Raw genomic sequence first — 57,671 nt, forward strand, 5'->3', positions numbered from 1 at the left:
CTTTTTTGCTGATTCGGGTGGTTCCAGGTGATCCAGTGATGTTACTGCTGGGAGAGCGAGGTTCATCTCCTCAAGTCTATGAAGAGATGCGTAAGAGCATGGGGCTTGATCGGTCGTTTCTGCAGCAATACTTGCAATTTTTTTCAAATGCGATTTGCGGAGATCTGGGTGTTTCAATTTCCTCACATCAGCCTGTTTTGGAGGAGTTTTTTGACCGATTTCCGGCAACCGTTGAACTGGGCTTAATTGGGATTTTTTGGTCGGTTTTATTGGGGATTCCATTGGGGTTGGTGGCAGCTCTTAAACGTAATTCTCCGACGGATTATCTCTTAATGGGATCAGCTTTGATTGGGTATTCAATGCCGATTTTTTGGTGGGGACTGATTTTGATTTTGGTTTTCTCTGTGACATTGGGGTGGACGCCTGTTTCCGGGAGAATAAGTCCCTCCTTTGACCTAGATCCCGTTACTGGTTTTATGCTCATTGATACCTGGCTTAAAGGCGGAGGGGGTGGGGCTGCATTCAGAGATGCGGTGGCCCATCTTGTTCTTCCAGGATTGGCTTTGGGAACAATTCCTCTCGCCGCCGTAGCGCGAATGACGCGATCAAGTTTACTGGAGGTTTTGCGTGAGGATTATATTCGGACAGCCAAAGCGAAGGGACTTAGTCTTTTCCGAATTGTCGTTGTTCATGCCCTTCGCAACGCCCTCATTCCTATTATCACGATCGTGGGTTTGATGGTGGGCTCCGTGCTGACTGGGGCAATTTTAACAGAGACAATTTTTTCGTGGCCTGGAATTGGCGGCTGGCTTGTTACAAGCGTCAATGCCCGCGATTATCCTGTTATTCAGGGAGGAGTTTTGCTGATCGCCGTAGTTATTATTGTGGTTAATATGGTTGCCGATATTCTTTGTCAAATAGCGAATCCTCTCACCAGGGGCAAAGGCTAATGGAATGGAAACATCTCTGGTATTCATTTAAGAAAAACAAAGGAGCGCTTGTTAGCTTGTTGCTTCTTGTGTTCTTGATCTTCATTGCCGTATTTGCTCCGTTCGTCGCTCCGCACAGTCCGAATCGGGTTTTTGATGGAGCTTTTATGAATCCTCCTTTTTGGATGCCGGGAGGAAGTCATCAGTTTTATTTGGGAACAGACGATATCGGACGAGATGTTTTGAGCCGTCTTATTTTCGGAGCTCGAGTTTCTCTTGGCATTGGTCTGATGGTTGTCGTGGTCACTTTGTCCATTGGGAGTTTGTTGGGCTTGGTAGCTGGGTATTGCGGAGGCTGGATAGATAGTCTTATTTTAAGGGGAGTTGACATTTTAATGTCACTCCCATCGATTCTGTTGGCTATAGTCGTCGTGGCTGTGCTCGGATCTAATCTTACCAACGCAGTGATTGCGGTGAGTCTTGTTGCCTTGCCAAATTTTATTCGTATTGTGCGTGCAAGTGTTTTGTCTGAAAAGGCTAAGCCATACGTGGATGCGACTATTAGTTTTGGAGCGGGTCACGGCCGGATCGCTCTTCGAAATATTTTTCCCAATTGCTTGGCTCCAGTAATTGTTCAGGCGACTCTTGGATTTAGTGATGGAATTCTCAATGTTGCCGCTCTTGGCTTTTTGGGGCTAGGGGCTCAGCCGCCGACTCCAGAATGGGGGGTGATGCTTGCTGACTCTCGTTCCTTTATCGAAAGCTCCTGGTGGTTGGTAACGGCCCCAGGTCTCTGTATTCTTGTCGTTGTTTTGTGTTTTAATATTTTAGGAGATGGTCTGCGAGACGCCCTGGATCCAAAGCTCAGGTGAACTAGCGACGAGTGAGGTTTTATTGCAGCGCCAACTCGCAGACTCTCAGTGAATTTGTTGCGTCCAAGAGCGCCTGGCTGAACCAAATCTCAGGGGTTCAGGATCGAGTTCGGCTTGGTGCAGTGCTCACAACGTGAGCGCTGCTGCCGGACGCATGTTTGAAGATCCTGGACTCCTGAGATTTGGTTCAGCCAGGCACTCCTTGGAGTTTGGAACAACAATCAAGTGGGCCAGTTTATACTTACTTGACCTTTGTACCTATCGGACGTTTGTACAGGAGGGAAAAATGCCTGAAATTGCAAAGAGTCTATCCACTTCAAGAGGAATTCTCTTAAATTTTGGAATATAATAATTCAGTTTGGAGAAACCTTGATACTTGCCGATAAATTGAGAAGCAAGATATCTGATCGAATATTTTTTAGTAGTGACGAGCGAGGAATATTGGTGATCAAGCCCGACTCCGAAATCCTGAAAATCCTATCACAAGCTCGCGTATGGTGGGAGCGTTTGAGTCTTCCTATCGTATTGGTTGATTTTTCTAGTCTGAAGATTATTTATGCTAATCCACGAAGTGAAGAGCTCATCGGAAAGCCAATGGAAGCTCTTGTGGGACTGAGTTGGGCTTCAGCATTTGATACCGAAGCTGCAGCGACACTCAAGTCAGTGGGAGACCTATATCAGATCGATTTTGATGCATTTATGCCTACCGAATACAATCTGCGTGTTCTTCGGAGAAGTGGACGTGCTGTTCCAGTGATCTGTTCGTTTTCAGGATTGATTATGGAGGGGCGGAAACATCTATTATTGTCTCTTTTTGACTTGTCAAAAGACGAGGCCGAAAAGAAGAGATTGGCTGAAGACTTAAAATCCATCTACCAAATGTCTAAACTTGCGGACCTGGGAAGAATTGCATCCTCTGTCGCACACGAGATGAATAATCCGTTGATGGTGATACAAGGACAGGCAGAGATTCTTGAGCTTAAAGTTGCGAAGGGATCTTTGTCTAGCAAGGAGGTAAAAGGCATTCTCCATCCCATCTATCGCTCTATTGAGCGAATGACGCAAATTATTAGTCAGATGAGATCGGCGGCACTTCCGGCGGGAACTGACTTGAAACAAGTTGATTTGACACAAATCATTCGCGACAGCCTTGTTTTGCTTGAGCCGCGAGCAAGATTTTTGGGTGTTGAAATTGATTCAAAATTGCCTTCTTCCATTCTGATTGAGGCCAATCAAAATCAGATGGAGCAGGTGATTCTAAATATCGTGAACAATGCCTTTGATTCGATGGAAGATGAAAAATTTCAAATCAAATCGGGATTAAAGCTTCAAATTGAGGAAAAAGTGGAGGAGGGTTTCGCTGTAGTTTCAATTTATAACAATGGCCCAGCAATTCCAATTGAGTTTCAGCAAAATGTGATGAGTCCGTTTTTTTCAACGAAGAGTGTCGGGAAAGGGCCTGGATTGGGCCTTTCTGTTTCTATGGGAATCCTGAGAGCCCATCATGGCGGGTTGAAGCTGAAATACTCAACTGAAGAGGGCACATGTTTTGAATTTAAAATTCCGATTTGCGCTCGGGTTGATGAGAAGATGAAAGTGAAGGTTCTTGTTGTAGATGATGAAGTTTTCGTTCGTGATGTGCTCAATCAAAGGCTCCAAGCTGAAGGTTTTGAGGTTATTCTAGCTAGAAATGGAAGTGAGGCCCTGGAGGAAATCATAAGTCATCCAGATATTGCGGTTCTATTTACTGATTTGCGAATGCCAATGATGAATGGATTGGAATTGATTCGTCATATCCGAAGTATTATGAATGAGGTTCTCGTCGTTGTTATTTCGGGATTTTTAGATTCGCTCAATGAAGCAGAAGGTCAGGATCTTGCATTGATTGACGAAACTCTCGAAAAACCATTTACTGGTGCGGAATTTCGTCGTGTGTTGGACTTTGTTCATCAAAAAATCGACCAAAAAAGAAAATTATCAGTGGCTTAGCAAAGCAAAATTTTGTAAAGAAATTTATTCTACGATCCCTGTGTAAAGGTAGCTAGCGCCTCCAAGTAAGCCCTGGCAATCAATTTTTGAAAAAGCTCTACTCTCTTTCATGAGTTGCAAGAAATTTTCATTACTAGGAAAATGGTTTGATGAATGATTTAGGTATTCATAAGCCTGGCGTTTTTTTGTGACCAACCCACCAATGAACGGAACAGCGAATTGAAAGTAGATACGGATGATCAATCCAACTATGGGTGTTTGATTGTTTCCGGTTTCAAGGATCATGACTCGTCCACCAGAGCGAGTCACCCGGGCCATTTCTCTCAGGGCTTTTATCGGATCTTGAACATTGCGAATGCCAAACGCGATGCTTGTTATGTCAAAAAAATCATCTTGATAACCCAAGGCCATGACATCGCCTTCTGAGAATTCAATATCGACATTAAGGTTCCTCACTTTTTCTGAAGCGCGATCCAACATTTTTACGCAAAAATCGGTTCCAATGACAACTCCTTGCGGTCCCACAACTTCCTTAAAGGCAATTGCCAAGTCGCCTGTTCCCGTTGCACAGTCAAGAATATGATCTCCAATTTTTGCTTCGCTCCGACGGACCAGAGCCCTTCTCCATTTTCGAGCCACGCCGAATGTCATCAAATCATTGGCTCGATCATAGCCCTCAGAAATGGAGCTAAAAAGGCTCTTGATAAAATCTGGATTGGGACCTTCGGGATTTACTGCCATACTTAGACCGACTTCGCTAGACGCCGACCAAGCGCGGAAAGAAGTCTCTCAAGTTGATCCATCAATTGATCAATTTGGGAGAAATCAATTGCTTGAAAACCATCGGACAGCGCTTCCTCGGGTGCATAATGTGTTTCGATGAGAAGGCCATCCGCCCCGGCGGCAGCGGCAGCGAGAGACATGGGAATCACCAAGCGAGAATCTCCTGTGGCGTGAGATGGATCAGCAATCACCGGGAACGAAGTGTACTGCTTAACGTAGGCTATGGCATTGAGATCAAAGGTATTGCGGGTGCTCGTTTCAAAAGTGCGGATTCCTCTCTCGCACAGGATGACTTGATCATTGCCTCCCTTGATAATATAGTCAGCGGCCAACAGCCATTCCTTGATTAAGGCAGCAAATCCTCGTTTTAAGAGAATAGGCTTCCGAATCTGGCCAAGTTCCTTTAGAAGTGAATAATTATGCATATTGCGCGATCCCACTTGAAACACGTCAACCAAATCCATCATATCGTTGATTTCACGTGGGTCGGTAACTTCAGAAAAAAAAGCTAAGCCAGTTATTTTTTTTACTTCTTGAACAATAGAAAAAGCATCTTTTCCCATACCTTGAAAAGTTTTGGGACTGCTGCGGAGCTTGAACATTCCCCCTCTTAATGCGATAGCACCTGATTTTTTGACCTGGCTGGCAATTTTTAGGAACTGTTCCCTGGATTCGATTGAACAGGGGCCGGAAATAACTACAAATGGGTTGTGGCCACCTATCAAATGGGGCCCCAGCTTGACGGGCAAAGTCTTGTCATTCATTCTCACCTCTATTTGCCGATCCAACCCCCTGCGGAGAGGAGCTATTTCTAGAAGGATATTCGCTCTTTTCGGCTCCAGTAACATACAGGAAACAGATCGGCATCACCAGTCTTTTTAAAGATTGAGTTAAACGGTGGGAAGGGCATATGTCAAAGACAACAGCACACAGAGGCTTGGGACTGGATGAGAGTCAGGACCCTGATTTATTTGGATTAGGTACTTCTCAATCAGGAATTCTTTGCCCCTGGTTTGATAGTAAAATCATTGTTGGTTGTGATCTGCAAAGCCGAGAGGAGAGGCCAGAAGATGGCTCGTGGTGTTTCTATGCGCCCGACTTCTTTTTGGAGGGGGCTCGGCCCTGGTGGAATTTTAAATCGGTTCGGGTCTTGGAGCGGGTTCAGCTGAAAAGACCGGAGGGGACAGGCTGTGCATTTGATAAAGCTTGGAAACTATCTAGTAAAACAGGATTTATGTCCATTTTTGAAGAACTGAAGGCCGCCCTCAAAAAGGGAGACCTGCAAAAAGCAGTTCCTGTTGTCACGGCTTATCAGGAGGGAGTGATAACGAAGGACAAGTTGATCCATGTCCTATGGGAAATCGTCTCTCTCCGAGGTTCCCGGGGGGAGCTTTTTCCCTACGGATTCTGGCTTGAAGAAGAGGGTATGCTCGGAGCTACCCCCGAGTTGCTGGTGAGTCAGCGAAATGGAAAGATTTCCAGTATGGCCTTAGCAGGGACGAGGGGCTTTGGATTTACAAAGGGAGACTTGTTGCTGGACTCAAAGGAGAGGTTTGAGCATCAGGTGGTGGTGGACGCATTGGTTGCCTCCCTCGAGGATTTTGGAATTTTGGAATTGAGCGAGACCTACGAGTGGGATTTGGGAAATCTCACGCATTTACGAACAGATTTGGAGTTGGCCGTTGGTCAAAATCACGCATTTCAGTGTATTGAACTTGTCGATCGTATTCATCCAACACCGGCCTTGGGTGCATGGCCGAAGGCTAAGGGCCTTGAATGGTTGAGAAAAAATCGGCCACAGGAGGCCCGGCGATTCGGAGCTCCTTTTGGAGTCCGCTCTCCAGAGGGAGATTTTTTCTTTGTAGTAGCCATTCGGAATATTCAGTGGCATGACGGGAGAACCTGGCTGGCTACGGGTTGTGGGGTAACGATTGAGAGTCAGGCCGAGAGAGAGTGGGCTGAACTTGCTCTGAAGCGAAATTTTGTTTTGGAAAACCTTGGTCTATGAATCAAATTTGTCGTGCCAAAAAATTGATCGCGTTGCTTGCAGAACAAGGGGTTGAGGATTTTGTTTTGTGCGCCGGGGCTCGAAATGCTTCGCTTGTCGAGGTTTTGTCTCAGGCTCGTGGGATCAATGTGCTTCCGTTTTTTGACGAGAGGTCAGCAGCCTTTTTTGCAATTGGCCGAATTCAAGCGACTCAACGTCCCGTTGCGGTCATTACGACGTCGGGTACGGCTGCAGCTGAATTGTTGCCGGCGACCATAGAAGCTTGGTATGCTGGGCTACCTCTTGTTCTCGTGACAGCAGACCGCCCGCAATCATATCGAGGCAGTGGTGCTCCTCAGGCCATCGAACAGGTTGGTATCTTTTCCCACTTTGTGAGGCAATCTTGGGATCTTGGTGATCAGGAATATTGGGAGGGACGAATCGACCTTTCCCAACCCAGTCACATCAATGTGTGCTTTGAGGAGCCCTTTTTGGACGCTGAGGTGACCGAGTGGCATCCGAGTCTTGCCCGTTCAGTTGGAACTCCAGCTTGGCATGGTGAAGCGCTCAAAGGTCGTTCAAAGACTGATGGCTCAGTTTTGGAGGTAAAAGGCATCGATGATTTTTTTGAAAAGGCATCAAGACCATTGGTGCTGGTGAGTCGGCTATCTTCCCTTTGTCGACCTATGGTTGAGTGCGCGCTGAAAGAGTGGGGTTGGCCCATTTATGCCGAGGCCACATCGGGTCTGCGAGAATCCTCAGTTCTAAAAGATCTTCGAATTGAATCAGGAGAGGGGATTTTTGAGAGTTCCAGATTTTTAGAGACCTTTGATGGCGTGATTCGTATTGGTGGGGTTCCAACGACACGATTGTGGCGCGATTTAGAAAGCAAATTGAGCGATTGGCCCGTGTTAAATTTTTCTTCAGGGGGGCATTCTGGACTGAGTCGGGTGAAAAATCAGGCGATGCCCTTGGATTCTGTTTCTTTGCGTCGAGCGCCAAAAAGCACCGAATGCTTTCGGGATTTTTTTATTTACGATCGGCAGCGTGGTGAGCGACTCAAAAATTTGCTGTCGCTCAGTTTGAGTTCAGAACCTGGCATATTCTCAGAATTGTCTAAGATGATTCCTTCTAGCAGTCTGGTGTTCTTGGGAAACAGTCTTCCCATTCGCGAATGGGATTTGACAGCGAATTTTGAATATCGTGGGTTAGAGGTGTTGTCTAATCGAGGAGCCAATGGGATAGACGGCTTGTTCTCGACCTTTTTAGGCGCTAGCAAAGAAGGGAGAGAAAATTGGGCAATTGTCGGCGATTTATCTGCTCTCTACGATCTGAATGCCCCGTGGGCCCTTTCGGTGTCGAAAGGGGAAATTTGGAGGTTTATCGTTATAAACAATTTTGGTGGAAAGATATTCCATCGAATGTTTGGAAATCCGTTGTTTCAAAATCGTCACGATTTAAGCTTTGAGGGCTTTGCTGAACTTTGGAATATCGATTATTGCCGATGGCACAGAGTGCCTGAAGTCTTGCCGGAGCTTTCTTCTGTGTCTGTGATTGAGATACGTCCAGATCAGCGGGCGACAGATTGCTTTTGGAAGGACTATCTTGCGTTGAAAGAGGTGTCGGTGTGTTTTTAGTTACACTACACGGTTTTTGGGGAAACGGCAGTGATCTGGCTCCCATTTCGGAGGCTCTTCGCCAGGCAAACCTAGTTGATCGCTCGTGGGCTCCCGATTTATTTGTACCAGGTCCTCTGAGCCCTGACTTTGGTTTTTCTGATTGGACGGAATCCTTTGCCAATGAGCTGCGCAGGAGAGCAGCTGGATCTAAAGTTATGGCCATCGGATATTCAATGGGTGGACGTTTGCTGTTGCATGTTTTGAAGTCACATCCCGAATTGTTTCGAGGCGCTGTGATCGTTTCCTCACAGCCACAACTTCAAACGGTTGAGGAAGTGAGAGAGCGAAAACTATGGGAATTGAATTGGGATCTCGCTTTTCAGGACAGACCTTGGAATGAATTGTGGAGGGATTGGAATCACATGGAAGTATTGAAGTCCATCGCTCTGAGACCACCGCCAATGGAGTTTTCTCACTCGCGCGAATATCTTGCAAAGGCTCTCAAGGAATGGTCGCCTTCTCGGCATTTGATATCTGTTCAAGACTTTCGTCAGAGTGAAGTTCCCCTTTTGTGGGTGGCTGGAGAGAAGGATCGAAAATATGCCCAGATGTACTCGGAATTCTGTCAGATGGGGATTCAGGGGCAGTTTGAGTTTGTTTCAGACGCCGGACATCGCGTTCATTTGGATCAGCCAGATTTGTTCACTCAGGTTGTCAGTCGCTTCGTTCGCGGGTAAACTTGAATCTGATCAAAAGGGGGGGGAGTGCGATGGCTTCAAAATATGTGGAATTGAAAACGACCGACAATACGACTATTTATGTCCGTAAAGAGGCCGTGGTGGTTCTTGAAGAATCTCCTCCAAGTAGTCGAGTCGAAGGTCATGTGAAGGTTTTTGTGGCAGGTTTCAAGTTTGCTGTAAAGGGAACATTGAACGACGTTTTGCCACTGCTCGACTAAGATGGAACCGGTTGTTGATTCTTGCATAAGCTAACTGATCAAGTTACTGGAATGCTGCAGGCGAAAACGGTGGCTCGATCGGATCTTTTGTAATATAGCCATCTTTGATACGAATAAAAATTTGGTGGAGAATTGATTATGACTCAAGAATCTTGGACAAGTATCAAGGATTACCAAGATATATTGTTAGAGGCAACGGAAGATGGAATTGCGAAAATCACTATCAATCGACCTGAAGTGCGCAATGCATTCCGTCCTGAGACGGTGTCTGAACTCAGAGACGCGTTTGAATTGGTAAGGGAGGATTCACGTATTGGAGTTGTGATTCTTACTGGTCAGGGGAAAGAGGCTTTTTGCTCTGGAGGCGATCAGAAAGTTCGTGGGCACGCGGGATATGTGGGAGATGACGGAATTCCAAGATTGAATGTTCTGGATTTGCAAAAGCAGATTCGGTCAATCCCTAAGCCTGTGATTGCTATGGTAGCCGGGTTTGCAATTGGCGGTGGACACGTTCTTCATATTGTTTGCGATTTGACGATTGCTGCTGAAAATGCTGTCTTTGGGCAAACAGGTCCGAAAGTGGGGTCTTTTGACGGAGGATTGGGGAGTTCCTATTTGGCGAGAATTGTCGGTCAGAAAAAGGCTCGGGAGATTTGGTTTCTGTGCCGCCGTTATGACGCCAAAGAAGCCTTGGCTATGGGGTTGGTAAATACGGTTGTGCCCGTTGACCAACTGGAGTCAGAGGCGCTTAAGTGGTCGAGGGAGATTTTGCAGCACTCGCCATTAGCTCTTCGTTGTTTGAAATCATCTCTCAATGCGGATTGTGATGGGCAGATGGGTCTGATGGATTTGGCAGGAAATGCGACCCTCCTTTACTATATGAGCGAAGAGGCCAAAGAAGGAAGAAATGCATTCGTAGAGAAGAGGAAACCTGATTTTAAGCGGTTCCCTCGCTTGCCATAAGACCATCAATGGAAAAGATGAGATTGAATTTTTGGCTGATGGCCTTACGACCAAAGACATTGGGAGCAGCCGTGGTTCCAGTTGTTGTAGGCACCTTATTGGCATTTCGATTTGGCCACCAAGTCCGTTGGTGGTTAAGTGCTTGGGCTTTACTTTCAACTTTGTTTATTCAAATTGGAACGAATCTTTTTAACGATGTTATTGATTTCAGAAAAGGTGCGGATACAAATCAGAGGCTCGGTCCCCAGCGCGTGACTCAGTCAGGGGCGATTGCCCCTGCATGGGTATTTGGAGCAGGAGTTTTTTCTTTCTTGTTAGCGATAGCCTGCGGAATGCCCTTGGTTTTTCAAGGGGGGCCCGTGGTCATCGGGATAGGAATATTGTCTCTATTTTTTGGCTATGCTTACACTGGTGGCCCATATCCCCTCGCTTACAAGGGGCTGGGAGATATCTTTGTTGTCTTGTTTTTTGGTCTTGTCGCTGTGGGAGGAGTTTATTTTATCCACACCGGAGAATGGAATTTGAAAGCGGTCGTTGCAGGGCTGCAGGTCGGTTTTTTGGCAACTGTGATGATCGCAATTAATAATTTTCGCGATATAGCTCAGGACAAGGCCGCTCATAAACGTACCCTTGCCGTGAGGTGGGGGCCCCGTTTTGCGCGCCTGGAGATACGGTTTCTTTACATTATGAGTTTTTCGCTCTCCGTTTACTGGCTCATTTCGGGGTGCTGGGGGGCGGCTCTTTTACCTTTGATGTTGTGGCCGGGGGCGAGGGGCGTGATCAAACAAATATCTGTACATGATCCGGGTCCTGTTTATAATAAGTTGTTGGCTCGGGCTGGTTTGATCCACCTGCTTTTTGGCTTGCAATTAAGTTTGGGGTTTTTGATTTCATGAGAATTTGGTTTAGTCCTTATCAGCTTCAACCATTAAATGCCCTCAATGCTCTCGATACGGGACAGAGTCGAGAGGGGGTTCTTCTAAAAATAGAATTAAATGAGCTAGGAGTTGGCTACGCAGATTGTCATTCCTGGATGACTTTTGGAGACGCCAATTGGAGAGATCAAATCAAGAGTTTGCAGGAAGATCGTCCTCTGCCTTTGATTTCGCGATCATTGGAGCTGGCTCAGTGGGACGCCTCATTTCGTCATCGGGGAGAGAGTCTTTTTCCCTCGGCGCCTTTGCTGAAGAGTCATTACACGCTTGCTGATTATTCCCAATTTTCTTTGCCTCTCCTTGAGCAAATTGTCGAACAAGATTTTAATATTTTGAAGCTGAAATTGGGCAGTGATTTGCAGAGAGACTTTGGTTTTTTAAGGCGATTGCTCCCCATCATCCCAGAGGGGCTGCGAATACGTTTGGATTTTAATTCGACGATGACGCCAGATGTTTTGGGTCCTTGGTTGGGCAGTTTAGGGCATGAGTTTCTGGGGCGCCTCGATTTTATTGAGGATCCCTTTGAATATGATGCCGAGACTTGGTTGGCTTTTAAGGAGAAATGGCAAGTCCGGTTGGCGATCGATCAATCGCTTTCGAGTCAAAGTGACTTGAGAGGTGCCGATGTTTTGGTTGTGAAACCCGGGCGCACTTCAGGGGAGGTGATCGATCATTGTGTTGAGAAGTGGGGAGATAAACGGTGGGTATTCACTCATGCAATGGACCACCCAGTTGGCAGAATGATGGCCCTTGCATTTGCAATGAATTTTTATTTGGTTAATCCTGAGAAGGAGGATGTGGGCGGGTTTGAAAGCTCACCGATTTATGAGTCCTCATCATTTGATGAACAGATTTTTCAGCAAGGGGCCTTGCAATTGGGAACTGAGGGAAAGGGAGTGGGCTTTGACGCTCAATTAGAGGAGCTGGAGTGGAACCCCCTGCATATTTAGGCTCCTTGGAACCTTCAAGTCCGATCTCCTGGGACAAAACAGAACCCCCTGTTCTTTTTTTAAATCCGCGTATTTCTCCCGAAATGCGACTGCGATTCATGGATAAATTCGCCGAATTCTGTTTGGTCAATGACTTAGTTGGAATCGCATCCTCCGGCACCACTTCAGTAGGTGGCGAAGCAAAAATTGCGGTGTTATCAAAGCAAGGCTTTCTAGATTCAGCGGCTTCTGTGAATAGGCATTTGGAATCTGATCACAGGGATACATGGTTGCATATATTGCCTGACTTTCACGTGGGAGGATTGGCCATTTGGGCGAGAGCTTCAGTCTCGGGGGCAAGGGTATTCAAACCCTCAAATTGGAAGTGGGATGTGAGGTCTTTGAAGGATTTGATTGAAGGGTCAAGAGCTAGTCTAATTTCACTCGTCCCCACTCAAGTTTATGACCTGATTCAAAGTCAAATAAAGTCCCCACCTCATTTGAGAGCGGCGATAGTTGGTGGAGGAAGTCTCCACGGTTCTGTCTATTTTGAAGCGCGAAATCTGGGTTGGCCAATTTTACCTAGCTATGGACTCACAGAATGTTCCTCGCAAGTGGCAACAGCCAGTTTGGCATCCTTGGATAACTCGGTATTTCCTGAGGACCTTTTCATGTTGCCTCACGTAGAGGCGCGAGTGGATTGTGAGGGACTGTTGGCACTTCGATCGCGTTCACTTCTCGAAGGGTACTTTCAAACAGATGTTCGGGGAGAAAGATGGAAGTGGATTGATTCAAAAATTGATGGTTGGTTTACAACCGAGGACAGGGTCAAAATCGGACATGGAACTTTGCGATTTCTTGGCCGGCGTGATGATTTGGTCAAAATTTTGGGAGAATTGGTCAGTCTGAATGTTTTGGAGGCACGACTGCTCTCCCTCGTTCAAGGTTTGCATTTGAGCCAAGAGGTGGTTCTCATTGCATTGCCACAGCCTCGCTCAGGCTTTGAAATTGTACTCGTTTTTTTAGAATCTGATTACACGGCCGCTCAAGTGGAGCAATTGGTGGAAGACTTCAATAAGGACTTATTGCCCATCCAACAGGTGAAAAGAACCCATGGAGTTGCCAAGATGCCCCGTTCTGAACTTGGAAAAATTTTGAAGCCTCAATTAGACTTGAGTGTTTCTAACTAGATAAGTAACGACGTAGCCGATCTTCATATGAACTTGGGATATTTGTTTTTTTCCCGGACATGCGGTTGATGAAAACATGGACGTTGCGAACCTTGGTGCAAGTCGCTCCCTCACTGTTCACGAGCCAGATCTCAAATCCAAGACTTGAAGTTCCGAGCTTGTTGAGCTGAAGGATCGCTTTGAACTTATCTCCTGCTCGAATAGGAATGAGATATTCTGCTTCGGAGTGACGAACGGGCACGGACAAGTCACGATTGTTAAACCACTCATCCCAAGGGATGCCGATATGTTGGATAAATTCTTCGATGGTTTGGTGACAAATAAAAAAAACCTGTCCATAAAACATGATACCCGCTGGGTCGCACTGATCAAAGGAGCAGCTGAGCTGCCGAGAAAATTTCATAGCTTACTCTTGTCTTCCCTGTGAGCGAAGGCAAGAAAATAATCAATTTTCGATCTTGAATTGGTGATCTATGAGCTTCAACTTTAGCCTGTGCTTCTTGAGTCGAGAAGACATTTTTTCAAGAGCCGCTCTTGCTCTTCCAGGTTGGTCTCCAAAAGAGATGTTTCGGTGGCATGATACGAAGAGAGTGATAGTTCAACATCTGCTTTCAAAGATAGGCAGGAGGTCAGATCTCTCGAAGGCTCGTTTTTGGGGAGGTTTCTCTTGACAGCCAGAGTCATTCTGCTAGAGAACGGAGCCTAGCCTTTCGCTTATGAGGTCCAAATGAGAGAGGTCAAGATATACAGCGAGAGCGATTTCCCCACATACTTACCAAAACTGAGCGCTCTTTATGACGATCTCTTTTCTTCGGGAAAGGGTTTTCGGTCAAAGTTGATCACACTTGTTTCGGTGCCCATAAAATTAGACAAGCCATCAATCTCTCTTTTGGCTCAGACGATTGAATTTGTGCACAACGCTTCTTTGCTTCATGACGATCTCATTGATCGATCCCCTTTGAGAAGAAATAAAACTGCAGCTTGGCTGAAGTACACACCTGAATACGCCGTATTGGCGGGTGATTACCTTTTGGCCCGTGTGATGGTGAATCTTTCTCGGTACGGAAATCTACGCCTTATTCAGTATACGGCAGAGATTATTGGAAATTTGTTGGAGGGAGAGTGGATTCAGGATTCATTGGTTCATGACTGGAATGTTCATATTGGTCAACTTGATCAGGTTCATAGCTTAAAAACTGCGTCTCTGTTTAAGTGGTGCATTCGTGCCCCGTTTATTGCCAAGGAGAATTATGACAGCCAGCTCCATGAGTTGCTAGAGAAAATCGGCGAGTTATTGGGACTTCTTTTTCAAAGAAGTGACGATTTGTTGGATTTTAACATTAGAAATTTTGAAAAGAAGGAAGTGCTCGGAGATTTGAAATCTGGGTACCTTAATTCATTTGGCGCCTACTTGACCCATGATCTCTCAACAAAACAGCGTGAAGAGTTCAAAAAATCTTCCTGTTTGCAGGAAGTAATTTGCACAATAGGTGCTGAAGAATATCAGCGAAAAATTGACAGTTTTGATAGAATGAATAGTCAAGTGATCGACTTGTATCTTCACCATCTTGAGAATCTTCGTGATCTTTTGGATGAAGAGAATCATGGTCTTCTGGATAATCTCGCTAAATTACCGCAACCTCTCTATTGGAGAAAAGTTTGAAGGCGCCGATTCAAAGCCGCCTCCTGACGATACCTCGGGCGGATCCGCGTTTTATGCCTCATTTGCTGGGCTCATTTTCAAATGAGGAAAGAGCCTTGCCTGTGGATGTTTTATTTCATGATACAAACGAAGAGAGAATTACTTTTCGAATTGTGCAAATTAATGAAATCGATTGTCCCGGTAAAGTCATGACTCTCTTGACTGGAGTCAGGCCCATATTGTTGCTTCTAACCATGGGGCCGGCGGCAACTTCGATTTTTTATGCAATGACTTTTGGGTGGGAAATAGAAATAGGCATTGCTGCATGTACTTTGATGGCCATCTTTTTTTTACATGGGGCGGCCTTCTTGATGAACGACTATTGTGATCATCTTTCGGGGATGGACAGACTTTCATATCTAGGAGGGAGTCGCATTGTTCAGCGTGGTTGGGCTACCGCTGAACAGGTCAAAAATTGGTCCTGGATGTGTTGGTTGTCGGGCTTGATGTTTGGCCTGCCCTCCCTTTGGCTTCGTCCTTGGCCTATGATGTTGTTTATTGGAGGAACAGCGGCTCTGATTGTCGTTGGTTTTTCTTATTTGCGTCGAAGTGAGAGGTATTTGGGCTTGGATAATTTAATGGTCTTCTTTGGGATGGGCCCACTTCTAACGGCGGGAACATCATTCGCGGTGACTGGAAGAATTGGATCCGAGGTTTTGATTTTTGGCGCAATTTTTGGGTTGGGCGCCTCGCTTTGTATTCAGCTTCGCAATTTCGAGACGATGCTGGCAGATTCGCAAATGAGGACAAGAACTTTGATGAGTCGTCTTGGTCTGGAAAAATCAAAGCTTTTTGTCATGGTTCAGCTTTTTTTCATTTTGTGCCTAATGAGTCTGTTTGTCTACGTGGAGACAGTTTTTGCTATTTATTGGTTGGTCATGACGCCTGTTTTTGGTGTAGCCGTTCATTTGGGATTACGTATTTGGTCGGTGGGATCTCCTTTGTCTTCCCAGTTGAGAGGTCTTTGGAGGCAGGGTCTCGTTTTGCACCTCTGCCTCTTGGCCGCGAGTAATTTGCTTTTTTATTTTCTCTATCTGAGTCGAACTTAGCGCGATGGAATGTGGAATTCTTTTAAATGCAGGTATTGATATTGGGCCTCGCGAAGAACTCAGTATTTTTATCGACAAGCTTCAAATGCCAGTTGCTGAGAAAATTGAAGACTATCCGCTTTGTTTGCTGTGGACTGGAGAGGGATGGGGGCTTGTTTCCCGAGAGTTTTCCAAAATGAATCCCTTGGTGATAAATTTTTCGGGAAGAGATTGGCAGCGACGACTCAAAGAAACAGGAAAATCGGGGGACATACTTTCAAAGGCGCTTAAAAAGATAGCAGGTAATCTTGCAATTGATTCGACGGCAGGGCTGGGGAGAGATACTCTTCATCTTTTGGCGCTTGGTTTTCATGTTGTTGCAATTGAGCGCCACCCCTTGTTGGTCGAGCTTCTTAAAATTGCTCACAGGCGAGCGATGGCCCAGGAGGATTTTCGAAGCCTTTTTTCTCGTCTTCATATAATTTCGGGAGACGCTACCGAATACTTGGACGGACGCTTCGGGAAGTCAAAAAAGCCTGATCTTGTCTTCATGGACCCCATGTTTATACGTGAAGGCAAGTCTGCTTTGAGTGGAAAAGAGATGCAGATAGTTCAGGTTCTTATGAATCCAACCCCGCAGGAGGACGTGAAACTTTTGGTTGCCGCCCTGCGAGCCACGGGAGACCGAGTGATTGTGAAACGGCCAGTGCTTGCCCCCCCTTTGATGGCCGGTCCGAGGCATAGCCAGAAGGGAAAAAGTGTTCGGTACGACATTTATTTTCCCGGGGATAAATCTTAATTCGACTGCATGAATCAGTGAAGATAGAGGCTTGCAAGGTTGATCTTTGAGGAGGGATTGACGAGATTTTGAAGTTCTAGAAAAGCGATCTGCAATTCCGGTGAGGCCTGGCTTCGTTCAATGAATGAGAAATATCGTCTTAAGTCGGCCAGAGCCTCGTGGTTAAGCCTCATTTTTCTATACAAGAGAGCGCGTCGGGAAAGAATGGACAGATTGTTGGGTTCGATTTCCAAAAACACACTATAAACGAACAATAACTTTTCCTGGTAGAAGCCCGTCTCAAAAAGCTGCATGAGAAGATTGAGGTATTGGATAGCAACTTGGCGGCCCGGTAAAATTTCGAGGGAATCAACCTCAACACTTTTTTTGCCGCCGCAATGCTGATTCACAAGATGGGCTAGTTTTATTTCTGGGACGAGCCTTCCATGGTCGGTCAGATCCACGTAGCAATTTTGACCCGCCTTGACCCATTTTAGCAAATGGGAGAAGGCCGAGTTCACGATATAGATTGGCAAATCTAGTTGAGTTGCCAAGTGATTGTAAACAACAGCCAGGACTATGGGATGTCCCATCTTTTGTGTCAGAACAGGGAGGAGAACGAGATCTTGAAACATGAGGGGGCAGACTGCGTCAGCCAAGGATCGATTTCGAAAGCCGCGGCGATTAAAGAAATAGTCATTTAAGAGATGAAATCTGCTTTCCGCACCTAAGTCCGTGCTCAATGCTGACAACTCATAAATCATAAAATTCAAAGCTCGGTTGAGACCCTCTGGGCTTCCTTGTGGATCAAGAATGGCGCTGATCCCAATAAGAATTGAAGCCAAAGAAGCGGGTTCTTGGGGACTTAAGCTCTGAAGGTCGAGAGAAAGCTTGGTCCAGGTGATGTGCTGATGACGATGCATAAGTAATCGTTATCGGAGGCAAGTAAAACTTTCAAGAACATTAGTGGGGGCTGCGCGGAAATGCGTTTCGATGGGTCTTTTTGGTTAGGTGAAATATTCTTTGTGAAGTGACAGTCTTTTATATTTTAAGATCCTCACTTAGTTGACATCCTTTGTCGAGGATTTGAGAATCAAGAAATGGCCAAAAAAAGTCCCGAAAAGAAACTGCAAGAACGAATTGCCCAGCTCGAGCAAGAAATTCTCTCGCGTGAAGAGGATCTCTCTCAGTTTCGTTCTGAATTGGTGACTGCCAATCGTCGTTTGGAAAGTCTGATTGGGCAGATAAAGGGAGAGTTGGCGACAGTTGAATCTCTGCAGAGGATATTGGTAAAGACCGAGTTTCCAAATATCACCGGCCTGGAGTTTAGTACGAAGTTTGTACCTAGCCTAGTTTCAGGAGGCGATTACTTTGATATTTTTGAACATGATGACCCCATGCATTTTGGGGTCGTGGCCGCCAGCTCTTCTGGCTACGCGACTTCAGCTTTGTTTTTATCGGTTCTTTTAAAGATCTCAGGTCGTATGGAGGCCCGCCGCGGTTCGGCACCTCATGAAATTGTGAATGCCATCGCCGGGGAGCTCATTTCTGGCTTGGGTCCCCAGGATACAATTGATATCTTTTACGGTCTTGTCGATCGCCGCAGTTTTGATCTTCATTATTGTCGTTTGGGCAATGTATTGGCCGTCGTCCAGGAATTTGCAACAGGAGAGCTCACGTCTCTGCCTTTATCGGGGCCGGCCATTGAGCGAAATTTTTTGCCCATGGCCGAAAGCCACAAGCTGGCACTTAGTCCTGGAGACCGTTTGGCTGTGTGTACCCGCGGAGTGTTAGAAGCCGCAAATAGTGCGGGTGAATCATTTGGGGTTGAAAGAGTTTTAAAATCTATCATCGCAGGACCAAAACGGGGCGTACATGAAATTAGAAATCGAATTTTGTATGAGGTCCAGAAGTACTCTGGATTGAATGAGCCTCGGAGAGATCAGACGATTGTTGTGGCTGAAGTCAAAGAGCGAGTCATTAAATTAGCTCGACCCTGATGAGTTCAAGCATACGACGCGGGTCATCGCATCATTCTTTCACTAGAGAAAGATTTCGACTAGCCCTTGAGGCTGTAGCTCTTTAAATGTTAATGGTGATTCGCTAAACTAGGCTCTGTGGTCTGATTTTTTGGTTGGCCGAGGTTATTTACACCAGTGAGCGAAAGGGTATGAGCTATGTCGGATGGAACTTATGAAGGTGCTGTTGATCGTGGTCTCGAAGGAGTTGTGGCATGTACGACGGCGGTCTCATCCATAGTTGATGTGACTCTGTGCTTTCGTGGGTATTCAATTGAGGATCTCGCCGAAAATTCAAATTTTGAAGAAGTGTCATACCTACTGTGGAATGGTCGATTGCCTGATGCGAGAGAATTGGAGACCTTTTCAAGAGAAATAAATCAGCGGATGAAACTTGAGGCTGATTTGGTTAAACAGCTTCAGGCCTTGCCAACGAAGGGTGTTCATCCTATGGCCTGGCTGAGGACGGCTACATCTATGTTGGCACTTTGGGACAATGAAGCTCAAAGTGAATCTGATGAGGCCAGAAAACGCGTCGGAATGAAACTTTTGGCCCGAATGGGAACTCTTGTTGCTCTTTTTGAGCGAACACGTCAGGGCAAAGGTTATGTGGAGCCCCGTGCAGGAAAAAGTATCGCATGGAACTTCTTGTACATGATGACAGGAGAGGAACCTGATTCCGACTTCGTGAAGGTGTTAGATGTTTGTTTGATTCTTCACGCAGACCACGAACTCAATTGTTCAGCATTTTCTGCTCGAGTGACGTCTTCCTCATTGAGTGATATTTATTCAGCTATCACGTCAGCAATTGGAACTCTCAAAGGCCCCCTTCACGGAGGAGCCAATGAACAAGTCATGAAAATGCTTATTGAGATTGGCACTCTCGATAAAGCAAGAACTTGGGTCAAAGAGGCCTTGTCTCAAAAGAAGAAGGTGATGGGATTTGGACACCGAGTGTATAAAAATGGCGACCCAAGAGCAAAGATTCTGAGCCAAATGAGTCGAACACTGACTCTAAAAACTGGTCAACCTCATCTCTATGAAATGTCCAAGTTGATTCATGAAACAGTAGAAGGTGACAAGGGTTTGCTGCCAAATGTGGATTTTTATTCCGCGACAGTTTACTACAGCATGGGGATACCGATTGATCTTTACACTCCTATTTTTGCCGTTTCGAGGGTGAGTGGTTGGATGGCTCATATTTACGAACAGTACGCCAACAATCGTATTTATCGTCCGCGCGGGCAGTGGACGGGCAAAACAGGATTGTATTGGGCCCCTCTCAGCAAACGATAATCATTTGGCCGGGTTTTAAACGATCTTTTTTGCTGACAAATTTTTCTCAAGTTGAAATGTCTTAGCAGGACTTTACAAATCCAATTTAAAATCCAATTCATACATAATTGGGTCTCTATGTCTCGGAGTGAACCGGCCATGGTTCATAAGTGGGAAACAATGTTGCAACATTGGAAGCACTCCCCTCGCTCTTATTGAGATCTGGACCAGCACTTCGAAAATCGAGCATTTCGATGTAAACAAAACGGCTTTTCGTTGAGAGATCCCCTAAGTTCCAGCCAATAACAATCCGAAGAGATGGTGAGATTGGGTAATAGCAAGGGGCTTGAGTGCAAAAAATTTTACTTCATTGCAGTTCTATCTCTGAGGCCGAAACGCTGCGTGCGGCTTTAGAAACAAGACTTCCCTACCCTGTGCATTTATCTTTTGATGAGAAAACGGCTCTTTCCATTGTGCAGAACAGGGCCATTCATCTCCTGGCCTACGAGACAAATGAGTTCAGCGAAAAGGATCTCGACTTCACGATGAGCCTCAAACGAGCGGGATTCAATGCTCCGACTTTGGTTCTTTCTGAAAAGGTGGGTCCTGATAAATTGATCGACACCGGCGATCAAAAACTATTTTTCCTGGGTAAACCCTTCGATGAGAAGGCTTTTGTCGGTGTTGCCAAAAAATTGATGGTATCGCGAACCTTGGTCCAGCAGAAACACAAACGATTTCCTACCTTGCAATCCGCAGTGCTTGAGACTTTTATGTCTGGGGAAATGCTTCCTTCGCAGATTTGTAACCTGAGCGCCGGGGGCGCTTATTGTGAATTTCTCGGAAAAATCGGAGTTTCAGTTGGAGATCTGGTGAAGTTAAAAATTCGCCTGCAAGAGGTCAACCGTGATTATGTGATGAACGCAAAAGTTGTTTGGTTAACTCGAAATGGCTCATCGATAGGTGGAATTGGTGTCGGCGTAAAGTTCATAAAATACGATGACATCTACCGGCAATTGATGGAAAAAGTCTGATTTATTTTTCCTGGGCATAAAACCCAGAGATGGAAGCATAATCTGAAATCTACAATTTTAGCAGAAATCAGCTCCTCGATACTTTGTCTCACATTTAGTCATCCGGATAGGGCCAATGCCTTTGGAGTTCAGCAAGCAGAGGAGCTATTAGGAATCCTTGATCACTACTCAGCTCAGTTTAGTGGTGTTCTCTTCCAATCTGGGAATAAAAAATTCTTTTGCGCTGGCGGTAACCTACGTTTCTATGCGGCCCAGAAAAAAAAGAGCGAGGGGATTTTAGCAAATCGGCGCATTCGAAGTGCATTGAAGACATTTTCTGAGCTCGCTCAACCAAAAGTGGCACTTGTTAGTGGAGACTGCTTCGGCGGAGGCTTAGAGTTATTGAGTTCTTTTGATCATGTCATTTCATCACCACAGGCCTATTTCGGATTTTGGCAGAGGCGCATAGGTCTTAGCTTTGGTTGGGGAGGAGGGACTCGCTGGAGTGAAAAGAACAATCGCGGAAATATTTTAAAGCTAGCTTTAGAGGCGAGATCTATTTGTAGTGAAGAGGCGAAAAATCTAGGACTTATACACCAAATTGTTCTTGATGAGAGACTTTATGAGGAAGGAAAAAAATGGCTCAACTCAGCAATGCAGTGGCCTGAAGAATCCTTGCTCGGCCTGAGGCAGTGGACCCCTTCAAGAGAAACAAAGATATTTGAAAATCTTTGGAATAGCTCCAGCCATAAGGTTGCCCTACAGCGGTATCGATAATCATTTAGAGACAATCGATGTATTCTTGAATTGAAAATCTTCCTTCAATGGTACGCTTTATTTTATAAAGTGAAAAAATCGGAGTGTTTTCGTCAAATTCGATTATGGATTTAAGAATTTTAAAGTACCTCGGAAAATCAGTTTTTTTGGATTTACTTGCCGTCAGAATCTCATGAGTGTGGATAGTGAGGCTTGCCCATACCGTCGCAAAGATGCTCTTAAGATAGATTTGATCTGAAGCTATCTGAGCTTGGTGGGAGCTTGGATGTTCAAATAAAATTTTCCTCATTGATTCAGCTTTTACAATTGCTTGGGGGTATAGGTCTAATATCAGTGTCGTCACAGAGTTTTGAGAATCTGTGTGTTCGTGTTGGTGGTGACCTGCCTGACCCGCATCAACATGGGCATGGGCATGGGATTCCCCATTCTCGTCTCTCGCTGTAGATTTAACATTCTTACTCCTGTCCAATTCGCTTTTCAGTTTATCCAGGACAGTTTCCCAACGCTGGCTGAGATATTTCGGCAGATGTTCTCGACTTTTTAACCAGGCATCTTTGGGAGAAAGTGCAGCTGGCTCTTGAGTCAAATGTCCTCGGCAGGTGTGAGGTTGTGACTGAGGATGATCATGTTTGTGAAGCTTGTTGTGGCCATGATGGTCATGATTGTGGGCACTGGCGCTCCAGGAAATCAGAAAGTAAGCCAGGAGAGGGCAGAGGGGCTTTGCAAAAAAAATAGCGGAAAGACGCCTCGTTTGCGGGCAGAAAATCATAAATAAGCCTTCCATAGATCTTCGCATCGTAGCTTTGGCTTCAAAAATGGAATCCATGAATAGACCGTTTTCTTTTGAGCCCAGGGGGCGTAAGTCAAAAGCTGATGATTAGCGAGTTTCAGTTCGGTGAGTTTGTCAGCGAGAGGAGAATGTTCCTGGAGAATAGAACCAAGCTTGTCCAGATGGCGAAATATCCTCATTAGGGATTCCATGGCTTCGTATTTATACTGAGAAAGAAAAAGAGGCTTTTTTGTCACGGAGGCAACTCTTAAAAAATCGGAATATTCGTAGATAAATTTGACCAATCTTCCTCCACGAGTTCGCAAGCTGGACATTTCCATAATTTGTCCAAGCCAGTTCTTTTCTATGTCCGGTTCCTGTTGGTCCATTTGCCACTTGATCATTTGATACATAAATCCAACTAATGTTTGCTCTATAATCAGAGTGTGCAGATATCTCTGAGCAGGCGGAACTGAGTGGTCAAAAATTGTTTCAACGTCAGTCAGCAAGCTTTGGATCAGAATCTTTCTATTCTCTCTTTCCAGGAGTCCCTCTCCTGTCTCAGCATGGCTGGAGCCAATCGAATACTCGTTGGCGAGTCCCTCGATGATTTGATTTTTTGAGACTCTTGAACCAGATGAAATAGAAAATTGGGCCGAAGAGGGGGTGTCGCCTCGGGGAGGAGAAGATTCTTGACTGATCATTCCTCGATGCAAGAGCCCTTCTTGGACGGCAATGATCCATAGCATTTGATGATTTAATGCCGGATCTATGCCGTCCTCACTTCTCAAAAAGGTGGAATACCCTCTTTGCCTTGCTCTCAGAAAGAGCAGCCTCTTTTTTCTCAGACCAAGATAAACTCGACGATCAAGAGACGAAATCTTTTGTAGACGGTGATTTAGGATTCTCTTTCTTTTTAGCAGGCTTTGATTTTCGGGCTGTTCGGTGAGTTGAGAATCGATTTCAGAGATTTCTTTTGCGAGAGGTTCTGCTTTGCTTTTAAGATATTCCAACCAAAGCCGACGTTTGCTTTTTCCAATAAAACCCCACCAGCGATTGGAACCCTCGGCATCCAGTATCTTGATTCCCGCCTCGTCCAATTCAAAAGGGCCAAATTCAAAGGAGACTCTTTTCTGGGCTCTTTTTACGGCTTGGGAAGCAAACCAATATCTCCAAGAGGTTTGGGCTGAGCCTGTCCCCAAACGGTTTGACCAGGAAGGGATTCTATAGGCCACCTGCAAATGTCGGGTCCAGAAAAGTATAACAGCGTCAATTGCCGTGCAGACAACATGGACGCCGGCACCCCCAATGAGTTTGGATGCCACTGTTTCTGCAACTTCGCTTGCGACTTTCACAAGGAGAGCTACCGTTCCAAATTGAGCTCCAATTTCTGCTGTTGATTCAGCAACTTGTCCGAGACTGCGACCCAAAGGAATAGCAATTTTTGTCTGAAAAAAACCTCTGGCAACAACGTCTTCGGCCTCCCGAAGGAGCTCTTCTTCGCTGGTAAATTCGCATTGCACGCAATCGCGAGCGAGTTCAGTCTGATAAATGCGAACCCATGCACGCACGAGTTGCCAGAAATGAGAATTGAGATGAATTCGCTCATTTCCAAGCATCAAGAAGGCCTCAGATTTGTTTTTGTCATGGTTCTCATCCATGATTTTAGGGCTTAAACTTGCGCTGAGCTGGTAGAGTTCAACAATGGCCTGGATATTAAACGTATCTGAAGGCTCGTGCTCCTCGTGAGCCAGCGACATTTGAAATGACAGAAGACAAAGAAATAAAGAAGAGATCAGAATTCTAGGGCCCAGACCCATGATGTGTGGATTTGCGTTCACTTCTTTATAACTTTCCCTTGTATCTTGAAGCTTCTTAAAAAATGAAGAACTCACTTACCGTCATTTCGTGAGCTAGGGCAAGAGGTTTGATAAGAGGATCATAAAAGGATCTAAAATCAGGCAAAATTTGGCTCAAATTTGCAATAGATTTAGTTCCCATTCATTGCCTATTCAGTTCGTGTGCAGGTGGTTTTCATTGAGGGCCAATGTTTGCCTGCCCGTGTTTTAGCGTGTTAGGGCTTGAGCATGTGCAAAAAAATGAATGAACTCACATCCGAAAAAGATCATGGTAAAAAGGATAAATTTAAAGAATGGAGAGGGTTGAAAGTGAAATTTAGACACACGATTCCTCTTTTATTACTTCTCATAAATTGCGCTCCTCAGTCGAGAAATGAAAAGGGCGTTCCGATGACGGGAGCTGAGCGTTTGGAGAGACTCGCCGTTGCTGATCAACAGGATTTAGCACCAAATGAACTCTTCAGGGCTATTTACCGAGGCGATTTGGAGCAGGTCAAAGCGATTGTCAATCAGTCTCCTCGGCTCTTGGTAGTGCCTAACAACAGGGGTGCTAACTTTCCTCTCGGAGTGGCGCTTCAGTTGAGGGAGTCAGCAATTGCATATTTTTTGGCTGAGAACATTCCATTGGGGGAAATCAAGTCCGTGAACGATCGCCAGGAGGGATATGTTTTTACGGCAGCGGCCAATGGCTATTCCGAAGTAATTCAGAAGATCGCTCAACGGTACTATGAAAGTTTGGGCCGTTTTTCCGACTATGAATTTTCAGACATAGATATGATCAACCAAGATGGTCAAAGAGCTCTCCACGTAGCCACTGATCGGCGTGTGATAGAGGCTCTTGAAAATGAATATTACCGTGGAGTGATGGAGGTTCCATTTTTTCAATTTACGCAACTTGAAGACAATGAGCACCGGAGTTTTCTTCATACGGCCACGCGAGATGGCCGCGTGGATGTTGTGCTCTGGGCAGCGGAGAGATTTTGCAATTCTTCTGGAACAGGTGAGTCGGAGTCATCTTTGGGAGAAATAATTTCCTATTTCGGCTCCAGAGCCTGGCGAGGAATCCAAACCTACGTAGGGGGCTTTGGAGTGGGCTTAGATCAAGTGTTTAATCGACGAGACGGCGAGGGGCAATCCGCACTTCACTACGCTGCCAAAAGGAAGGACTTGGAAATTTTGAGGGCTATCGGAAGTTGTGAATGGATCGATTACGATCTGGAGGACGAGCAAGGGAATATTGCTTTACAGACTCTTCTCTTGTCGATGGATTCTATGAAAAGTCAATTATCCGAAAATGACAAACAACTTCTCGTATTTTTCTTACAGAGAAAAACTCGTATGCGTCAATGGCTCGTGACCTCCTCTGACTACGTGAACCATCAGAACAGAGAGGGACGTTCTTCGCTCCACATGGCGGCCCTTATGCTAGATCCATGGTCTTATGAGAAATTGAGCGAATCTGGGGATGTTTATCTCCAAGACTTGACGAAGCAAAGGCCGATAGATCTTTTTAATCGGAGAAAATCATCCAAGTAGGTAAGTCCATCATGCAAGTTTATTCGGCCTTCGTATTGAGAATCTTTCTTTCCCTTTTTCTGGGGACCTTCCTTTACTCCTGCGAACGCCAGAAAGAGAAGGAGAAACTTCCTATTGAGCCTTATCGAGTCGTCGATTTAGGTCAAGTCAAAGCATCGAGTGTGAATTTGATGGGAACTGGAAAAATCCAATTTTTGAATTCGCTCTCTGGGCTTAACTCATCCGAGCACTATGTCTTGTCCTTTCGGCTTTTAGAGGAGAATTCAGAGTTGCAGCTGGTTTCTCACACAACAGATATCAAGAGCGGAGATGGAGTCGAGTTGAGGATTTTTAAGAATAAGAATAGTTTGGAGATTGGGGTGTCCACACCAGGCTTCTTGGAAAGATCCTTGGGCTTTATCGAAATTGGTAGCGGGAAAGAGAGAAATAAGAGTTCAGTTGAACTGGAAAATTCAGGGGTCATTCACTTGCGCCTGGAAATTCACAACGGGGTCTCCGGCAGAGTTGAGTTCTATGTTTGGCTTGATTGGGTCACGCAGGATGGATATTTTTGGAGCCACTTACCGGTGGTCAAAGCAAAGAATGCAGTCTTGACGAGTGTTGATCTGGATCTTCCTTTCTTTTCGCATGGGCGGGGGCCCTTATGGGGGCTGAAATTCCATCAGGTTGAAATCCTTACGGCTCGGAGAGAGGCTCCCTATGTGGATTAGATTCTTGGTGGTATTTGTCGGACTATGCCTTTGGGATTCAGTTGGAGTTTCAGCTGGAGAGTCAGATGGAGATGATACTTCTTCCAGCGCACTGAGACTCGAGGAGCTCTTGCGCGAAAGTACAAAGGGCTCGGACACAAGACGACGAGGGAAAGACAAAGTCTCGCTTCGTTCTCACTTGGAAATGAGAAATACCGAAAGCCGTCTTTTGCGTCCGGAGCCCTCTCGAGAGACAAAGCTTGATAATTTATCCCTGGCCTTGGAGGGCAGTTCGAGCTCTGCAATCAGTTATTTTATGGAGGCTTCGCTTGAACACGCCGGAGGAGAATCACGTTTCTTGTTGGGGCAAGTTTTTATTGAGCTTTTTCAAGAGGAAGGAAGCTTGAAGGGAAGAGTGGGCCAACTCCTGATGCCAGTGGGCTGGTTGAATGAAAGGCAGGACCTATTTTTTTCTAAGCCCAGCTACTATAGGCATCTCTATCCTGGATCAAAGCCACTCGATTTGGGAGTCAATCTTGAGTGGAAGCCTTTCAGTGAATTGTATCCTTATTTGGCCGCGGGCTGCTACAGTGGACAGGCGGCAGGCCTTGGTGATGAGTGGGAAATTGAGGCGAAGCGGCGTCCCTGTGAAATTTCGATCCGTGAGCGGTCATATGGAGTAGAGTTATTTTTGACTCACTTTAGTCATGATTTGGCTCTTCATGATGCTCTCGAAGCAGATGGCTTTGGTTTTGAAATTCAGAGTCCTGAATACCTTCAGTCCTACAAATTAAGATTGGGTCTTCTGAGTGAAGCGTGGAGAATGACTCAAAGGCAGGATCGGGGTCCAGAAAACGAAATCAATGCATGGATGGTTTTTCCCTATTTGAAGCTTGATAAGGTGAAAATTGGATATCGGTGGGTGCGAACCGATCAAGAAGTGAGCATTTCAAACGACCATCGACTTCGCTCGACGAGAAACGAGAGACTGGTGCAAGTGGAGGCCACTTTTACAAAATCGCTCAAGCTGATTTATGAATCGGAGCAAGCGTTTTCCTCAATTCCAGAAGCAGACAGGTGGGCACTGCGCTTGCTTTTTGATTTGGCCTGGCCTTCGCAATCCGGATCTTGAATCGGGTCTAAGCCATTTCTACCATTTCATGCAGAGCCTTTCGAATTCCAGTGTAGACCTCGAAGGGAGTGGCATCGCACATATAGGCCGGTGTTGTGATAATTTTTGATTCGCGATCGCTCACGTAGTCGGTTGCCGCACATTTGACATGGCAGGCGCCTGTTTTAGTGACTTCAAGAGAGGCCTCAGAATCCTGTCCGAGAGTCAGGTTAATTCCAAATTGTCCTAAGACCCTTGCAATAAGAGCTGGAGCAATACAAATAGCACAAATCGGTTTTGCCTGAGAGTAGAATTCTTCAACCACTCTTTTGGCATCGGGAAGGACCTCACATTTGGCTCCATCTTTGCCCCAAGTGCAGAGGCTGCGGGCGACTCCATAGCCTCCGGGAAAAACCACTCCATCATAATCATCTGTCTTCAAGTGAACGAGGTCTTTGATTTGTCCGCGAGCAATGCGGGCCGCTTCAACGAGGACATTGCGGGTCTCATTTGAGATGGCCCCATTCAGGTGATTGGTGACACTGATCTCGACATCAGGGGCGAAGATATCAAATTTTACCTTGAGTTCACTCAGGGTGAGCAGTGTGCTCACGGCCTCAGTGATTTCAGCTCCATCTTTTGATCCACAGCCAGCCAGTATCACAGCAATTTTTTTCACGAGTAATCACTCCAGTAAAGGGTTCTGATTCTGGACATAATCTGATCTAAATTGGGAGGAGGGGCAAGCCTTCTTTAAACTGGCCCACTTGATTGTTGTTCCAAACTCCAAGGGTACCTGGCCGAACCAAATCTCAGGGGTTCAGGATCGAGTTCGGCTTGGTGCAGTGCTCACAAAGGGAGCGCTGCTGCCGGACGCATGTTTGAAGATCCTGGACTCCTGAGATTTGGTTCGGCCAGGTACCCTTGGAGTTTGGAACAACAATCAAGTGGGCCAGTTCAAGGAGTCTTCGGTCCCGCCAGAAAATCTTTCAGCACTTGGCACTGGGAGACAAAATAGTCCCGGGAGGCTGTGTCCACCAATTGCTTGACACAAAGTAAAATCAAGTGCGCTGGGTAAGGGGTATCAGAAGAATAGATGTAGCGGTATTGGGTTGTCCTCCAGTCGTTTGGCGCAGGCCACTCAACAAAGTCAAATGAAACCTCAGTCACCTTGAGTTGGCAGGGATTCAGATTGCGACACTGGGAATCTGCCGCCACTGCCGATGGCACAGGGCGAATATCGGAAACAATCTTGAGATTGTGAAAAGTGACGGGAGGTGCTTTGTCAGCATTTGAAGTTTCAAGAGACAACAGTCGATGAAAATGAGGGGCGGGAGAGATTCCTGCAGAAGGCATTTCGGGGAGCTGAATTTTTGCGATTCGCCATTCGATCTCTTTGCGCAAGGTGCTCGTTTGATCTCCATCGTAGGTCAATGAAATTTCATCGAGTCGGTACAAGATGAAATGTTCACTTTCTTCGCGGGCTTTGACTTCGGTGAGGATATCTTTGAGCTTAACCACGTCGTTGGTTTCTACCCTTTGATTGATTTCATAAAGGGCTTGATCTCCGACCCTAGTCTCTAATGGAAAGCGTCCTTCCATGGCATTTGTTAAGGCTTTATTCACCTGTTCGACACTTGCGACGGGTCCGAGTTCGGCCTTTTTTGCTTCAGGGTCTTTCGTGCAGGAGGTCAGCCAGAGGATGAGGCCTATCATTATGAGTGCCGAAATCATCTGAATCATGGCATAGCCGCGAAAACTTTTTGTGGTTGCTTCATGAAAAATCACACAGAGTCCCATCCCCAAATCCAAAACGGAAGAGGCAATACTTCTTCGATCATTTCGGCTGTGGCTTTGTCAAACCCCTCAAGTTCTGAGGCCTTGAGGGGGCCAAACAGAAGTTTGATAATGTCTTGTTCGCTTTCAGTCCTAAAAAGTTTATTGGGTGTGCCGAGGTAGTAGGCTCCATCTTTGAAATCAAAGATCCAATCGTCATGACCGAGCTGACGGGCATAGCGGCGCAATTTGAAACTCATATTTTTAGCATTGAGAATTCGGAACATTCCGAGAAATCCCCGATTGCAGAGGGCCCCATATGCTTGCAGTTGTCGACAGAGATTCTCAGCCGTTTGAGAACATATGAGAGTGATGCTTGAGGATTTTACTTTTCGTATGTGAGCCAATAGGGGAAGAAGGCTTGAGACGCCCCCACCCCACTCGTGAATATATCCGACGAGGTCCGCGCCTTTGCCCTCAACGGCATAGGCCTTTAAGGTGTTGTTCTCATCCCATGCAGTGTAGAGGTGGGTGTTGGGGATGTTCAGATAGCGACGGAAGTCATCGGCGACTCGAATGGCTCCCAGGCTGTGCTGAGCATACAATCTGAGAAGAGCCTCAGGTGCGACTCGAAGAGTGTCCATGAATCGCAAATTGTTTTGCGGTGGTTCAAAGTTCTTTTCAATGATGAGGGCAAGTTCCGTCCCTCCGAGTTCAAAACCGAGCTTTCGGTAAAGGTCGTAGAGATTTGTCCATAGGACGGCAAAGTCGCAACCGTTTTGACGGGCGGTTTCGGCGCACTCATTGATCACTTGTTTGCTTAATCCCTGGTTTCGAAATTCGGGATCTGTGACGACACTTCCAATGGCTCCGACTTTAAATAGGCCAGCGACAGTTTTCGTGATGCTGTATTGGACAACAGCATGAGCTGCAATTTTTCCCTCTGCTTTGATAATTCGAATGTTGTTCATGTTCTCTGAATTCAGGGCAGTTGGATATTCTTGACTGATAGACCATGTGGCTTTGGGTCGAAGATTGTTGTTAAGGAAGTCAAGAATTTCATTGAACTCTGCTGGCTGTGGGGGCCGTGGTCCTTCCATGCTTCTATCCTCCCATTCCATTGTAGCTGGGACCCGTTGGCGACGTGTATAAATCAATTGAAATCCGGACTTGGGGAGAGAGGCGAGCCTTGACTTCGGACGAGGCGGCAATTAACCCATGTCAATTGGAGACAAGAAAATGAAGAAGAAACTCAATTTGAAAGGAAGTGTCAGGACAGGAGCAAGACTTGAGTCTCAAGAGAAAAGGCGTCTGCGCTTGAACGACATCATCCAGTTGTTTATTCGATATTATCCTGATGCCCATTGTGCTCTCGATCATGAGAATCCAGAACAACTGCTCATTGCAACCATTCTCAGTGCCCAATGTACGGATGAACGAGTCAATCAGGTGACAAAAAAGCTGTTTGTTAAATATCCTTTTCCTCAGGATTTTGCTCTTGCGGAACTGACTGAGCTTGAGAAAGATATTCGACCCACGGGTTTTTTTCGAAATAAGGCCCGAAACATTCAGAAGTGCTGTCAGCTTTTGATTCAGGATTTTGGAGGGAAGGCTCCTCCGGACATGGAGAAATTGGTCAGACTGCCAGGAGTTGGAAGAAAAACGGCGAATGTTGTTCTGGGCAACGCGTTTGGAATTTCTTCAGGAATTGTGGTTGATACCCATGTGACTCGCCTAGCAAATCGATTGGGATTGGTCGCTGCTCAGCAGGCAGAGAAAATTGAACGGGAACTGATGAGTCTTGTTCCTCAGGAATACTGGATTTTGCTGCCTCATTGGTTGATTTGGCATGGGCGGAGGGTTTGTCGAGCTCGAAAACCGAATTGTGAAAAATGTTTCCTGTTTGAACTTTGCCCGCGTCGGTTATGAAGGCGCAATTGACACGTCTCACTTCGATGGGGGAAGATGGCCGCTATGATAGTTTCATTTTTTGAGAGCATGAAGTACGTGGGGCATATGCTGCCCGTGGCTTTTTTAAGAGTCTATACGGGTTATTATTTTTTTAATCGAGCCATGGAGCATTTTGATGGGGATTTTCTCGTACAGCCCATACTCAGTCGGTCCATTGATGAATGGTTGCCAGTGAGTCAGGCGCCTGAGTGGTATAAGGATGTTTTGGAATCAATTGTCGTGCCCAATTGGAAAATTTTTGCTTATTTAGTGACCTACTGTGAATTTGCAATAGGGATTTGTTTTATTATTGGTTTTTTTGTCAGGCCTACGGCTCTTCTTGGAATTTTTCTCACGGCCAATCTGTTTTATCAGACAGGTCCTTTTGTCGGCGATCTGCACCGTCTTTTTTTGGCGATATTCATGATGATGTGGTGGGTGGGTGCGGGGCGCTGTATGGGAATGGATTATTTTTTCTACAAGCGTCAGCGCGGTATTTGGTGGTAAGTCTATGAACTTTGCCGAGGTCTTGTTTCAATGAAACGAATATCATCTTTTGTTATTGCTGTAAGTATCGTGGTTCTTGGATTGGGCCTGTTGGGTTGGGTGCTCTATGGCATCGCCCGTCGATCCGAGGATCCGGTGGCCTATCGCACTGTCGTGAGGGTGATGACGTATTCTTCCTTTTTTGTGCCCACCGGGCCAGGGCCTCTCTTGAAGGCTGAGTACGAAAAAAGATTCGGTTCGGATGTTGAGTTCGTGGATGGGGGCGATTCGGCCCTGATGGTAGAACGATTAAAATCAGTATCCGAGAAGCAAATAGATTTGGTATTGGGAATAAGCCTTCTTCATCACGAAAAAGCACAACGAGAACTCAATTGGCAGAATTGGGCTTATCCAGAGAAAGTCTCTATGGTTCCAGAGTTGAATTTTTTTGGCAAAGTGGCGTCGCTCAATCAATATAAATTGGTTCCATACAATTGGGCTCCAATGACCTTTGTTTATCGCGAGGGCGAGGTCAATCCTCCGAGATCCTGGGAGGATCTGGCGCGTCCCGAATTCAAGCGATCAATTTCAGCGCAAGACCCTCGCTTCAGCACTCCAGGCAACTATTTATCGTTCTGGGCTTGGGACAAGGAGACGGGGCAATTTTCAAACTCGCGCATAGATTGGCTCAAGAACGCCTTGCTTCCGCTGAGTCCGAGTTGGAGTGTTTCCTACGGTCTCTTTCGAAGTAAAAACGCGAAGCTGACTTTTACTTATGCGACCTCGCCTTTTTATCATCGTTTGGTAGAAAAGGACGAGAGCTATAAAGCCGCTGTCTTCAATGAACCCCACCCCTTTGAAGTGGAGTTGGCGGGAATTCCCGTTCACTGTGTGACCTGCTGGGAAGCAAAGCGATTTATTCAATTCCTACTTGAGCCCGCATCGCAGCGAATATTGATGGAAAAGAACTTTATGTTGCCGGTTGTGACGGGAGTGAAAGAATCCAGCGTATTTGCTGAGATGGCAGAGTACCCACTGATTTCGTGGGACTCCTATGACGGTTACGATAAGAGCGAGACCAATTGGGCAAAAAAGTTCGTGGACACTTTAAAAACGAGGGTCAAGAAATGAGGACCTGGAGTGAACGCTAGGTTCTCAGGGATTTGTGGCTTCCGGTCTCTTTTGCGCGTGGCACTGGGTCTTTTTCTCGTTTTTCCAGTTCTTGTCATCATTGGCTTTGCAAAATCTTGGAATTGGCCCGATCACGCCGAATTGCTTGAGTCTCTTTCCTTTACGATGATTCAGGCATTTCTCAGTTCTTTGTTTGCAATGATCTTGGGATCGGTCGGGGCATTGGGGCTTATCTCCTTCTCAAAGGGGAAGTTGCGATCTGTCTCAGAAGTCTTCGCTCTCCTTCCCAGCCTTCTTCCTCCTCTGTTTGTGATTTTGCCATTCTTGAATATCGCTTCATTTTTCACTTTGAGCCATTTGGGCTGTGGGGAATTGTGAGCGTCAATGTTTTGATGAATCTCGGCCTTACTTCTGTTGTCTTAGCTCGAGTGATTGAATCGAAGCTAGGTCCCATGATCGAGTTGAGTTGGATTGAGGGGGCTTCTCGGTGGAAGATGCTTCAGAGCGGAGTTTTCTCCTATTTGCGAACCGATCTTATTTCTTTGTCTTTTTATCTGTTCACTCTTTTTTTTGCGAGCTTCTCGATTCCCCTGATTCTCGGCAGTTCAGAGGGGGTTACACTTGAAGTATTGATTTACGAAAAAATTCGTTTGAGTGGAGACTGGTCTCAGGCCGTCTTGTTAGGACTCTTACAGATATTTATTTTATTTTTTTTCTCGTTTGGGGTTAGGCAAAATTTTACAGGGAAAATCAGTCGTCAGCCCAATCTGACAGGCTTGCGTGCTCCTTCTCTTTTTGGAATCCCTTTATTTGTGAGCCTCTTTTTAGTTGGGGGTCAGTTTTTTGGATTGATCCGTGGTTGGGGTTACCTGTTGAACTCCCCTGTTCTTTTGGCGGAGCTACCCCTGCTGTTGGGTGGAACCTTGATCGTCGGGATTGGAACAGGACTGCTGGTGCTCATTCTTCTCATGTTGGTTGCGGGCTTAAGTCCCCACCTTGGTTTGGATCGCTTTTTGGTTGGCTACACGGCGCCGAGCACGGTGCTAACGGGGTTTGCCTTCTTGCTTTTGGGTGTTGAAGGTTGGCTCGGTATTCATCTTTCACTGATCTGCGGTTTGGCCCTTCTTGTGGTTCCATCCTTGTATCGAATGCTGGCAAGAGGACTTCTCGTGGCCATTCAGAATCAAGTGATTGTCGCTCGCTTAGGGGGAGCGGGATGGTGGGCCATTTTTGACAAAATTGTTTTTCCTCAGATTTGTCGGCAGTTTTGGTGGTTGGCTGGAATGAGTTCGCTTTGGGCTTGTGGTGATTATGCACTTTCCTCTTTGGTCGTCGAAAACAATACAACTTTGGCTCTTGCGATTAAGGGCTATATGACTTCTTATCATTTGGATTTAGCAACAGCTCTCAATTCTATTTTACTGGTTGTCGGAATGAGCTGCTTATTGGGGTTTGGAGGCTTGGGCCGTGTCTGTCGTACAGAATCTTTTTCGTGATTATGGCAATTTTCAAGTTGAGATTCCTGAATGGAAGATTTCTGATCAGGGAATCACCGCTCTTTGGGGGCCCTCAGGGGCCGGTAAAACTTCGATCTTTCGACTGATGATCGGTCTTGAGCCCTGTCCCGGGATGCGTTGGATATTTGAAGACCTTGATTTAGCCCAGCTTCCCATGTCGGCCAAGAGACTGGGGGTGGTCTTTCAGTCCTATGATCTTTTTCCTCACATGACAGCAGAACAAAACGTCCAATTTTCGCAAGAGGCGAGAAAAATTCCAAAATCAGAGAGAGCTCAAGATCTGGAGCACTTGAAAAATTCTTTGAGTCTCGAAAACTGTTGGCAGCGAAAGGCTCAGCTTCTTTCGGGAGGGGAGCAGCAGCGAGTTGCCATTGCCCGGGCCTTGGCGGGGCGCCCTCGATTTTTGTTTTTAGATGAACCCTTTTCGGCCCTAGACACAGACCTTAGGGCAGAAGCCCGCGAGCTTGTGAAGCGAGTGATCGGTGAATTCAAAGTACCGAGTTTATTGATTACTCATGACAAAGAGGACATTCAGGCGATGGATGCGGTGGTTGTGAGGGTTGAAAAGGGGAGGTTGGTTTAAGGGGGCTAGCTTGGTGATGGTTGTTCCAGACAGACTCCAGGGGTGCCTTGCTGAACCAAAGCTCAGGCATTCAGGATCTTCAAACATGCGTCCGGCAGCAGCGCTCCCTTCGTGAGCACTGCACCAAGCCGAACTCGATCCTGAATGCCTGAGCTTTGGTTCAGCAAGGCAGCCTTAGAGTTTGAAACAACAAATTCACCGAAGGCCTGCAAGCTGGCGCTGTATTAAAGACGAAAAAAAAGGCGGCCTTTTGAGCCGCCTTTTTTGTTTTCGCTCTTTAGCGAAAAAGATGTCACTAGAACATGAATCGACCGGCAACATTGAGTGAAAGATCAGAACTTGAATCAACGTCCGTTTCACCAACGCTGCTGGAAGCCCGCTGTGACCATTTGAGATCGCCAATGACCGTGGCAGCTTCGGAGAAACGATAGGGGCTGTAAACTCCAAGACCCATCATGTTGAAACCGTTAGCGGCAACTGTAGAACCAGTTTTTGTCTCAGCGGTAGACGAGTAAAAGGCCTCAAAACCGACAGCACCCATTTCGTGAGGGATTTCATAAAAGACGCCCAATTTCGTTGCTTCGCCGCCTTTGTACTTAGTTGCGGCGGCTGCACCTTTTACTTTCACGGATTTTTCACCCAGTAGAAAATCAGTGGAGAGCTTGGTTCCAAGCACATGAGAACCCATCAGCCACTGATAACCAGCCCAAGGACGAAGTGAGTTTCCGCCAGACATGGCATCTTCTTCTTTATTTGCGTTGTCAATTTGCTTTTCACTTGGACTGAAATAGAGCTCGGCTCCGTAGTGCATGCTGCTGCCCTCGACGAAGGCATAGCGGCCTTTTGCAAAGATCTGAATGTCTTGCAGACCTTTGGTGTCGGTCTCTGCAGTTCCAACTTCCTGTTTGCTGGTAGTATAGCCGAGATTGGCGCCGACGGCGTACATCTCGGTGAGTCCACGCTCATAAGCCAAGTTGAGATTTTGGCCTGTGGTATCAGTCTTAGTTGTTGCTCCACTCACTTTGCCTTTTACTGAATTGCTATTGCTGTTGTAGTTCAGTGCAGGAGTGAGAACGTTTGCATCTGTATCTGCCTGATAAAAGTACTCGGATTTGATGTCGGTTGTTGCATGAGCAGCAAGGGTCAAACCCAAAGCCGCAAGTGTTGCTGTGAGAGATTTCATACCAAAGTCTCCTTTTTATAACGTAAGGGTAAAAACCCGTTTTTAATATCTGGATCGCCGGATCAGGGTTATTCATCTTTTGTCTGTCATCAACTGATTTCGTACAAAGAAAAGAGGCGTCAAACAAAGGTCTAGCCAGAATGGGACTAAATGTAGGCAAAAAACCACAATCATGTGACAGATTGTCCATCTGTTATGTACTGGCCCACGAGGATGTTGGTGAGGCGGACTTAAATCCCATGAGTTGGCGAGGTATTTTCCTCTCTCAGGTCGTTCGAAAGTTTCTTTACTTTAATATAGTGGCTGGCCCACAAGCCTTGGGTGAATCTGTTGTATCCAAGACACACGGAGCCGGCTGACTAAATCTCAGGATTTCAGGATCGAGTTCGGCTTGGTGCAGTGCTCACAAAGGGAGCGCTGCTGCCGGACGCATGTTTGAAGATCCTGGACTCCTGAGATTTAGTTCAGCAAGGCTCCCGTGGAGTCTGGAACAACAATCAAGCAGGCCAGTTTACACCTGTTAAATTAATTTTTGGCAATCGGACGAGGCCAGACCTTTTGCTTTTTCTCTTGATTGATAAAACTCGCCTGTGCGGCAATATCATTGCATCGGTCAAACTCCGCCTTTGTAAAGTGGTGATGGGTGAGAAGAGTTTGATATTCGTGAACGAGGTCAATATTAAAGATCCCTGGGTCATCGGTATTGATTGTCGTTAAAACTCCAGCTTCCATTATCTTTCTGATGGGATGTTCTGCCAAAGAAGGAACGGCCTGGGTCAGCCAATTGGAAGTTGGGCAAAGTTCGAGAGGAATTTGATTTCGAGCGAGATAATCCATTATTTCTGGGTCGCGATAAACCTGAACTCCATGGCCAATTCGCTTCGCGCCCAGGTGCTCAATGGCTTCTTTCACATAACGAGGGGCCTTTGGCAGATTGGCTTCACCACTGTGAACCGTGATACCGAGTCCCGCCTTTGCGGCCAAATGAAAAAAGGGAGCAAAGGGTTTTGAATCAAAACCTTCTTCATTGTCAGCGAGATCGAGACCTACAAAGCTGTCTTTGTTTTCGATGGCAAATTGAGTGACAAGTTCAGCTTCTTTGACGGGTAAAATTCTTTGGATAATACAAATCAAGCCAACGGCCATGGGGAGTTCTTTCGTCGCTCGATTCATCCCTTTGAAAATGGCATCGTGAATGTTCTGGAACGACATGTCTTCATGGCCTTGGCGCACAAATGTGGGGGAGTAGCGCAATTCAAGAATACGGATTCCTTCGATATGAAAGGCGTCGAAACAGCACTCATATGTGATTCTCTCAAGAACTTCAGGAGAATTTAATAGGACCTGAGTGTCCAAAAACTTGTTAAGAACGGCGCCCAGGTTGGTCATGGGCTCTGTGATCAAAAAACGCTCGGCAAAAACCTGATCATTGGGGATCTTGATTCCGCTGTGCGGGGCAAGTTCTCGGAGAGTCGAGTGACGAAGGCTCAACTCGAGGTGGCGGTGAAGATCAACTTTTGGCATTTCTTGTATATTCATTTGCATCAGATTAGAGGCCGTGATCTCAAGGCTCAAGGGAGAAATAATAACACAATGAGTCAAACGGTATCCTGGACAGCTATAATTGGTAAATAGCTGGATTCTTACCTGAGAATTGTCTATTAAAAATCTGCAATTCTGAATGATCCGGTGGTGTGTCCCTGTTTCACTGATATTTATTTTAATTTAAAACCAAAGGCGAATTCATGTCTCAATCGAAGTTGACTCCCATTCCTCTCAAGAACCTTCTGGCTCCAACTCCACAAGGAACTCCTCAATGGCCACTTCAAATCAGCCTTAAAAATGGCGAAAAAGTCGAAATGGTAGATCCCCGGTCAACCCGTGCCCTGGTTTCACTGATGGACATGCAGGCTGTGTTGGGAGGAGCCGCCAGCCATTTTGGCGGGCCATCGGCTTTCGCAGAATTGATGGGGGCCGTTTATGGTCTTGTTTTTCATCGCTCTCGAAAATCTGGGGTACCGTGGCATGAAGTGGCCCACATCATCAATGATGCGGGACACTGTGAGAATGGGATTTATGCTCTCAAGGCCAACTATCATTTTGCAGACCTCAATCTAACTAAACTCAAGGGATTTCGCTCGATCGAGAGCAAGTTAACAGGTCACGGAGAGTCTCATCTCTTTCCGGAGGGAGTTTATCTTTCGAACGGCCCTCTGGGGTCCAGTCTTCCTCAGGCGCAAGGCTTGGCCTATGCTGATTGTCTGGCAGAAAAGAGACGCTTAACTTTTGCTGCAATATCCGATGGTGCTTGCATGGAGGGCGAGGCGCGCGAGGCTTTGGCCGCGATCCCGGGACTAGCGAAAATTGGAAAAATGGCCCCCTTTATTTTGGTGATCAGCGACAATAACACAAAACTGACGGGTCGAATTGATGCAGATTCTTTTAGCATGCAGCCGACTTTTGATTCGCTGGACGACTTGGGCTGGAAGGTCCTTCGCTTAACAGATCCTCACAATCTTCAGAATTGTGTGAGTCTCCTCGAAGAAGCCATGCAAACAGCAGAGAGTGATCCTCGGCAGCCGATTGCGATCATCGCCAAGACAATCAAGGGCTATGGAGTCAAAAAAGTGGAGGAGAGCTCCAGCGGCGGACATGGGTTTCCTTTAACGGAGGCGAAGGATCTGAAAGCCTTCATTGAGGAGATTTACAGTGGAGCCAAAGTTCCGGAGGAATTTTTAGAATGGGCCCAGGAAATGGTCCAGCAACAACAGCAGCAAAAAGATAAAAAAGCTGCAGTTTCCAATTCATCCCCCGCTCCAGTTGTTCCGAGCGAAAAAATTCAAAAAGGTGTCAGTCAAGCTCTCATCAAGAAACGAAAAGAAGGTCTTCCTCTTTTTTCAATTTCTTCGGATCTTGCCGGATCAACAGGGGTTCGTGACTTTCAGAAGGCCTTTCCAGAGTGCACTCAAGATGTGGGGGTTGCCGAGTCCAATATGATCAGCATGGCCGCCGGTCTCTCAAAGGAAGGCTTTATTCCGGTTGTCGACACCTTTGCGCAATTCGGTGTCACAAAGGGAGCTTTGCCATTGACGATGGCCTCTTTGTCCCAGGCTCCCGTCATTGCCTTTTTTTCTCATACGGGCTTTCAGGATGCCGCTGATGGAGCTTCCCATCAGGCCTTGAGTTGGCTTTCGATGACAGCTTCAATTCCTGATGTGGAGTGCTATGCGCTGACCTGCAGTGATGAGGCCGAGGCCTTGGTCACTCAGGCTATCGACCGCTTTGTGACTATGAGAAGGGCTGGAGAAGTTCCGCCATCGACTCTCTTCTTTTTGGGACGCGAAAACTTTCCGTTGAACTATGGCTTGGAGCCCACTTCGTATCGTTTGGGACAGGGGCAACTGATTTATGAAAGCGAAAAAACAGCGGGGTCAAAAAAAGTGGTTACAATTTGTGCGGGAGGTTCTTTGCTTTCTCAGGCCCTGAAGGCGGCCAAAGAGCTCGAGGCACTGGGAATCAGGAGCTCGGTGGTGAATCCCTCTTGCTTGAATAAGCCGGACCTCGCTTTGTTTGCAGATTGTCTTCGTTTGAGTGAAGGACGCTTGATTACAGTTGAAGATCATCAATTGGTAGGAGGCATGGGGGCTATTCTAGTCCAATCTCTCCTTTTGCGAGGAATTGATTTGAAACTCAAATCAATCGGAGTTCAAGGTGGTTTTGGACAGAGTGGATATCAGGCCGGTCAACTTTATCAGAAGCACGGAATGGACGCGAAGGCGATCGTGCAAGCGGCCCTGGAAATTTGATGAAGTCACAGGGCCGGACATTATTTATCCATACGGCCAATCTGGGTGATGTTGTTTCTGCGGCGTCTGTGGTCACGGGGGCGGCCCTTCAGGGTCCCGTTGATATTTTCTTAAGAAAAGCTTTTCGTGGACTTTTTATCGGAGAGCACAATATCACAGAGGTCGACGAAACAAGCTTGGCTTCTCAATATGAAAGGGTGATTGATCTTGATTCCTCGTCGGTGAGCCGAGCTTTGGTAAAAAAAATTAAGTCGAGAGAAAAAATTGGCCGATATCAAAATTGGATTCGGCGCTTGAAGTATTCAAACATTTATACGAGACAGTTTTCAAAGAATTCTTATGGTCATATTGTGAAAGACTATCGTCCCATTGTTCAACATTTGGGTTGCGATCCAAACAAAAACCCAAGTCTCTCTGCAATTCCTTTGAACACAGAATTGAACGAGTGGTTTGTTCACCATGGGAAGGATCGAACCGGGATGGTGGTCGTTCATGTCGAAGCCTCAAATCCGATTCGGTCTTTGCCTGAATCTCTGGTCTTAGAAATTATTGCGGGTCTAACAAAGAAAAATAGATGGGTGTTGCTGTTAGGGACCTCCACTATCGCTCTTGAGGCGCTCAAAAAAAAGGCGGACGGCAAGGCCGCCTATCTTCCGTTTAGCATTTTTGAGTTGAAGGCAATATTGCCCAAGGCGGAGTTATTTATCGGCCCTGATAGTGGTCCTATGCATTTGGCGGCTGCTTTGGGAGTCCCTTGTCTGGGAGTCTATGGGCCTACGTTAGCGAAGGAATATGCGCCATTGAGCTTGAGCCTTGGCTTGGGTTTGGGAGTCAGGTCAGTTGAGCGCGAGTTTTCTTGCCGGCCATGTAACCAAAATCGCTCGTGCCCCTTCGACAGGAAATGTTTGAACGTGATCAGAGCCGAAGAAGTCCTAGACCTGGCAGAACAGCTCGCCTGTCCCTCTAAGGCTTAGCTTTTATTTGAGGTCGTTTTTTCTTTCTTTGAAGAAAAAGAATCAGATACATCTTGTGAATAATCTGAACCTTGGTTTTCTTCGACTTGATGTTTTTTAATGGATTGAGTGACGTCAATTTCTGGCTCCTCAGAAAGAGCTTTCTTAAAATTGCGAACACCTTCACCCAAGGATTTACCGATTTTTGGAATCTTATTTGGCCCAAAAAGAACCACGAGAATAAGAACAATAATGAGTATGTGCAGAAATGAAAAACCCATAAAAAAATTCCTTCTTTAATTTTGTTTCGAGGCAGATAGATTTAAAGTTCCTGGGGCTTTCGCTCGGTTCGCCTTCGGTTGCTTCGCCATCTGTTTCTTCGACTTTTAATTTGTGCTTCACCTATTTTATCCCGTGATTTTTCGAAGTTTTGGGCCCAGTAAAGCCAATCCTCCCCTGATAGCGAGTATTCTCGGGAAGAAAACTGAAGCGCCAGGTGGAAGGCCTCGGTTTGCAGAACGGCCATTTGGCGGCGTTCGCCACGGCGCTCAAAATCCGCCCTTTTTCGAAGAATAGACTGCATGTGAAGGGCTTTTGCAACCATGCCTTGTTCTTGCTTAAACATGCCGACCTCGCCACGCATGAGACTGATCATATCAGGATTTTCAAGGATTTGGTTGGTACTGATTGTTCGATTTGGATCTGGGTTAATTGTGGCTCGGTAATAAGCTTGGACAAGGGCTCCAAATAACTGAACAGGATCAGATTGGTCGATTGGCTTATCATGTATGTGACTCAGGTAATGACAAAAAAGATCGGCACTTTCTTTGTGAGAAAAGACTTCGTGTAAGTGAGGAGACATATACTTGAGAACTCCAAGGTCGTAAGATTCCAAGAAGGGCTGCGCGGGGTCAGCGATGCGAAGGTATTTTAGAATCTCTTCACGACGACGAGGGAGAGCGGTGTCTGCCAAAGAGGCCGCATTGGCTTGAATGGCTTCACGCACTTCAGGGTCAATGTTAAATCTTATGAGATGAGCGAGGCGAATCCCCCTGAGAATTCTTATTGGATCTTCTTTAAATCTACGATTTGGCTCTCCAATCGTTCGAATTGTCTGGTTTTTAAGGTCGCCGAGGCCACCACAAAAATCCAGCAATTTATTGCTGATGGGATCGTACATGAGTCCATTGATTGTGAAGTCCCGACGATTGGCATCTTCTTCGGGGGATCCAAAAAGATTGTCGCCACTTTCAATATGATCGGGAAGGACTTCATCTGTTTTTAAATCTCGGCGGAATGTGGCCACTTCAAATTGTTGATCCCCTCTTTTGACGAGGACCAACCGAAAACGTTTGCCTATGATAAACGCATTGCGAATCTGGCGTCTCACATCACCAGGCCGAGCATCTGTGGCTATGTCATAGTCCTTCGGTTGCTTGTTCAGAAGCAAATCTCGGACGCAACCACCCACCAGATAGGTGGTAAACCCCCGGTCTTGGAGCAATCTGACAATATCTAGGGCCTCAGGATCAATCCACTCTTGATGCAAACAAGGCTTTTGAGTAACTTCCATCGGTGGCCATAATGACGCGACTTGCACGATGGGTCAAACAGGAAGGAAAGGATATGGGTCATTTAGCAAATTTCCATCATCGAATTTCGGGGCCCGATTCCGCACCCAAACTCGTATTTTTGCACGGTTTGATGGGATCTGCCGCCAATTGGAGAAAAATCGTTCCGGCCTTTGAGGATCAATACAATATTTTAGTTTTTGACCAAAGAGGCCATGGGAAATCCTTTCATCCTGATTTTGGATTTTCTCCTGAGGCCTACTCGAGATTTACAATTGATCCTTGATGAATTGGGATGGAAGGAAGGAATTTATCTGGTGGGCCATTCTTTGGGTGGAAGAAATGCTCTCCAATTTGCCCACTCTTTTGCGAGTCGCGTTAAAAAACTAGTTATCGAAGACATTGGCCCCGATTCCCCTCCAGAAGCAGTCGAAAAGATTGAGTTTTACTTGAATTCGATTCCCACCCCGTTTCAGGACAAGAAAGCGGCCAAGGTCTTTTTTGATCATGAGTTTCCTCAGATCATAGGGAAGGGGAAAAAGGGAGAGGTGCTTTCTCAGTACTTTTACACAAATATTGAAGCACAACAGGACGGGACGGCTGACTGGCGCTTTTCGAGAAAAGCCATTCTGGGGAGTGTCAAGGAAGGGAGAGCCTATGAGAGGTGGGATCAGGTTCGGAACTTGCGAACTCCGACCCTCTGGATTCGAGGGAGTCAGAGCGAGGACCTTTCCAGAGGGACCTTCCAACGTGTATTGGAAAGCAGTTCTTTTATCAGAGGGGTGGAAATAGTTGGAGCAGGACATTGGGTTCATTTTGACCAACCAGCTCTGTTTATTCAGGCTCTCAAGGATTTTTTTATTCAAGATAAATCCACTTGAATATGCCATGTGCTTTGACAAATACCATGACCTTCGTATACTAGTGCCACATAAACATTGACGATATGAGTCAGAGACGAGGAAGTCCTGTTAGTGAAATTTTCAGAATTAGATCTTCATCCGACCCTTGTGGCGGCGATTCAAAAGCAAAATTATATCGAATGCACTCCTGTTCAGGAACTGGCAATCCCGGTTATCACTGAAGGCAAGGATGTTGCGGGTCTGGCTCAGACCGGCACAGGCAAGACCGCTGCCTTCGTGTTACCCTTGATGGAGCGAATTCTGCGAGCGCGTGATATTGAAAATGCCGGCAAGGCTCTTCATGGAGACGAGGCCGTTGAGGCACAGATCCGCTCCGAATTGGGTGCAGCAGGCAAGCCGGCGGAACCAAATAAAAGCGAGGCCGAAAGCAACGGTGAATCGCCTATATTGCCAATCGAAAAGAGGGCTTTTGTTGATTGGCAAAAAACAAACTATGTGTTGGTCCTGGTTCCGACCCGTGAATTGGCCGAGCAAGTTTATGAAACCGTGCAATTATTTGGTTCTGAAGCGGGTCTGCGAGGTACGGCCATCTATGGTGGCATGGCCTACGACAAGCAAAAGAAGGCGATCAGCCACGGCGTTGAATTTGTGGTGGCAACACCTGGGCGACTGATAGACCTCTACAAAGAGCACGTCGTTGATTTGCGTCAAGTTCGAGCGGTGGTTTTTGATGAAGCTGATCGCATGTTTGATATGGGTTTCAAGGAAGACATGAAATATGTTTTGAATCGAATCCCAAGAGACCGCCAATTGTTGGTCTTCAGCGCGACTCTCAATTTTGATGTTCTCAACGTGTGTTATGAATTTGGTTCGGAGCCGGTAGAGATTAACGTCAGTAAAGATCAACCAAAGGCCGAGAACGTTGATGATGTTATCTTTCATGTTGGCTTGGAGGACAAACCCCGATTTCTTTTGTCTATTCTAAAGAAAGAAGTCCCTCGTCAGGCCATTGTGTTTAGCAATTTTAAGCGCAATGTAGAGAGGATCACTCAGTTTTTAAATCGCAATGGTATTCCGGCAGTTGGGATTTCAAGCTTGATGACTCAAGCTCAGCGAAATCGGGTGATGGCTCAATTTAAAAGCGATAACGAAAGAAATATTTTGGTGGCAACCGACCTTGCGGCGCGTGGCTTGGACGTTCTTGGGGTCGATATTGTCGTAAATTTCGATCTCCCAGATGATCCTGAAAACTATGTTCATCGGATTGGCCGAACGGGCCGGGCCGGGGCAAAGGGATTGGCGTTTAGTTTTGTTGGCGATCGAGACTTGGATGCCCTTCGTCGCATAGAGGATTATTTGGGCCACAAAGTTGAGATGGCCTGGCTTGATGATCAGTTTTTAGTTTCAGAATTTTCACCCTTTCCTTTAGAGAGAGAGTTGTCTCCTTATCCGCCACGAATGAAGCCATTTGATAGGAAGCCGTCGGGAGGTGGCCCGCGGGAGAGTCGAGGTCCTCGGCGTCCGGGTCGAGGCGGGGCCAAGCGGAAACTTGACGACAATCCAAATAGGAATGATGAGGGAAAAGATCGACAGGAAGGGGCTTCGCCACAAGGCCGCGGAAGGATGGGCAGTGAGGCACGGTCCGAAAGGGGAGAGGATAAGCACGGCTCCCGTGGTGGAAGAAGCCAACAGCGCCGACCTACAAGGTCTGTGGGAGCAAGCGCTGCTTATAGACCTCGAACTGAGGCGGAGTCGTCGTCTGCGACATCTTCCTCCTCTCTTGCTGCATCGGGAGGAACTGAGTCTCATCGTGATCGTTCAAGGGGGCGTCATGCTTCAGGCGGCAGAGAGCATACTCAGCAGGTGGGAGATCAGACAGGAGATGCTGCCGGCAGAAACAGTGGCTCTCGTCGACATCCCGGTGCTGACAAGCGCCGTCAGCAAAGCCAGGGGCAAGTTCAAGATCAAAGGCCAAATCAGCGCACTCAGCAAGGCAGGGGATCTCATGGTGCTAGCAGTCCCCGCAAGGGTCACGGGCAACAAGGGCGAGGAGCAAGCGCACCGGCCCGTCGGGCCACAAATCAGCAAGTTGTGGCAAAAGATTCTCTTGGGAAAAAGGTGTCTGGTTTCTTCAAAAAGATATTTGGCGGCTCTTGATTTCGTGGGATTCTCTATTTGTGACATAGCGACTATCCCATGCTCAAGTGGATAGAGTCTGTTCGCACTTTTCGGACACTGATATATCATATGATCACAAGATAAACAGAGCCGAATATCCAAGACCCCGCATCCATACAGAGTGCCACTTCATATATAAAATGGGAATATTGGTCCTTTTTTTGCAACCTTAAAGGGTCAATATGGGACATTTAGGATTTCTGTCAAAATGGGTTCGATTTTGTGCATTAGGGGTAAGTATTGCATTCGTTACCATCCTAGTCGGAAATGGTTGTGGCTCAGGATTTAACTCAAAGATGTTTGGCGAGAAAATTAAAAATGACCGCAAAATTCAATGTGAAGATCGAAATGGCGAAGTTTCCTTATACGAAATGGCATCACTGACGCCCTATCAGTACGCATATACTCTTGAGGATCTTTTATCACGATCTCTTTCTGAGACTGAGTTGAATGAAATATTTCAAGCAGCTTCAAAGGCACCTCTTCCTACAGCTGAAAATGGTTTCGATAGCCATACTAAAGTATCCATCTCTGCTGACTTCGTTGAGTCTAAAATGGAGATCGCAAAAATTTTTTCAAGAATCCTGACGTTGCAAATAACTCGTGATTGCCTTGATGTGAATTGTGCAAAAGCAGCTTTGGACAAATTTCTTGAAAGAGCTCTTAATAAGATTTACTCTGAATCGCAGATTGCCTCAGTTAAAGTAAAATTGCTCGGTGTATTCTCGAGCTCAATTCTGCGCGATGCCGATATCAAACAGGCTACCGAAGACGCGCTTTGGGCTCTTTTTTCAGGCTTGAGTTTTCATATTAAGTTTCTCAATAATGATTCTCAGAACATCATGACCTCTCTAGAATTGGGAAAGAAACTCAGTTATTTTCTCTTGTCTTCTCTTCCGGATGATTTATTGGCCAAAGACATTCAGTCCGGGCGTATTCAAGATTCTGGGGTTCGAATTCAGCATGTGAGAAGAATACTGTCTAATCCCAATTATCTCAGGCGATTTAGTTTTCAATTTCTCTCGCAGTTTTTGGGATTCAAAGGAACTTATCAGGCGTCAAACGAAAGCAAATTCAATGATATAACTAAAAGGGATATCTATGATTCAGAAGTATTATTTTTTGAACATGTCTTTTCAAATAATCTACCAATTGGAGCTCTGATAGAGTGAGGAGTCGTATTTGCCAATGATTCTATTGCCGACAAATTTAATCTATCAGGGACGAGAGGTCAGACGCTTGTACCGGTCCAATCAAACGAATACACAGGGCTATTGACCCATCCTCTTATTTTTATGAAAACATTCAAAGAGAGTGAAAAAAAGCTCTACGTTGGTCGTGGATCATTAATTCAGCAGCGATTTATATGTCAAAAACTTCCAAACATATCTCAGTCCACGATCGAACAAATCGAGAAAATCGAGCAGGAGCTCAAAGATAAGGGCATTGGATCAGTCCGGGGCATGATTGAGTATCACCGCTCAAATCCTGCTTGTTTGAGCTGTCATCAGTATATAGACGGATTTGGGATTGCGTTGGAGAAATACAACGGCTTTGGGGGCTTTCGCGAGCATTATTCTGACGGCAATGCTGTTGATGCGAGCGGTGAACTCCTTGGGCAAACTTATGTTGATCACCGTGGGATGATGCAAATATTGCGAAATTCACTTGAGTTCAAAAGTTGCTTCGTTAGACAGGTTAATTCTTTCGCTAGTCAGATGGATTTTTATAAGAGCAGTAATTGTTTGGTCGCTGATGTGGTGGCTGGTGCGAGCGAAGAGATGCCCTTGAGAAATCTCATCGAGTCGCTTGTGTCTTCTCCACAGTTTGCAATGAAAAAACAATAATTGATATCGAGGGAGTGGACCTGATGAATAAGATGGGCAGAAGAACTTTCATAAGGGGTATTGGTGCGACGCTGTGGCTTCCTTATTTGGAGTCGATTTCAGTCCTAGGTTCAACAGCTGCATATGGTCAATCTCTTGGAATGAGAAAGAGATTTGTTGCTATGGCTTGGCCGCAAGGAGCCGCAGGAGATAAGGGAAGCAAAGGCAATTGGCACTTCGATGTGGGTGGCTACCTGAGAACTCTTTCTGATATTCGTTCTAATCTGATTATCCCTCGAGGTTTTGGTGGCGGAGATGTTGCCGGAGGATACGATGGTTCAGATACAACACATGGAAATGGATATTCTATGTTGACCACTGGCTATTCTATCCGGAATAAACAGCTTCTTCTCAGCGCGCCACAAAATGCCAGGTCAATAGATCAATTGATAGCTGATAAAGTCAGGGCAGATAATTCTGGTGTTCCACTGCATTCTTTGGTTACCGGAGTCACTCTCGAAGACGGAGGTCTGGGCTTTGTGCATGGAGACAGTGGGAAAACGATTAGCTGGGCAAGTTCTACGAAACCTATTCTTCCTATAGTGAATATGAGGGCTATGTTTGATAAGATCTTCATCATCAGTAGCGAAGCAGCGGCTAACAGCCAGAAAGAAGTCGCTCGTAAAAAAAGCGTGTTGGATTTTGTAAAAAGTGATTTAAGTACGATCAAAGCGTCCGTAAATGCAGGTGACTCTATAAAACTTGATGAGTACCTTACGCAGATTCGTGAAATTGAAAAGTATATTGATAGCAACGTTGCAAAAACCTGTAGCGCACTTGGCAGCTTTGGGTCTGTCACGGCCAACTTGGCTGATATAAATAGTTGCAATATGTTTTTACGAAAATCTATAGATCTACATGTTATCGCGCATCAATGTGATTTGGTTCGAACCAGTACGATTACAATGGACACATCAGTCAGTAATATTGGAAGAGGAGATGCCGATTCTTATCATGTTCACACTGGTGCAGAGTGCGATAATAGATATCACAGCATTATACAAGGCCACGTCGATACGATTGGCTATGCTATTCGAAAATTCAAAGAAGCAGGCCTTCTCGATGAAACGATCATTTATGCGGGGAGTGACTGTGCTTTGGGGCACGTCAACGTCAATACTCCCATTTTGATTGCCGGTAGAGGGGCTGGGTTTAAGTGGGGACAGGAAGTGGGCAGCGTGAACTCTCTTCGGCCGATTTCGGATCTTTTGATCGATATGCTCAAAGCATACGGAATTAATAATCCCAACACGGGAAATGTTATCTCCTGGGATACGGTTAAGGTGGGCTATCCCTATCCTATCACTAGTGAAAAATCAACTCCATCAGGAAATTCGGGCATTCTTTCTTAGAATCGCCTTAAATATCGAAGGGTTCACAGACAAATCTTTCTAACTATCCCAGCGGAAGTTGGAAATTATTTCGTTGCAGGTTGAGAGTGCGCTCTTGAATGATTCGCGGTGGTCTCGACAGGTGAGAATCACTGCGGTCTTGTTTTTCAAAAAAACAACTTGTCTCAGTTGTCTGGAAGTTTGGCGATTGATCATGTCGAGCAAAAAAGCCCGTTGGCTGTTGATACGGATTGGTTTTGAATTGAGAATATCAAAGCCGAAGCGTGGGTAGTCTTTCAACCATTGTTTGACATAATTTTTTAGTGACTGCTTGATTTGGAGGTCGTCGACGCGAATGGTAAGACCTGCTTGAACTCCCTTATGAGTCGTTTTGGAGCGGTAGAGAGCTGCAATGTTAGGATTATCAGGAGGGGAAGCAGAATGAATCCAATCTGTTTTTTCGGCATGGATCGAGAAGCCACGCTCAGAAATAAATTTTCCTATTTGGTTCGAAATAACAAAGGAGCTGGAAGTGACTGGGATGGGTGCCGCCAGAGCGGAACGGCCTATCAAAAAACAAATTAAAAAAAGACATCTGCATCGCCATAGGCTCATATGCTGTAGGATAAATCACTGACCTGAGGTTGGGCAAGTCGAGGGTGGACGAAAATCCATGAGATAAAGCTGTTTTGTTCCTGTCCTGGTGCTTGAAAAGACAATTGATTTGCCGTCAGGACTAAACGCGGGGAGGGAATCGTCTCCAAGGGAGTAGGTTAAGCGTTGTCTGCAAGATCCGTCCCCATTGATTGAATAAAGTTCAAAATTATTTTCATCTTCTGCGTTGGAGGAAAATACAATTTTTTGTCCGTCAGGATGCCACATGGGGGACAAATGGACTCCAGCTCCTTCCGTCAAAGCGAATTCTTCACCCTTCTGTATATCTAAGCTGATGAGTTGAGAAGATTTCATGTCGGGGGCATATCTGACAAAGACAATCCTGTGACCTGAGGGGTGAAACTGCCCTTCCGCTTCAATAAAATTCTGCTTGGAAAGAGTCCGCACCGATTTTCCATCGATACTCATAAGGTGGAGCTTGGCCTGACCACTGCGCAGAGATGTAAACAAAATGCTCGGGTGAGACGGGTGATAGCTGCCCTCAGAATCATATTTTTTTGAGGTTGTAAGACGCTCAATCTGATTTCCAAAATTTGTACTTCGATAGATTTCAAGGGGAGCATTAAACAGGGGAATAAAAGAGCGAGAAGCCAAACTCGACTCCACTGTCTTGGTGGAGTGAGGGGAGCTCAGTTCAGACAAAGATTTTTGAATAAACACGGGGTCTTCTTTGATTTCATCCGTTGTGCTGGCGTAAAGAATGTATTTGCCAGACGAATCAAATCGAGGACTGGCGTTATCTCCATCATGAAAAGTGACGCGTCGTTGACGAGAGAGAGATAAGCTTAATTCATAAACCTGGCTCTGGGAATGACCGATTCGCTTTTTACTGAGAAAAATGATCTTTCTTCCGTCGGGCGAAAAAGATCCATTCCAACTCTCTCCTTCTGTCGTCAATTGCTGTGCGGACGAGGGCTGGTAGCTCGAAGGTGGTCGCGGTTGGCTCTGGTTTGTCTCTGACGGGGACAATTGACCAGAATTCGGAGGGATGACTTGCTGTGAATTTTTTTTTGGCAAGTTTTGGCAAGAAAACAAAATGAAGAAAGTAGAAAGTAAAAACCAAATTCCAGTCTGTTGATATAAGCGCAAAATTTTATCCCCGAATCTCACGATTTCATTTACCAATCTTTATCGGACGCATCGAGCGTTTTTTTAATTAAAGAAGAAGGATTCCATTCGGCTAGCTTTTGAATTGAGACCCATTCTCCATCTGAAGGTCTTGCCATTCCCTTTTGCAATCGAGGTAAGACAAAGATATCGTGGTGGGTGATGCTGTGTCGGAACATGAAGCGCTCTGGTTTGCTATTACGCTTTTTGGCTGGTCCGGGAAAGATCCATTGATTTTTTAAAAATGGGAGCTGTCCTTGGTTGATGACCATTTGTACTTTCTCGTTGGAAACCCAAAGTTTCGGTTGCCAGTACCAAATTTCGCGGGAGCGCTGCGGTCTCTTTCGAGGAAATTTGAGTTGGGTCTCGGATTTGAATGACTTGCACCCGGAAATCAGAGGACAAACGCGGCAAAAGGTCTGGCTTGGGGTGCAGATTGCAGATCCGAGGTCCATTAGCGCTTGGTTCATGTCTCCTGGTGGATGATCCAAAACGACTTTATCAGCCCAGGCCTGGTATTTCTTTCGATCTTGCAGTTTCCACCATTCAAGGTCGGCCGCATGAAATCTGCTGAGGACCCGAATGACGTTGCCATCTACGACTCCCACAGGTTCGCCAAAAGCGATACTACTCACAGCCCGCGCAGTGTATGGTCCAAATCCGGGAAGTTTGAGCAATTCTTGATGAGTTTTTGGAAATCGCCCGAGTTCGACGAGAGTCTGGGCAGCTTGGTGCAAGTTGCGCGCGCGCGAGTAGTAGCCTAGGCCAGCCCAAGCAGCGAGCACTTCAGTTTGTGACGCTCTGGCTAGGAATTCTATGCTGGGAAACAATGTCAGAAATTTCTCATAGTAGGGCAAAACAGCTTCAACGGTCGTTTGCTGCAGCATGGTTTCGCTGAGCCAGATAAGATAAGGGTCAGACGTCTTCCTCCAGGGGAGAGGACGATGGTTCTTCTGATACCAAGTCCAAAGAGAGTGACGATTCCTTTTATCCAATGAAATATTGCCCTGTGTTTCAATCTGTTGTGCAAGTGTTCTTGCTGTCATACGATAGCTTTTGGAATTATTCAAAGGTCTCCGTGATTTGGCAAACGAACTTAATTGTGGGAAAATGAAAAAATGCATTTTCTTAAGAGAATTTTGATTTTTCTTGCTTTCGTGTTATTGATTCGGGGGCTCGCGGCAAAAGAAACTGATAAACACGGGGCCAAATGTAGCACGCGGGCTTTGTCGCGCCTTAATTGTGACCTCTCAAAGGGGACATATAAAGTTTCACTCACATTTGATCGCATTACGATTTCTAATGGGGTTTGGAAAAGCGTCCTAGATCTTCCCATCAAGGAGCCGGGAACTCGTTGGGAGAGGGTTGAGCTTCGTGAGTTGGGGGGGCATTGGTTAGTCGAATTTGAATTTTTGACTTCTGCCAAAGGTGAAGCCGAGATTCAAGATTTGGTTTGGATTGTCTATGAACTAAATGGAGTTGAATGGACCGGAAGGATTCGTGAGGTTGTGCAAAAGCGAAGGCCAAAATTGGAAAAGCAGAATATGCAAAATGATAACAGGGAATCATTTGGACTCGGAAAAACAAAAGATGGTTCCATCGAGTGGTGGGTAGGTCGCCAAAGGGGAGTATTTTAGCTATGGATTTTAAACCGATGAGTGGACGGGAACAACCACGATTCTCTGGAATTAAGACGTTTTTTAGGTTGCCAGTTGTTTCTCCTTCCGAAGATTTTGATGTGGCGATGGTGGGAGTTCCATATGACGGCGGCGTGTCATATAGGCCAGGAAGTCGATTTGCTCCAGCGCGCATTCGGGAGGCGTCCTCATTGGGAAGGGGATTTAATTGGTCTCGGTCGCTCAATGTGTTTGATCGACTGCGCGTTGCTGATGTCGGAGATTGCCCAACCGTGCCCATCGACCAAAAGCAGACCTATCATAAAATTGAAGATTATTTCAGGTCGTTGGTAGGAGGGAATAAGCGATTTATTGCGGTTGGAGGGGATCATTCAATCACATTGCCTCTACTTAGAGTTGTGCGAAGGAGTGCGGGTGAAAAGATAGCTCTGATTCATTTTGATGCTCACTTGGATACTTATCCCGCAGCCTGGGATTGCGAGTACCACCATGGCTCTTTTCTCCGTCACGCTATCGAAGAGGGTCTCATCGATGTGAGCAAATCTTTGCATTTAGGAATTCGAGGCCCATTGGCCGGCGAAAGTGATCTTGGTTTTGTAACAAAGCATAAGATGAATATTGTCACTGTGGACGATATAAGGGGAGTGTCTCTCGATACCTTTTTGGGTCGGCTTCCAGTATTTGACTCATCTCCGACTTATATCAGTTTCGATATTGACTGTTTAGATCCTGCTTATGCCCCGGGGACAGGGACACCAGTGGTGGGTGGGCTGACTACGTATGAAACTCAGCGCATACTTCGGGCGCTAAAAATAAAAAGGCTTGTTGGGGCAGATTTAGTTGAAGTATCTCCGCAATACGATAGTTCTGAAATCACGTCCCTGGCTGGCGTGGACGTACTCTTTGAATGTCTTTGCTTGATGGCTGATCAGACCTAATTCTGTTTGTGAATCCAAAGAATTTGATTTTTCATGATCAATCCATCATCAAGCTGGTTCCAGGTTTTGGCAAAAACTCTTTGGCTTCTTTGGTTAGTGGCCGGGCCGTTTTGGGGTCTATTTTTGGTGCAGAATTTGTCACCAGGGATTTGAGCTCTAATGAATAGTTGTGTTTGAGCGACTTGCCCGATGAAATCATTTTTACGATGCCAATTGGTTTAGCGCTTTCATGGGTCCAGAAATCAACTGTTTGATCGCGGTCGATGATCCGATAGTGAGTGGCTTCTAAAGTTCCGGCAGGCACTGTGATCTTCTCGATCCCAATTTTGGATTGGCGTAATTCATCGGCAGATTCAAACATGAACGTCGAGATTTGAGCGCCGTCAAAGCCTTTTAGATATTCATCAGTCAATATGAATGGGTCTCCCCCAAGTTGAGGCATTAGAACATAGCCTTGTGACAAAGAGAGTTTTTTCCCGTTTGGTTGAACGTGAAAGCGTTGCCACATCTCAATTCCAGTAAAGGACTGATCTTTGAAATAGAATTCAAGGGCAACATCTGACGAAGTACGACCGGCAACAGTTATTGCAATTTGGGCAACTCCTGACGACAGTTTAAGGTCAAAGAGTGATCCTGAGCCAATTTTCAAATCTGGGATTTCAAAGGCGCTAGCTGGTTTAGCCGATAATATAAAGAAAAGGAGCAGAAGGGCGCGTAGTAATTTCATGTGAAATTTTCTATTCCTTCATCATTTTATCAAGCGCAAGATTTCGCTCTTCCATGAGCTTTTTAGCTGCCTCAAGCTCCTTCATGAGGCGCTTGTATTCTTCGGGACTGATCTGTGCTTCCTGTTGTGTTCTGGAGTTCTGGATCGGTGACTCAGCCATTTCAGAAACAGGCTGGTTGCCTAAGTCAGATTTCTTAAGTTGGGCGCTGGCGGAGGTGTTCCAAAATGAGACAAGGCAAATAGCGAGCATTGCGGTGCTCTTGGTTTTTGTGTCTAACTGCCAATAGAAAAATCGAACAAACTTCATTGCGATCGTATTTATCATAATTAATTTGTCGGAAGAAACAGTCCATTTTTTGAGACTCATTATGAGACATCTGTCCAAAGTTTTTAGACAGCTGTTTGAAATCGAGTCAGTCATAATCATGTAACTTCCTGAATTCAAAGTGTTTCAATTTGGCTATCCTGTTGCATTTGGTAGCTAGGGGAACAGGGAGGGATTCATTTTGAGTAAATTAAGTTTAATCAGTTCTTTTAGAAGATTAAGTCTGTCTGTGAACTTATTTTTTATGGCTATATCTGGCTGCGGGAAATTCGATGTAGCGCACCTAAATCTATCCGAAAACGGTTCTCGCGGTACTGTTTTGGCAAGATTTTTTCAAGACCAGAACATCTATGAAAAAGAATTGCCCTTTAGAAATGTCGATGGATACGCTTTTTTTGAAGACGATATTATATTAGGTAGAATAGATAAACTGAGCGTGAAGCCACTTAATTTTGTTCTTCCTTCATCTGCAACGGGAGTTCTTGATTTTGCTGAGTTTAGTGGAATACAGTCCTTCGCCTTTGCCATTGAGGGAGGAAGGCTGTGGACCAAGGGAATTGTACCTTACGTGATTACATCAGCAGTTTCTCCAGCAGCTGATAGTCTTAAGTCCGCCATGCAAGCGATTACAAGCAATACTGGAATTAAGTTCGTGGAAAGAACAAATGAGACGGATTACCTGGAATTTGTGAAATCAGATCAAGCAAACACTTGTGGATCTTATGTTGGTCGGCAGGGCGGCGCTCAATCGGTTTTTGTACAGGCTGGAGCGGGAGGCTGTGGGCTGGCAGCGAACGTTCACGAACTTCTCCACGCCATTGGTTTGTGGCACGAGCAATCGCGAACCGATCGTGACAATCACGTCGAAATCTTATACGACAACATCATACCAGAGTATAAGGACCAGTTTGATATTCTTCCTGGAGTTATCCTCGGCGCCTATGATTTCACATCTGTTATGCATTACGGGGTGAAGTTTTTCTCTAAAAACGGCAATGACACCATTCGCAGTCGCAATGGCCAAAAAATTGAACGAGTTGTGCCCATGAGCGGTCTGGACGCCTCTGGCGTGAAGGAGCTTTACAAGTCCGAATTGAGTAGCGGTGGCGGGGGCGGTCAGTGTGATCCAGCTGCAAAGGGAGCGAGCTGTGGTATCACCAATGGCACCGGACAAATGGAGGATCAAACTTGCAATGCATCCACTCAACAGTGGGTGGGCGGAGTTTGTCGAGTGAAGACATGCAACACGGGTTTTCAACCTGATTCGGCGAGAGCGGCTTGCGTTCAATCTGGAAGTAATAACGAAGCCCCGCGCGGGAATGTCGATGGATTTATTGGAGACGGCGTTTTATATGGCTGGACCTATGATCCGAACAGTTCCGGGACAAATATTGACGTCCATTATTACATTGACGGTGCTTTCGCAGGTGCTAGCAAGGCTGACAAACCTCGAAGTGATGTGAACACCGCATTTGGTATTGCCGGCAATCATGGCTTTGAATTCAGAGTGCCAGACAGCTATCGAAACAATCAGCAGCACACGATCAGAGCCTACGGAATCGATCTTCAGGGTCAGACAAATCCAGAGCTCGGAGCAAAAACTTTCACTTTGGGCACTGGCAACATTGCGTGTAACAACGCAAATAAAGGGGGCAGTTGCAACATCTCCAACGGAACAGGACAGATGGAAGGTCAAACTTGCGATGGCACAACCGGCAATTGGGTGGGTGGTGCTTGTCGAGTGAAGACCTGCAATACTGGATTTGAGCCCAATTCGGCGAGAACCGCCTGCGTTGCAAGTCAAGCTCAAAACGAGGCGCCTCGTGGCAACGTCGATGTGTTGACGGCAGATGGCGTGTTGAAGGGCTGGAGCTACGATCCGAACAGTTCAGCCGCAAATATTGACGTCCATTACTACATCGACGGTGCTTTTGCAGGGTCCAGCAGGGCTGATAGACCTCGAGGTGATGTGAACACTGCCTTTGGGATTGCTGGCGATCATGGTTTCGAATTTAGAGTGCCAGACAGTTATCGAAACAATCAGCAGCACACGATCAGAGCCTACGGAATCGATCTTCAGGGTCAGACCAACCCAGATCTTGGATCGAAGTCTTTTACCCTGGGCAGCGGCACTCCAGCCGTCACTGGTCTCTCCTTTGTCAGTGGAAGCTACAGTGTGGGAGTTACCGGATCTGCCTCAAATCTTCCGGACACGACGATGTGGTGTTTGACTCCTGGTTCTGGTTCCTGCACTCCCAATCTTTCGCGCATGCAAGATTGGGCGGCGACGGGCTCAACAGGCAACAACCGGTTTAATTGGAAATATGAGATTCGGCCTTACCAAGTGGGCTGGTGTCCTGGGACTTTTACGGCGGTTGTGCAAGCTCCGGGTGAAACGGCACTGAGAGCCTCCTTCACAATTGGGTACCCAGATACTTCTGTCTCGAACGGTGGATTGAGAGTGAACAATGTGCCACCTCCTTCGGTCGGTGTATTGAAGGGTTGTTTTGAATATTATGAGGAAGGTGGACCGAATGGTAAAGGAACATGCGGTACCCCTGGCGTCGGCAAGACAGCAATCATTAATAGTGGATGGTCTTACAATGAGAGCGATCACTCCGCCACATTCAATGGAAATTCGAGTGTTTTCGGAGGTCGTCATGGGACTATATTCTTCACTTTCGAATACAACTGCGGACTTACGCAGACAGTTTCGGGTAGTTTCTAGTAGCTTTTGATTTGCGTTGGTGTTTTATCTGAATTGGGATTTTAAGGCCGAATCAGTTTTTCAACTCATTTGGCTTTAAAGTGCTATCGACAAAAAAAGCGCCATTTAAACCCAAGGATCTTTGAACCTCTCTGCTCGGGAGTCTCGCCAAGGAGAATCTAAATTTTAATACAGCGGCTGGCCCGCAAGCCATCGGTGAATCTGTTGTGTCCAAAAGACACAGGGAGCTGGCTGAAGCAAATCTCAGGATTTCAGGATCGAGTTCGGCTTGGTGCAGTGCTCACAACGTGAGCGCTGCTGCCGGACGCATGTTTGAAGATCCTGGACTCCTGAGATTTGCTTCAGCCAGGCACCCTTGGAGTTTGGAACAACAATCAAGTGGGCCAGTTTAAATTTGTCAACGGAGACCCACAAGGCTTCGGGCTTTATCAAATGCATTTGGGAGACCACTCCGATCAGTCCCAGCACCCTGGGCAAAGTCGGCCCGTCCACCTCCTTTGCCACCCATTTCTTGGGAAATTTCCTTTAAAATAGTTCCGGCATTGATGGGACCTACCAAGTCTTTGGTTACCGATACCAGGATGGGGTGGTTCTGTTCTCCCTGACCCACA

The 57,671-nt window shown here is 46.1% G+C and carries 58 protein-coding genes (2 of these 58 running past the window's edge); 40 read left to right on the top strand and 18 right to left on the bottom strand.

All coding sequences use genetic code 11. From position 1 onward, the window contains the following. The 3 genes from IPL83_19130 to IPL83_19140 all read left to right on the top strand — a co-directional run. Nucleotides 1-950, top strand: partial view of an ABC transporter permease subunit gene (locus IPL83_19130; protein ID MBK9041234.1) — the 3' portion only. It extends 67 nt beyond the left edge of the window; 950 of the gene's 1,017 nt are visible here — the last part of the coding sequence; the start codon falls outside the window, past its left edge; its stop codon occupies nucleotides 948-950. After that, complete coding sequence (locus tag IPL83_19135) at nucleotides 950-1,801, top strand: ABC transporter permease subunit (GenBank protein ID MBK9041235.1); 852 nt, start codon at nucleotides 950-952, stop codon at nucleotides 1,799-1,801. The genes IPL83_19130 and IPL83_19135 overlap by 1 nt, the downstream gene beginning before the upstream one ends. Nucleotides 1,802-2,170: 369 nt before the next feature. Then, a complete protein-coding gene (locus IPL83_19140) occupies nucleotides 2,171-3,790 on the top strand; it encodes a response regulator (GenBank protein ID MBK9041236.1) in 1,620 nt (539 codons plus the stop codon). A 24-nt stretch (nucleotides 3,791-3,814) separates the two neighbouring features. On the opposite strand, the gene ubiE is transcribed toward IPL83_19140, so the two are convergent. Both ubiE and aroF read right to left on the bottom strand, forming a co-directional pair. After that, nucleotides 3,815-4,531, bottom strand: coding sequence for a bifunctional demethylmenaquinone methyltransferase/2-methoxy-6-polyprenyl-1,4-benzoquinol methylase UbiE (ubiE, locus tag IPL83_19145; GenBank protein ID MBK9041237.1), 717 nt, complete (start codon nucleotides 4,529-4,531; stop codon nucleotides 3,815-3,817). A 2-nt stretch (nucleotides 4,532-4,533) separates the two neighbouring features. Beyond that, on the bottom strand, nucleotides 4,534-5,322 hold the full coding sequence (aroF, locus tag IPL83_19150) for a 3-deoxy-7-phosphoheptulonate synthase (GenBank protein MBK9041238.1): 789 nt from the start codon (nucleotides 5,320-5,322) through the stop codon (nucleotides 4,534-4,536). A 161-nt stretch (nucleotides 5,323-5,483) separates the two neighbouring features. On the opposite strand from aroF, the gene IPL83_19155 reads away from it, so the two are divergent. The 8 genes from IPL83_19155 to IPL83_19190 all read left to right on the top strand — a co-directional run bounded on the left by IPL83_19155 (nucleotide 5,484) and on the right by IPL83_19190 (nucleotide 13,154). Then, the gene (locus IPL83_19155; GenBank protein ID MBK9041239.1) at nucleotides 5,484-6,581 is read left to right on the top strand and encodes a chorismate-binding protein; all 1,098 of its coding nucleotides are present in this window, start codon (nucleotides 5,484-5,486) and stop codon (nucleotides 6,579-6,581) included. Continuing rightward, nucleotides 6,578-8,197 carry a 2-succinyl-5-enolpyruvyl-6-hydroxy-3-cyclohexene-1-carboxylic-acid synthase gene (gene menD, locus IPL83_19160; protein ID MBK9041240.1) on the top strand — a complete coding sequence of 540 codons (1,620 nt, stop codon included), beginning with the start codon at nucleotides 6,578-6,580 and terminating at the stop codon, nucleotides 8,195-8,197. The genes IPL83_19155 and menD overlap by 4 nt, the downstream gene beginning before the upstream one ends. Continuing rightward, nucleotides 8,188-8,916 (top strand): alpha/beta fold hydrolase, encoded by a 729-nt coding sequence (locus IPL83_19165; GenBank protein ID MBK9041241.1) that lies wholly within the window; start codon nucleotides 8,188-8,190, stop codon nucleotides 8,914-8,916. The genes menD and IPL83_19165 overlap by 10 nt, the downstream gene beginning before the upstream one ends. Nucleotides 8,917-8,948: 32 nt before the next feature. Beyond that, entirely contained in the window at nucleotides 8,949-9,137 is a 189-nt protein-coding gene (locus tag IPL83_19170) for a hypothetical protein (protein MBK9041242.1), read from the top strand. Between the two features lie 138 nt (nucleotides 9,138-9,275). Next, entirely contained in the window at nucleotides 9,276-10,100 is an 825-nt protein-coding gene (menB, locus tag IPL83_19175; GenBank protein ID MBK9041243.1) for a 1,4-dihydroxy-2-naphthoyl-CoA synthase, read from the top strand. 8 nt (nucleotides 10,101-10,108) lie between these two features. Further along, entirely contained in the window at nucleotides 10,109-10,996 is an 888-nt protein-coding gene (locus tag IPL83_19180; GenBank protein ID MBK9041244.1) for a 1,4-dihydroxy-2-naphthoate polyprenyltransferase, read from the top strand. Then, on the top strand, nucleotides 10,993-11,985 hold the full coding sequence (locus IPL83_19185; protein MBK9041245.1) for a hypothetical protein: 993 nt from the start codon (nucleotides 10,993-10,995) through the stop codon (nucleotides 11,983-11,985). The genes IPL83_19180 and IPL83_19185 overlap by 4 nt, the downstream gene beginning before the upstream one ends. Further along, a complete protein-coding gene (locus IPL83_19190; GenBank protein ID MBK9041246.1) occupies nucleotides 11,964-13,154 on the top strand; it encodes an AMP-binding protein in 1,191 nt (396 codons plus the stop codon). The genes IPL83_19185 and IPL83_19190 overlap by 22 nt, the downstream gene beginning before the upstream one ends. Here IPL83_19190 and IPL83_19195 read toward each other — a convergent pair. Then, nucleotides 13,147-13,557, bottom strand: a complete 411-nt coding sequence (locus tag IPL83_19195; GenBank protein ID MBK9041247.1) for an acyl-CoA thioesterase — start codon at nucleotides 13,555-13,557, stop codon at nucleotides 13,147-13,149. The two genes, IPL83_19190 and IPL83_19195, sit on opposite strands and share 8 nt — an antisense overlap. A 324-nt stretch (nucleotides 13,558-13,881) precedes the next feature. Between IPL83_19195 and IPL83_19200 the strand changes: the two genes are divergently transcribed. Genes IPL83_19200 through IPL83_19210 form a run of 3 tightly spaced genes read left to right on the top strand, consistent with a single transcriptional unit; the run spans nucleotide 13,882 to nucleotide 16,683 of the window. Next, nucleotides 13,882-14,817 carry a polyprenyl synthetase family protein gene (locus IPL83_19200; protein MBK9041248.1) on the top strand — a complete coding sequence of 312 codons (936 nt, stop codon included), beginning with the start codon at nucleotides 13,882-13,884 and terminating at the stop codon, nucleotides 14,815-14,817. Further along, a complete protein-coding gene (locus IPL83_19205) occupies nucleotides 14,814-15,905 on the top strand; it encodes a prenyltransferase (protein ID MBK9041249.1) in 1,092 nt (363 codons plus the stop codon). The genes IPL83_19200 and IPL83_19205 overlap by 4 nt, the downstream gene beginning before the upstream one ends. Nucleotides 15,906-15,909: 4 nt before the next feature. Beyond that, complete coding sequence (locus IPL83_19210; GenBank protein ID MBK9041250.1) at nucleotides 15,910-16,683, top strand: class I SAM-dependent methyltransferase; 774 nt, start codon at nucleotides 15,910-15,912, stop codon at nucleotides 16,681-16,683. A 14-nt stretch (nucleotides 16,684-16,697) separates the two neighbouring features. Here the strand turns inward: IPL83_19210 and IPL83_19215 are convergent, their stop codons facing one another. After that, nucleotides 16,698-17,585, bottom strand: coding sequence for a hypothetical protein (locus tag IPL83_19215; protein MBK9041251.1), 888 nt, complete (start codon nucleotides 17,583-17,585; stop codon nucleotides 16,698-16,700). Nucleotides 17,586-17,762: 177 nt separating this feature from the next. On the opposite strand from IPL83_19215, the gene IPL83_19220 reads away from it, so the two are divergent. The 4 genes from IPL83_19220 (at nucleotide 17,763) to IPL83_19235 (ending at nucleotide 21,745) form a co-directional block, all read left to right on the top strand. Further along, entirely contained in the window at nucleotides 17,763-18,662 is a 900-nt protein-coding gene (locus IPL83_19220; protein MBK9041252.1) for a SpoIIE family protein phosphatase, read from the top strand. Nucleotides 18,663-18,839: 177 nt separating this feature from the next. After that, nucleotides 18,840-19,976 carry a citrate synthase gene (locus tag IPL83_19225; GenBank protein ID MBK9041253.1) on the top strand — a complete coding sequence of 379 codons (1,137 nt, stop codon included), beginning with the start codon at nucleotides 18,840-18,842 and terminating at the stop codon, nucleotides 19,974-19,976. 329 nt (nucleotides 19,977-20,305) lie between these two features. After that, nucleotides 20,306-20,989: a PilZ domain-containing protein gene (locus IPL83_19230; GenBank protein ID MBK9041254.1), complete on the top strand. Its 684-nt coding sequence runs from the start codon at nucleotides 20,306-20,308 to the stop codon at nucleotides 20,987-20,989. Between the two features lie 3 nt (nucleotides 20,990-20,992). After that, complete coding sequence (locus tag IPL83_19235) at nucleotides 20,993-21,745, top strand: enoyl-CoA hydratase/isomerase family protein (protein MBK9041255.1); 753 nt, start codon at nucleotides 20,993-20,995, stop codon at nucleotides 21,743-21,745. A gap of 4 nt (nucleotides 21,746-21,749) precedes the next feature. Here IPL83_19235 and IPL83_19240 read toward each other — a convergent pair whose 3' ends face one another. Together IPL83_19240 and IPL83_19245 are read right to left on the bottom strand one after the other, a co-directional pair. Next, nucleotides 21,750-22,514 (bottom strand): hypothetical protein, encoded by a 765-nt coding sequence (locus tag IPL83_19240; GenBank protein MBK9041256.1) that lies wholly within the window; start codon nucleotides 22,512-22,514, stop codon nucleotides 21,750-21,752. Beyond that, nucleotides 22,511-24,409, bottom strand: coding sequence for a hypothetical protein (locus IPL83_19245; protein ID MBK9041257.1), 1,899 nt, complete (start codon nucleotides 24,407-24,409; stop codon nucleotides 22,511-22,513). Before IPL83_19245 ends, IPL83_19240 begins: the two co-directional genes overlap by 4 nt. Nucleotides 24,410-24,682: 273 nt before the next feature. On the opposite strand from IPL83_19245, the gene IPL83_19250 reads away from it, so the two are divergent. The 3 genes from IPL83_19250 to IPL83_19260 are packed head-to-tail and all read left to right on the top strand — an operon-like array spanning nucleotide 24,683 to nucleotide 27,730. Further along, nucleotides 24,683-25,909 (top strand): hypothetical protein, encoded by a 1,227-nt coding sequence (locus IPL83_19250; GenBank protein ID MBK9041258.1) that lies wholly within the window; start codon nucleotides 24,683-24,685, stop codon nucleotides 25,907-25,909. Between the two features lie 11 nt (nucleotides 25,910-25,920). Then, on the top strand, nucleotides 25,921-26,619 hold the full coding sequence (locus IPL83_19255) for a hypothetical protein (GenBank protein ID MBK9041259.1): 699 nt from the start codon (nucleotides 25,921-25,923) through the stop codon (nucleotides 26,617-26,619). Then, a complete protein-coding gene (locus IPL83_19260) occupies nucleotides 26,609-27,730 on the top strand; it encodes a hypothetical protein (protein ID MBK9041260.1) in 1,122 nt (373 codons plus the stop codon). Before IPL83_19255 ends, IPL83_19260 begins: the two co-directional genes overlap by 11 nt. A gap of 7 nt (nucleotides 27,731-27,737) precedes the next feature. Here the strand turns inward: IPL83_19260 and elbB are convergent, their stop codons facing one another. The 3 genes from elbB to IPL83_19275 form a co-directional block, all read right to left on the bottom strand. Next, nucleotides 27,738-28,388 carry an isoprenoid biosynthesis glyoxalase ElbB gene (gene elbB / locus IPL83_19265; protein ID MBK9041261.1) on the bottom strand — a complete coding sequence of 217 codons (651 nt, stop codon included), beginning with the start codon at nucleotides 28,386-28,388 and terminating at the stop codon, nucleotides 27,738-27,740. Between the two features lie 278 nt (nucleotides 28,389-28,666). Continuing rightward, nucleotides 28,667-29,497 carry a hypothetical protein gene (locus IPL83_19270; GenBank protein ID MBK9041262.1) on the bottom strand — a complete coding sequence of 277 codons (831 nt, stop codon included), beginning with the start codon at nucleotides 29,495-29,497 and terminating at the stop codon, nucleotides 28,667-28,669. Further along, nucleotides 29,494-30,585 (bottom strand): GNAT family N-acetyltransferase, encoded by a 1,092-nt coding sequence (locus IPL83_19275; GenBank protein ID MBK9041263.1) that lies wholly within the window; start codon nucleotides 30,583-30,585, stop codon nucleotides 29,494-29,496. The genes IPL83_19270 and IPL83_19275 overlap by 4 nt, the downstream gene beginning before the upstream one ends. Before the next feature lie 139 nt (nucleotides 30,586-30,724). Between IPL83_19275 and nth the strand changes: the two genes are divergently transcribed. Genes nth through IPL83_19305 form a run of 6 tightly spaced genes read left to right on the top strand, consistent with a single transcriptional unit; the run spans nucleotide 30,725 to nucleotide 35,152 of the window. After that, nucleotides 30,725-31,414, top strand: a complete 690-nt coding sequence (nth, locus tag IPL83_19280) for an endonuclease III (GenBank protein ID MBK9041264.1) — start codon at nucleotides 30,725-30,727, stop codon at nucleotides 31,412-31,414. Between the two features lie 36 nt (nucleotides 31,415-31,450). Then, a complete protein-coding gene (locus IPL83_19285) occupies nucleotides 31,451-31,942 on the top strand; it encodes a DoxX family membrane protein (protein MBK9041265.1) in 492 nt (163 codons plus the stop codon). 30 nt (nucleotides 31,943-31,972) lie between these two features. Beyond that, nucleotides 31,973-33,052, top strand: a complete 1,080-nt coding sequence (locus tag IPL83_19290; GenBank protein MBK9041266.1) for a thiamine ABC transporter substrate-binding protein — start codon at nucleotides 31,973-31,975, stop codon at nucleotides 33,050-33,052. A gap of 9 nt (nucleotides 33,053-33,061) precedes the next feature. After that, entirely contained in the window at nucleotides 33,062-33,430 is a 369-nt protein-coding gene (locus IPL83_19295; protein MBK9041267.1) for a hypothetical protein, read from the top strand. Further along, entirely contained in the window at nucleotides 33,427-34,548 is a 1,122-nt protein-coding gene (locus tag IPL83_19300) for an ABC transporter permease subunit (GenBank protein MBK9041268.1), read from the top strand. Before IPL83_19295 ends, IPL83_19300 begins: the two co-directional genes overlap by 4 nt. Next, nucleotides 34,520-35,152 (top strand): ATP-binding cassette domain-containing protein, encoded by a 633-nt coding sequence (locus IPL83_19305; GenBank protein ID MBK9041269.1) that lies wholly within the window; start codon nucleotides 34,520-34,522, stop codon nucleotides 35,150-35,152. The genes IPL83_19300 and IPL83_19305 overlap by 29 nt, the downstream gene beginning before the upstream one ends. Nucleotides 35,153-35,447: 295 nt before the next feature. On the opposite strand, the gene IPL83_19310 is transcribed toward IPL83_19305, so the two are convergent. Next, nucleotides 35,448-36,335 carry a hypothetical protein gene (locus IPL83_19310; GenBank protein ID MBK9041270.1) on the bottom strand — a complete coding sequence of 296 codons (888 nt, stop codon included), beginning with the start codon at nucleotides 36,333-36,335 and terminating at the stop codon, nucleotides 35,448-35,450. A gap of 525 nt (nucleotides 36,336-36,860) precedes the next feature. Next, nucleotides 36,861-37,880: an adenosine deaminase gene (add, locus tag IPL83_19315; protein MBK9041271.1), complete on the bottom strand. Its 1,020-nt coding sequence runs from the start codon at nucleotides 37,878-37,880 to the stop codon at nucleotides 36,861-36,863. Between the two features lie 200 nt (nucleotides 37,881-38,080). Here add and IPL83_19320 point away from each other — a divergent pair, with 200 nt between their 5' ends. Both IPL83_19320 and IPL83_19325 read left to right on the top strand, forming a co-directional pair. Beyond that, nucleotides 38,081-40,141, top strand: coding sequence for a transketolase (locus IPL83_19320; GenBank protein MBK9041272.1), 2,061 nt, complete (start codon nucleotides 38,081-38,083; stop codon nucleotides 40,139-40,141). Next, nucleotides 40,141-41,115: a glycosyltransferase family 9 protein gene (locus IPL83_19325; GenBank protein MBK9041273.1), complete on the top strand. Its 975-nt coding sequence runs from the start codon at nucleotides 40,141-40,143 to the stop codon at nucleotides 41,113-41,115. Before IPL83_19320 ends, IPL83_19325 begins: the two co-directional genes overlap by 1 nt. Here the strand turns inward: IPL83_19325 and tatA are convergent. Then, entirely contained in the window at nucleotides 41,112-41,375 is a 264-nt protein-coding gene (tatA, locus tag IPL83_19330; GenBank protein ID MBK9041274.1) for a twin-arginine translocase TatA/TatE family subunit, read from the bottom strand. The genes IPL83_19325 and tatA overlap by 4 nt on opposite strands. Nucleotides 41,376-41,416: 41 nt before the next feature. Then, nucleotides 41,417-42,667 carry a poly(A) polymerase gene (locus tag IPL83_19335; protein MBK9041275.1) on the bottom strand — a complete coding sequence of 417 codons (1,251 nt, stop codon included), beginning with the start codon at nucleotides 42,665-42,667 and terminating at the stop codon, nucleotides 41,417-41,419. Between the two features lie 53 nt (nucleotides 42,668-42,720). Here IPL83_19335 and IPL83_19340 point away from each other — a divergent pair, with 53 nt between their 5' ends. The 7 genes from IPL83_19340 to IPL83_19370 all read left to right on the top strand — a co-directional run bounded on the left by IPL83_19340 (nucleotide 42,721) and on the right by IPL83_19370 (nucleotide 49,508). Next, a complete protein-coding gene (locus IPL83_19340) occupies nucleotides 42,721-42,951 on the top strand; it encodes an alpha/beta fold hydrolase (protein MBK9041276.1) in 231 nt (76 codons plus the stop codon). Beyond that, nucleotides 42,941-43,546, top strand: coding sequence for an alpha/beta hydrolase (locus IPL83_19345; protein MBK9041277.1), 606 nt, complete (start codon nucleotides 42,941-42,943; stop codon nucleotides 43,544-43,546). The genes IPL83_19340 and IPL83_19345 overlap by 11 nt, the downstream gene beginning before the upstream one ends. Nucleotides 43,547-43,639: 93 nt before the next feature. Continuing rightward, nucleotides 43,640-45,685, top strand: coding sequence for a DEAD/DEAH box helicase (locus IPL83_19350; protein MBK9041278.1), 2,046 nt, complete (start codon nucleotides 43,640-43,642; stop codon nucleotides 45,683-45,685). Between the two features lie 203 nt (nucleotides 45,686-45,888). Further along, complete coding sequence (locus tag IPL83_19355; protein ID MBK9041279.1) at nucleotides 45,889-46,878, top strand: DUF1592 domain-containing protein; 990 nt, start codon at nucleotides 45,889-45,891, stop codon at nucleotides 46,876-46,878. 123 nt (nucleotides 46,879-47,001) lie between these two features. Next, nucleotides 47,002-47,553: a DUF1588 domain-containing protein gene (locus tag IPL83_19360; GenBank protein ID MBK9041280.1), complete on the top strand. Its 552-nt coding sequence runs from the start codon at nucleotides 47,002-47,004 to the stop codon at nucleotides 47,551-47,553. A gap of 23 nt (nucleotides 47,554-47,576) precedes the next feature. Next, nucleotides 47,577-48,944 carry a DUF1552 domain-containing protein gene (locus IPL83_19365; protein ID MBK9041281.1) on the top strand — a complete coding sequence of 456 codons (1,368 nt, stop codon included), beginning with the start codon at nucleotides 47,577-47,579 and terminating at the stop codon, nucleotides 48,942-48,944. Nucleotides 48,945-49,364: 420 nt separating this feature from the next. Next, complete coding sequence (locus IPL83_19370; protein MBK9041282.1) at nucleotides 49,365-49,508, top strand: hypothetical protein; 144 nt, start codon at nucleotides 49,365-49,367, stop codon at nucleotides 49,506-49,508. A 45-nt stretch (nucleotides 49,509-49,553) separates the two neighbouring features. Here the strand turns inward: IPL83_19370 and IPL83_19375 are convergent, their stop codons facing one another. Continuing rightward, entirely contained in the window at nucleotides 49,554-50,687 is a 1,134-nt protein-coding gene (locus tag IPL83_19375) for a PD40 domain-containing protein (GenBank protein ID MBK9041283.1), read from the bottom strand. A 29-nt stretch (nucleotides 50,688-50,716) separates the two neighbouring features. Next, nucleotides 50,717-51,751: an A/G-specific adenine glycosylase gene (locus IPL83_19380; protein MBK9041284.1), complete on the bottom strand. Its 1,035-nt coding sequence runs from the start codon at nucleotides 51,749-51,751 to the stop codon at nucleotides 50,717-50,719. Nucleotides 51,752-51,823: 72 nt separating this feature from the next. On the opposite strand from IPL83_19380, the gene IPL83_19385 reads away from it, so the two are divergent. Both IPL83_19385 and speB read left to right on the top strand, forming a co-directional pair. Further along, nucleotides 51,824-52,342 carry a hypothetical protein gene (locus IPL83_19385; protein MBK9041285.1) on the top strand — a complete coding sequence of 173 codons (519 nt, stop codon included), beginning with the start codon at nucleotides 51,824-51,826 and terminating at the stop codon, nucleotides 52,340-52,342. Between the two features lie 2 nt (nucleotides 52,343-52,344). Continuing rightward, nucleotides 52,345-53,280, top strand: coding sequence for an agmatinase (gene speB, locus IPL83_19390; protein ID MBK9041286.1), 936 nt, complete (start codon nucleotides 52,345-52,347; stop codon nucleotides 53,278-53,280). Between the two features lie 37 nt (nucleotides 53,281-53,317). Here the strand turns inward: speB and IPL83_19395 are convergent, their stop codons facing one another. Continuing rightward, nucleotides 53,318-54,007: a hypothetical protein gene (locus IPL83_19395; GenBank protein MBK9041287.1), complete on the bottom strand. Its 690-nt coding sequence runs from the start codon at nucleotides 54,005-54,007 to the stop codon at nucleotides 53,318-53,320. A gap of 10 nt (nucleotides 54,008-54,017) precedes the next feature. Continuing rightward, on the bottom strand, nucleotides 54,018-54,434 hold the full coding sequence (locus IPL83_19400) for a hypothetical protein (GenBank protein ID MBK9041288.1): 417 nt from the start codon (nucleotides 54,432-54,434) through the stop codon (nucleotides 54,018-54,020). A 79-nt stretch (nucleotides 54,435-54,513) separates the two neighbouring features. Here IPL83_19400 and IPL83_19405 point away from each other — a divergent pair, with 79 nt between their 5' ends. Continuing rightward, the gene (locus IPL83_19405) at nucleotides 54,514-57,060 is read left to right on the top strand and encodes a M12 family metallopeptidase (GenBank protein MBK9041289.1); all 2,547 of its coding nucleotides are present in this window, start codon (nucleotides 54,514-54,516) and stop codon (nucleotides 57,058-57,060) included. A 206-nt stretch (nucleotides 57,061-57,266) separates the two neighbouring features. Next, a complete protein-coding gene (locus IPL83_19410; protein ID MBK9041290.1) occupies nucleotides 57,267-57,452 on the top strand; it encodes a hypothetical protein in 186 nt (61 codons plus the stop codon). Nucleotides 57,453-57,457: 5 nt separating this feature from the next. Here the strand turns inward: IPL83_19410 and alaS are convergent, their stop codons facing one another. Continuing rightward, nucleotides 57,458-57,671, bottom strand: partial view of an alanine--tRNA ligase gene (gene alaS, locus IPL83_19415; protein ID MBK9041291.1) — the end only. It continues 2,516 nt past the right edge of the window; the window shows 214 of its 2,730 coding nt (coding positions 2,517-2,730); the start codon falls outside the window, past its right edge; its stop codon occupies nucleotides 57,458-57,460.

The sequence above is a fragment of the Bdellovibrionales bacterium genome, from assembly GCA_016716765.1.
Taxonomy (GTDB): Bacteria; Bdellovibrionota; Bdellovibrionia; order Bdellovibrionales; family UBA1609; genus JADJVA01.

Coding starts and splice junctions, on each gene's coding strand:
- IPL83_19135 (MBK9041235.1), top strand. CDS start 950: ATGGAATGGAAACATCTCTGGTATTCATTTAAGAAAAACAAAGGAGCG.
- ubiE (MBK9041237.1), bottom strand. CDS start 4,531: ATGGCAGTAAATCCCGAAGGTCCCAATCCAGATTTTATCAAGAGCCTT.
- IPL83_19155 (MBK9041239.1), top strand. CDS start 5,484: ATGTCAAAGACAACAGCACACAGAGGCTTGGGACTGGATGAGAGTCAG.
- menD (MBK9041240.1), top strand. CDS start 6,578: ATGAATCAAATTTGTCGTGCCAAAAAATTGATCGCGTTGCTTGCAGAA.
- IPL83_19170 (MBK9041242.1), top strand. CDS start 8,949: ATGGCTTCAAAATATGTGGAATTGAAAACGACCGACAATACGACTATT.
- menB (MBK9041243.1), top strand. CDS start 9,276: ATGACTCAAGAATCTTGGACAAGTATCAAGGATTACCAAGATATATTG.
- IPL83_19180 (MBK9041244.1), top strand. CDS start 10,109: ATGGAAAAGATGAGATTGAATTTTTGGCTGATGGCCTTACGACCAAAG.
- IPL83_19185 (MBK9041245.1), top strand. CDS start 10,993: ATGAGAATTTGGTTTAGTCCTTATCAGCTTCAACCATTAAATGCCCTC.
- IPL83_19195 (MBK9041247.1), bottom strand. CDS start 13,557: ATGAAATTTTCTCGGCAGCTCAGCTGCTCCTTTGATCAGTGCGACCCA.
- IPL83_19200 (MBK9041248.1), top strand. CDS start 13,882: ATGAGAGAGGTCAAGATATACAGCGAGAGCGATTTCCCCACATACTTA.
- IPL83_19210 (MBK9041250.1), top strand. CDS start 15,910: ATGGAATGTGGAATTCTTTTAAATGCAGGTATTGATATTGGGCCTCGC.
- IPL83_19215 (MBK9041251.1), bottom strand. CDS start 17,585: ATGCATCGTCATCAGCACATCACCTGGACCAAGCTTTCTCTCGACCTT.
- IPL83_19220 (MBK9041252.1), top strand. CDS start 17,763: ATGGCCAAAAAAAGTCCCGAAAAGAAACTGCAAGAACGAATTGCCCAG.
- IPL83_19225 (MBK9041253.1), top strand. CDS start 18,840: ATGTCGGATGGAACTTATGAAGGTGCTGTTGATCGTGGTCTCGAAGGA.
- IPL83_19240 (MBK9041256.1), bottom strand. CDS start 22,514: ATGATTTTCTGCCCGCAAACGAGGCGTCTTTCCGCTATTTTTTTTGCA.
- IPL83_19255 (MBK9041259.1), top strand. CDS start 25,921: ATGCAAGTTTATTCGGCCTTCGTATTGAGAATCTTTCTTTCCCTTTTT.
- IPL83_19260 (MBK9041260.1), top strand. CDS start 26,609: ATGTGGATTAGATTCTTGGTGGTATTTGTCGGACTATGCCTTTGGGAT.
- IPL83_19275 (MBK9041263.1), bottom strand. CDS start 30,585: ATGGAAGGACCACGGCCCCCACAGCCAGCAGAGTTCAATGAAATTCTT.
- nth (MBK9041264.1), top strand. CDS start 30,725: ATGAAGAAGAAACTCAATTTGAAAGGAAGTGTCAGGACAGGAGCAAGA.
- IPL83_19285 (MBK9041265.1), top strand. CDS start 31,451: ATGGCCGCTATGATAGTTTCATTTTTTGAGAGCATGAAGTACGTGGGG.
- IPL83_19290 (MBK9041266.1), top strand. CDS start 31,973: ATGAAACGAATATCATCTTTTGTTATTGCTGTAAGTATCGTGGTTCTT.
- IPL83_19310 (MBK9041270.1), bottom strand. CDS start 36,335: ATGAAATCTCTCACAGCAACACTTGCGGCTTTGGGTTTGACCCTTGCT.
- add (MBK9041271.1), bottom strand. CDS start 37,880: ATGCAAATGAATATACAAGAAATGCCAAAAGTTGATCTTCACCGCCAC.
- IPL83_19320 (MBK9041272.1), top strand. CDS start 38,081: ATGTCTCAATCGAAGTTGACTCCCATTCCTCTCAAGAACCTTCTGGCT.
- IPL83_19325 (MBK9041273.1), top strand. CDS start 40,141: ATGAAGTCACAGGGCCGGACATTATTTATCCATACGGCCAATCTGGGT.
- tatA (MBK9041274.1), bottom strand. CDS start 41,375: ATGGGTTTTTCATTTCTGCACATACTCATTATTGTTCTTATTCTCGTG.
- IPL83_19335 (MBK9041275.1), bottom strand. CDS start 42,667: ATGGAAGTTACTCAAAAGCCTTGTTTGCATCAAGAGTGGATTGATCCT.
- IPL83_19340 (MBK9041276.1), top strand. CDS start 42,721: ATGGGTCATTTAGCAAATTTCCATCATCGAATTTCGGGGCCCGATTCC.
- IPL83_19355 (MBK9041279.1), top strand. CDS start 45,889: ATGGGACATTTAGGATTTCTGTCAAAATGGGTTCGATTTTGTGCATTA.
- IPL83_19360 (MBK9041280.1), top strand. CDS start 47,002: ATGAAAACATTCAAAGAGAGTGAAAAAAAGCTCTACGTTGGTCGTGGA.
- IPL83_19365 (MBK9041281.1), top strand. CDS start 47,577: ATGAATAAGATGGGCAGAAGAACTTTCATAAGGGGTATTGGTGCGACG.
- IPL83_19370 (MBK9041282.1), top strand. CDS start 49,365: ATGAATCCAATCTGTTTTTTCGGCATGGATCGAGAAGCCACGCTCAGA.
- IPL83_19380 (MBK9041284.1), bottom strand. CDS start 51,751: ATGACAGCAAGAACACTTGCACAACAGATTGAAACACAGGGCAATATT.
- IPL83_19385 (MBK9041285.1), top strand. CDS start 51,824: ATGCATTTTCTTAAGAGAATTTTGATTTTTCTTGCTTTCGTGTTATTG.
- speB (MBK9041286.1), top strand. CDS start 52,345: ATGGATTTTAAACCGATGAGTGGACGGGAACAACCACGATTCTCTGGA.
- IPL83_19395 (MBK9041287.1), bottom strand. CDS start 54,007: ATGAAATTACTACGCGCCCTTCTGCTCCTTTTCTTTATATTATCGGCT.
- IPL83_19400 (MBK9041288.1), bottom strand. CDS start 54,434: ATGATTATGACTGACTCGATTTCAAACAGCTGTCTAAAAACTTTGGAC.